The sequence below is a fragment of the Providencia sp. PROV033 genome (genome assembly GCF_028484855.1).
Classification (GTDB): domain Bacteria; phylum Pseudomonadota; class Gammaproteobacteria; order Enterobacterales; family Enterobacteriaceae; genus Providencia; species Providencia alcalifaciens.
The window spans coordinates 1-40,437 of the sequence record NZ_JAMPSW010000028.1 but is presented as its reverse complement, the minus strand read 5'-3'; the positions used below and the strand labels follow the sequence as shown (position 1 = coordinate 40,437).

Sequence of the window (40,437 nt, the reverse complement as noted above, 5' to 3'; positions counted from 1 at the left end):
CCGGGCAATGGCAGCGGCAACGGCGGCTTTGCGCGGGTCATCTCCCTCCGCGCCATCTGCAATCACGGGGTTGTCAGATTGGGTTTGCTCTGCGACTTTTTGCGCTTGTTTGGCGCGCGCTTGAGCTTTACGCGCTTCTCTTGCTGCAATAACAGCACTATTGTCAGGCAATTTACCTGAAATGATTTTTATGGGCTCAGCCGTTGACGCTTTCTTCGCTTTAACACGAGCAAGTGCCGCATTAACTGCGTCTTTATCTGCGGTATCCACTTGAACAGCCGCTTTCTTATGGCGTTCTTCGCGGGCAAGTTTTTCACGTTCCATGCGCTGTTGTTTAGCTTCAAAGCGCTGTTTAGCTTCGATGGAACGGCGTTCTTCTTGGTCTATTTCGCGAATTTCTGCTTTTTCTTGGCGATAATATTGTACCAGCGGAATATTGCTTGGGCAGACATAAGCACAAGCACCACATTCAATGCAGTCAAACAGATTATGTTTCTGCGCTTTTTCGTGTTCTTTACCTTTACTAAACCAATATAATTGCTGAGGTAATAAACTGGCAGGGCAAGCATCAACACAGAGACCACAACGAATACAAGCTTCTTCGACAGGTTTTTTGCCCATCTCTTCTTGGGTCGGGACCAGTAAGCAGTTGCAAATTTTGACTACAGGAACATTGAGATCGGGCAATGTGAAGCCCATTAATGGTCCCCCCATGATCACCATTTGCTCATTTTCAGGCTCAAAGCCAGATTGCTGAAGTAGATGTTTAACTGGCGTACCTAAGCGAGTCCAGAAGTTTCCTGGCTGTTTAATCGCTTCTCCGGTGACCGTGACAACACGTTCAATGAGCGGCTGACCATCAATGACTGCGCGCTTGATAGCGACGGCAGTACCCACGTTTTGCATCAATACGCCAATCTGGGAAGATCGTGCACCTGAAGGAACTTCTTTTCCTGTTAAAATTTTGGTCAACTGTTTTGCACCACCTGATGGGTACTTGGTGGGGATCACTCGGATAAAAATCTGTTTATCTATGGAGGTAAGGGCGCGTTTTAAGGCGCGGATTGCCTCGGGCTTATTATCTTCAATGCCGATTAATACTTGGTCGGGGTTTAACAGGTGTTGCAGAACGCGGCAGCCTTCAATGACTTCTTGAGCATGTTCTTGCATTAAACGGTCATCAGCAGTGATATAAGGTTCACATTCTGCGGCATTGATAATCAACGTTTTAATGGCATCTTTCCCGCCTGCTAGCTTAGAGGCTGTTGGGAAGCCAGCGCCACCTAAACCTGCAATACCTGCTTGCTCAATTTTGTTGAGCAAATCAGCCCGCGAAAGTTGTTGGAAGTCAGGTACGGGTTGTAAAGGAGCCCAAGTATCCAGACCATCTGCTTTAATTTTGACGCAGAGTTCTTTTAATCCTGAAGGATGAGCGGTCACCATAGGTTCAATCGCGGTGATAGTACCGGATGTTGAAGCATGTACAGGCACGGTACGACCTGTACCTTTCGTTAATGGTTGACCTTTAAGAACGGTGTCGCCAATGTTGACGATGAGTTCACCTTCCGGACCTAAATGTTGTTGCAGAGGGATGATTAGCTCATCAGGAACGGAAGCCACACGCATTGGCGTTCTGCTGGATTGTAGTTTCATCTCAGGGGGATGAATACCGCCATCAAAGTCCCAAATATTATCTTTTTTCAACCACTTAAATAAATTAAGCATGGGAACCCTCTTTGGCTGACAATAAGGATTCATCGGTAATATTTTTAACTGGGATGGTGTTTAAATCCCATTTCCAGTTGGCGGTAGTGGTTTTAACTGGCACCATTTCAATACAATCCGTAGGACATGGGGCAACACACAGGTCGCAACCCGTACATAAATCTTCAATCACTGTATGCATGGCACGAGTAGCGCCCACAATGGCATCGACAGGACAAGCTTGGATACACTTTGTGCACCCAATACAATTTTCTTCATCGATGATGGCAACTTTACGAACAGGGTTTTGCGCAGTTTCATCGCCATCAATGGGTTGAGGGTCAACGTTCATCAGCTCAGCAATTTTGAGCATGACTTGCTCGCCGCCGGGGGCGCATTTGTTTATCATTTCCCCGTTGTTGGCTACTGCTTCAGCGTAGGGACGGCAACCTGGATAACTGCATTGCCCGCATTGGCTCTGCGGTAAAATAGCATCCAGTTTTTCAACAATCGGATCTTCCTCAACTTTAAAACGTAATGAGGCATAGCCTAAGATCAGACCAAAGATCAGCCCGAAAACGGCTAATATGCCAATCGCAATCCACAAAGACATCATTAGAATTTCACCAAACCACTAAAGCCCATAAATGCGAGAGACATCAACCCCGCAGTGATCAGACCAATTGACGAACCTTTAAAAGGTGCTGGGACATTTGCTACAGCTAAGCGCTCACGGATGGCGGCAAAGAGAACCATAACAAAAGAGAATCCGACGGCGGCACTAAAGCCATATACCGCAGATTGCAAGAAACCGTGGGATTGATTGATGTTTAATAAAGCAACCCCAAGCACCGCACAGTTAGTGGTGATCAGCGGTAAAAAGATCCCCAATAGGCGGTATAAGGTTGGGCTGGTTTTTCTCACAACCATTTCAGTAAACTGTACTACTACGGCTATCACAAGGATAAAGCTCAGTGTACGTAGATAGACTAGGTCTAGAGGGATTAAGATCAACGTATCGATTAACCACGAGCTTATTGAGGCGAGGGTCATAACGAACGTAGTCGCAAAACCCATACCAATGGCGGTTTCTAGTTTTTTTGATACGCCCATGAATGGGCATAATCCCAAGAATTTAACGAGGACAAAGTTATTGACTAACACTGTCCCAATAAAAAGTAGAAGATAGTCGGTCATTTCATAGCCTGAAGAGAGAAAAAAGCCCAAAAACTGACCACAGTCAGTTTAACGGAGGCTATGATATCAAAGCTATTTTTGTGATGCTTATCGATCTTGTGTGAAAGTCATTTTCACTCGTTTAGACATTTTCAAATAAGGGACAAAAAATCCAGCACCTAATAGTGGCCATGCGAGGATTTGTAGGGCAGTTTGGTCATCAATAGGGGAAAATGCGAATGTTTTTAATCCGATTAACATTAATGCTAATAGCCATAGGGTAAAACGACGGGGAAAATGACGAGAGCGCTTAAACATCAGTTGTGTAACATGTACACTAAAAAGTGACATAGCTAGGCTGATTGCGAAAGACAAATACCACTGTGGGGTAATGAAACTACTCCAATTATCCACCGTGGTGACAATCTCATAAAATTTAATGCAGTACATCACAGTCATGCTACAAGCCGCAAACAATGTCAGCAGTAAATAGCTAGCAGGGGCTAATAACCAGCCGGTAATACGGTCAGTGTTATAAACAGAAGTCATAAGTAGGGATCCGTTATTGCTAAATAATCCTGATAATTAATAATCCTATCATAGATTTATTTGCTAATTGATTCATTCTGATGGTACTTTTTTAAAATAGCAAAATATGCCACTTATGTGAGGTCAATATGCCCAAACCAATTAAAGTCGGGATTGTTGGATATGGTTATGCCAGCAAAACATTTCATGCTCCATTTTTAGCCATGTTAGAAGGATTTGAGCTAACGACTATCTCCAGTAGTGATGCGAGTAAAGTTCATGCGGATTATCCTAATGTTACGGTAGCTAGCTCGCCCGAAGCATTGTTTGCTGATCCTGAAATTGAGCTTGTTGTGATCCCAACGCCGAATGACACTCACTACCCATTAGCCTGCAAAGCGTTAGCTGCGGGTAAGCATGTGGTGGTAGATAAGCCGTTTACTCTTGATGTTAAAGAAGCCGAAGATTTACAGCAACGAGCTGAAAAAGCCGGAAAATTATTATCAATTTACCATAATCGTCGTTGGGATTCAGGGTATCGCACCGTGAAAAAAATCCTGCAAGATGGCTGTTTAGGTGACATTAAATATTATGAATCTCATTTTGACCGTTTTCGTCCAGTGGTGAGACAACGCTGGCGAGAGGCTAATATTCCGGGAGCGGGAATTTGGTACGATCTGGGACCGCATATGATTGACCAAATGCTGCAATATTTTGGTAAACCGCAAGCGATTACCGTTGATCTGGGGGCTATTCGTCCAGGCGCGGAAGCAGTAGATTATTTCCATGCAATGCTGGATTATGCAGATAAGAAAATCGTATTACATTCAACAACTCTCGCGGCAGCGCCGATGCCAATTTATACCATTCATGGTATGAAAGGGAGTTACGTGAAATATGGGCTAGATACGCAGGAAGATGCGCTAAAAAGTGGTGCTGTTCCACGAGGTGAACATTGGGGAGAAGACCCTAATCTGGGTGTTGTGACGCTGTCACAAGGCGATGATATGGTGAGTCAGTCATGGGCAAATGAGAAAGGCAATTATGGTGGATATTATGAAGCCATTTATGACGCTATTCGTTTCGGTAAGCCAAACCCAGTTACACCAAGCGAAGCCATCGATATTATGAAACTGATTGAAGCCGGTATGCAATCAGCGAAAGAAAAACGGACTATCGAAAATATTTTCTAAGGTTCAACGTTGAAGATAAAGCCAGTGTAAAAACTGGCTTTTTATTTGTGGAAAATCGAATGAATTTATTAGCAAAACTTAAAATAGACTCGTTTCTGTTGATCATGATTGGCGTTGTCATTATCGCCAGTATCTTCCCATGTGAGGGGCAGGTTAAAACTGTTTTTCAGCACTTAACAACCGCAGCGATAGCGCTACTGTTTTTTATGCATGGTGCTAAGTTATCCAGAGAGTCTATCGTTGCAGGGATGGGGCACTGGCGACTTCATTTATTAGTATTTGCCAGCACGTTCATTCTATTTCCTATTATTGGTATTGCATTGCGCTTTATGGTGCCACATTGGATATCGCCAACGGTGTATATGGGCTTTTTGTATTTATGTGCATTGCCCGCCACTGTTCAATCTGCCATTGCATTCACCTCGGTTGCCGGTGGGAATGTCGCTGCGGCAATTTGCAGTGCGTCAGCCTCCAGTATTTTAGGGGTTTTTCTCTCTCCTGTTTTAGTCGGAGTGTTGATGGACACTGATGGCAGCCAAGCAATGGATACACTCAATGCGATTGGCTCAATTATGCTGCAATTGATGGTGCCATTTATTGTCGGGCATTTATGTCGACCGCTCATCGCTAACTGGATTAATCGCCATAAAAGGTTGGTCAATACCACTGACCGGTCTTCCATTCTACTTGTTGTGTATGTGGCATTTAGCGAAGCGGTGGTTGAGGGGATTTGGCAAACCATTGATGCTTATTCACTGTTTATCATTACGTTAGTTTCTTGTGTTGTATTAGTCGTGGTGATGGTGATTAACGTGATGTCAGCGCGTATTCTTGGGTTTAGCAAAGAAGATGAAATTACGATTCTTTTTTGTGGGTCGAAGAAGAGCTTGGCAAATGGTGTACCCATGGCAAATGTGCTATTTCCAGCCGCAACAGTAGGGATAATTTTGCTGCCATTAATGATTTTTCATCAGATTCAATTAATGGTGTGTACAGTGATAGCTCAGAAGTACGCTAAACGGCTCAAAAAACACTAAATATTCACTAAGGCAGCGAAAGCTGCCTATATAAAATAACTAATTTAGTTACAACATGCTGTGGGTGTTATCATGAAATAGATTAACGACTGAGAAAATTTGAACGTTTTAATGGGTTAAATAGGGCAGAACATGAGTCCTACCCTATAAAAAGATTTATTAGCAGTTAGCAGTTGAATTAACGGTTTGCAGCTTTACGCGCCAATGCCGCTTTCTCGCTATCAGAAAGGAATGCCATGGTGAGTCCATTGCGCTGAGCTTGTTCAATTTCAGCCTGTGTTAGGCCCGCTTGCGGTGCAGCAACATTATATTCATAAGGTAACTCGATGCCTTCAACAGCAGGGTCGTCGGTATTAATGGATGCTAAAACACCGTGGGATAAAAAGGTTTTCAACGGGTGCTGAGCCAGTGAAGGGACGGTACTGGTTTGAATATTCGAGGTTAAACAACTTTCAATACCAATGTTATTTTTCGCTAAAAATTCAATGAGCTCAGGATCTTCAATTGCTTTAACCCCATGTCCAATACGTTGAGCGCCTAAATGCTTGATAGCATGCCAAATACTGGCTGCACCTGCCGCTTCACCAGCATGCACGGTAATATTGAGTCCAGTATTACGAGCTTTGGTAAAATGTTCTTCAAATAATGCACCTGGGAACCCCAGTTCATCACCGGCTAAATCAAGGGCACATAATTTATCTCTATGTGCGAGAAGACCCTCTAATTCAATAGCACAGGCCTGCTGCCCAAAAGTACGGCTCAAAATACCAATCAGATTGATTTGAATGTCGTATTGACGGCAGCCCGCAGCAATACCGTCAATAACTGCACCAACAACGCCTTCAACAGGAAGTTGATGCTTCATTGCCATATAGTAAGGGGAAAAACGTAATTCAGCGTAGTCAATGCCCGCTCTAAAGGCATCTTCCACATTCTCAAATGCGACACGCTTACAGGCATCTAAATCAGCTAATACAGCAACACCCCAATCCAGTTTAGTTAGAAAACCAACTAAATCAGCTTCTTGTCCCATAATTTGCACGTGAGGGCGTAAGGCTTCAATTTCATCTGCGGGGAGTTGGATACGGTGCTGTTGTGCCAAAGAAAGAATGGTTTCTGGGCGAATATTACCATCAAGGTGGCGATGTAAGTCTGTTAAAGGGAGCTGTTTGTTTATCACGATAAATGATCCTTATAGATATTCTGCATCCATTTTGTATGTAATTGAATAAAAATCAATGATAAATAGGCTAAATAGAAACAAAAACGCCAGTCGAGGAGACTGGCGTTTAAGTAATTTATCTTAAGGATAAATTATTGTGCAGCTGGCGCTTCTGCTGGTTGTTCAGCTTCGATTGCTGGCTCAGCAACTTCAGCACCATCAGCAGGTTGAGCTTCTTCTTCGTAGCCCATTTCATCTTCAGGACCAGACATCATTTTCATCTTAGTCAGGAATTCAGCTAAGGTATATTTGTCACCGTTGAAGGTTAGGTCATTACCAGAGAATTTAACGGTCATGGTTAAATCGTTTTCGCTGTCGATCATCCAAGGATGTTTTTTCTCTTTCGCTTTCTCTGCGCGTTGTTCATCAGTCATGAACATTTCTTCGAACGGGTTAGAGAACATATCCGCAGTTAGCATTTGTTGAACACCAGCGAACTCTTCAGTTACTTGTTCTTTAACAACTTTCTTATCTTCCGCAGAAACTGCTGCACCGCCATCTAAGATCATGGCTTGAGTCATTGACTCGATGACCATTGGCTTATTCAGTTTCATGCTGAAATCGAAAGAAGTGATCAGTTGTTTGAACGCTTCATCCACTTTGTTTTGCATTGCTAACGCAGTAATTTCGTCTTGGTTCCACTTGTTGAAAGTAACGCTTAGGTCGATAGAGCTTTGACCTGCTTCGTTTTTCCAATAGAACGGGCTAACAGTAAATACTGGTTTGCTTTTCATCAGCTCAGGCAGAGTTGTGGTCATCATCTGCATTGCGATTTTTTCGCTTGCTTCAGTTGGGTTGCCTGTTGCTAAGCCTTCAGCCAACGCTTTGTTGTATTGCTCAACAAATTGACCTAATGCTTTCGCATCTAATTTTTCGATAGCCACTGTCAGCTCACCAGAACCTAAGTTTTGATCTAATGCTTTAACATCACTGATTTTGTAAGACAGGTTACCTTTAACATCGTCACCATTGATAGAGGTATCACTTGAAACGTTCAAATCTTTGAATGAGAACTTAGTTTCAGGGATATTAACATCGGTATCTGCGATAACGAAAGATTGGGTACCTGTATAGAAGCCATGTTGAGATTTCTTAACATTAGAAACCAGCTTCATGCCTTTCATTGTGATAGAACCTTCTTCTTTAGTGCTGCTGATCACTAAGCTATCAGTCACTAAAGATGCATCAACAGTACTTAAGTCTGAACCAGTTGCAATATCAAACTTAGCGCCGCTAAATGAGAATTTACCATCTTCTTTGGTGTATTCAAGAGGGATCAGCTCGATGCTAGAATCCACGTTTTTGCTGTAACCAATAACAGCAGAACCATGCATGAATGGCTTGCCTTTGGTTGCTTCAAACAGCTCTTTAGTCGCTTTCGTATTTGCTAATTCAACATTAACTGCACCTAATTTAGGCATCAGATTGAACTTAGCTACTTGGGATAATGGCAGTGGACCATGAGAGATATCCGCTTTAAAGACGATGTTTTCGTCAGCAGAAGCGGTTGAGGTAATGACGATGTCAGCTTGAGAAGAGAACACACCACGTTTGTAGTTTTCTAATTTAAAGACAACATCAGCACTTGAATCGTTAGCCGTGATAAACGCGTTTGAATTCGTAATCACTTTATTCAGTTCAGCTTCAACTTTTGAACCTGTATACCATGATGCGCCAGTCCATACTGCGCCCAGAGCAACGATAACACCTACCGCAACTAATGACTTTTTCATTATCAACATCCATCCTTTCAGTGCGCATGAAACGCACTTATGTATAAATAATATAAGTTTTTATTACCCGTTTGGCTGTGTGTACCAACGGCTAAATATAAAATATGACCTAAAAATTAAATACTCGGGCTACTTGGCCATTTCCTTGAATAGAAATGTTATCCTCATAAGCAGGTAAGAAAACAGATTCACCAGAATTCATGTTTAATTCTTGATTACCTGATCGCAATACTAACTTACCTTCAATACAAAACAAAATTGAAGCTGTATGATTAGTTAGGGATAACCCAGAGCAGTCAATAGAATATATTTTAAATGAAAAATCTTCCACTGGGATCTTATATTTCCAGACATTTCCAGATTTTTCGGGAATATTGAACAAATCATCAGCTTTAATTGACTTAAAATCAATATTATCAACGAGTTCTTTTACATCAATATGTTTGCTCGTTAAGCCTGCACGCAAGACGTTATCTGAATTAGCCATCACTTCTAACCCAACACCCTCTAAATAAGCGTGAGGGGTTCTTGCTGCTAAAAACATGGCTTCACCAGGTTGTAATTCAACGATATTTAGCATTAAAGGCGTAAATAAACCATTATCATCTGGATATAAGCTCACCATTTGTTTAATGGAATTCCACGGCTCACCTTGTTTGCTATTCAATGCTGCTTTTAATACACCCAATGCAAGCTCTTTTTGCTCACCAGTCAAATTAAGAATCTGTGCAAATAATTTTTTTAGTTTATCTTCACTTGGGGATTGAACAAAAAATTGAATTTCAGGATGGGCTGCTGCAATAAAGCTAAATAACTCGACAATTTCTGCTATAGGACGAAATGCATTCATTGCTTTAAAGGGGGTTAAAGCATAAATCAGCTCTGGTTTATGATTATTATCCTTATAATTACGGATAGGGGAGTTCAATGGGATCCCTTGTGCATTTTCTTTTTCAAAACCGATTTCCGCATCGTGTTTATTTGGGTGAACCTGAACGGATAATGGCTGAGCTGCGCATAGCACTTTGAATAAATAAGGAAGTCGGCCAAAACGTTCGGCGATATGTTTACCCAATATTTTTTCTGGGTTTTCCTCAATGAAAGCATCTAACGAGATTTTCTGATGTGTTAAGGGTGATATAACCTCAGAACTGGCTTTGGGGTGAGCCCCCATCCAAAGCTCAGCCATTGGTAAATTATCCGGGTTAGGGTAACCATACAGTTCGCTGAGGGCGGTTTTACTTCCCCAATCATAGTGTTGGATTTGGTTCATCATTTTTAGCATATCAAAACTCTCTTTTTGCAAAAATCAACTGATTTCCTTTTTACTACAGCACAATAAGCTCGACCAAGTCTCATAATTGAAATTCAATTTGTGGCATTATACTGCTCGGTTATTTGCTTACCTGCAAGCAGATGATTCTAAAATTAATTATTCTGAATATGTACCTAAGGAGCTAGTAATGGCAGCCACTCGCATTGAAAAAGACTCAATGGGACCAATTGAAGTACCTGCTGACCACTTATGGGGCGCGCAAACGCAGCGTTCTTTAGAACATTTCCGTATCTCTGTAGAGAAAATGCCTGTTGCTCTGATCCACGCATTAGCGGTAACTAAAAAAGCGGCTGCAAGCGTGAACATGGATTTAGGTTTACTGCCAAAAGATCGCGGTGATGCGATTATCGCTGCGGCAGACGAAGTCCTTGCTGGCAAGCATCCAACAGAATTCCCTCTCGCTATCTGGCAAACTGGTTCTGGTACTCAAAGTAACATGAACATGAACGAGGTGCTAGCTAACCGTGGTAGCGAAATCCTCGGTGGACAGCGCGGTAACGACCGTCTAATCCACCCAAATGACGATGTTAACAAGAGCCAAAGCTCTAACGACGTCTTCCCAACAGCAATGCACGTTGCAGCCGCTGTTGCGATTCGTGAACATTTGCTGCCAGAATTAAAAGTTCTGCACAAAACCCTCGATGCGAAAGCAAAAGAATTTAAAGACATTGTTAAAATTGGTCGTACACATCTACAAGATGCGACACCATTAACATTGGGTCAGGAAATCTCAGGTTGGGCGGCAATGTTAGCCCACAACGAAAAACATATTGAAAACGCAGTGCCACATATTTGTGAATTAGCATTAGGCGGTACCGCGGTGGGTACAGGTCTGAATACTCACCCTGAATATGCGGTTCGTGTCGCGAAGAAAATTGCTGAATTAACAGGTCAGCCTTTTGTCACATCACCAAACAAATTTGAAGCATTAGCGACTTGTGATGCTTTAGTGCATGCTCACGGTGCATTGAAAGGTTTAGCGGCATCATTAATGAAGATCGCTAACGATGTTAGATGGTTAGCATCAGGTCCTCGTTGTGGTATTGGCGAAATCTCGATTCCTGAAAACGAACCGGGTAGCTCTATTATGCCAGGTAAAGTTAACCCAACACAGTGTGAAGCATTAACCATGCTGTGTGCCCAGGTCATGGGTAATGATGTTGCTGTGAATATTGGTGGCGCATCAGGTAACTTTGAATTGAACGTATTCCGTCCAATGGTTATCGACAACTTCTTACAATCTATCCGTTTATTAGCAGATGGTATGCGCAGCTTCAACGAGCATTGCGCTGAAGGCATCGAACCAAACCGTGAACGTATCGAAAAATTACTGCACGAATCTCTGATGTTGGTAACAGCGTTAAATACCCACATTGGCTATGATAAAGCAGCAGAAATTGCGAAGAAAGCGCACAAAGAAGGTCTGACTCTGAAAGAATCTGCACTGAAATTGAACTACTTAACTGAAGCTCAATTTAATGAATGGGTTCGTCCTGAAGATATGGTCGGTAGCATGAAATCATAATTATCCATCTCTTGGATAATGAATGTTAAGCCCCTGCATTAGAAATAGTGCAGGGGCTTTTTTATCGTTCAATATATAGGTTTAAACGCGGGATCAATAATTCGACGGGTTTTGCTTTTGGGCGATTACGCAGGGCGATGTTATCTTGATGATAATCCGCTAACTCACCAAGCTTGATATCGCTTAATTCTTTATCAATGGCGAAAATCAACAGCGGTGTTGCGCAAGGATATTGTGTTTGCTTTTGTGTTTCTTTGTCCCAAACTCGCGCGATAGGTTGAACTTTAACGGGGCGTTGAGTTTTCAATACACAATCATGGGGAAGAGAACGAATTAATTGGATTTCATTTTTTAATTGCAATATCCAGTGCTCACGTTGTAAATGAGAGGGGGTTCTCCCACTTTCTAGGCTCGCCTGTAAGCGATTGAGCATCTCTTCTTGAGTCACTTTGTTGATGACTTTCTTATTTGCCCAACCGAATCGAATGGTATCAGGATCAACAACAGAAGTGAGGGTACGATAGGTATTTAGTGTTAACAAACCATGCAAGCTTTCTCGAATAAATTCAAACCGATGGGCTTCATCAATGTGGGTTACAATCTGCTTTATTTCTATTTTTAGTTGATTGATCTCGAAGAGTAAATGCTGGAAGCGTTTATAGTCTGCCAGAGAGGGCGCAAGACAGATAGCACCAGGTAATCGAATAGCGGCTTTATTGCTCACTAACTCTGATTTTTTATGTATAAATAGCAATGTAAAAAGGTCTATTGCTCGTGTTAGCGCATCTGAACCAGTGTGTTTATCCACTAAGATCGAGCTAACTTCATTATTCTCATCACCTTTTAATGTTTCCGGTAAGCTAAATACAGCGGCTTTAACATTTTGCTGAGTTTGAAGTAATTGGCAAAGAAGGTTGATATTTGACTCAAGCTGATTGAATGAACTCACTAACTGCTGTTTTGACATAACATCCTTAACCTTATATTTAGTTACAACATTCTAATGGCTCGAATAACTAAATTAACATTAACATTTGAGTTTTTCAACACGCTTACTAGTGAACCTAAGGGATAGCCGATAGAGTATTACATACTATCCCTATTGTCTGGTTTACTGACAATTATTATTTATAGTCAATTTCCAAATCAATTACTTGATAAAATGCATTAGCGGTATCATCGATGGTCCAAACACCTAAAACAACATGATAGCCTTGATAATCTTTTGGAAGATGGCAAGTATGCATCACTAAACTAGGTGGCATTTCGACTTTCTCGAACTTACAAAATGGCGTTAACTCAAATTGGGCGCGGGTTAAAGACTTGCTGGGATCCCAATCTTTACGTGTAATAAAATATTCCCACTTAGTTGTTCGATGAATGGCAGTTAAGCGCCAGAAAAAATCGAAAGTCGAGGTTTCTATTAACATCCGAGTCCAACGAAACGGTTGTTGTGCATCAAGCGGAGAGAAAGAGGCAATATTCGCACTCGCAATTTTACCGTCTGCAGGACCTTTTAGCGGAAATCCCTTTAAACCTTCAACTGATTGTGGTTCGTATTGAACAGCGCCACAATTTTGGTTGCTTTGCAGTTTACAGAGATAGGCTCGACTGGCAGGATACTCGATGTAGCCATGAGGTAATGCAAAATAGCTATAGCAGAGTAGTAAGGGAAGTAATAATAGTTTTTTCATTCAATATCCTCATCATTGATTAATTTATAGATTTTCTATTAATTATGATGAGGATGTGAATTCTAACCTTTAGCAGGAGTTAATTTATTACGTTAATTAGGTAACCTAGAAGCGATTAACATTTTGTTTTTAACTTATAAGCAATACCGACGCCGAGTAGCAACAAACTTGCGATAAATAACGCTACGCCATTCCACCCATAGGAAGCCCAGAATACCCCACCTAATGTACCAGCAATACTGGAACCTGCGTAATAACTAAATAAATAGAGTGAGGATGCCTGACCCCGTGCTCGTTTCGCTCGACGTCCAACCCAACTACTGGCGACAGAGTGTCCTGCAAAAAAACCCGTTGTCAGTACAGTCATACCCAGCAATATCACCCAGATATTACTATGTAGGGTCAAAATAACGCCCATCAACATCATCGCAATTGCGGCGATCAGAATTCGTCCAAAACCGTATTTTTGTGTCAAACTTCCTGTCTTTGTCGCGCTGTAAGTTCCTGTTAAATAAATAATAGATAAGAAACCCACAACAGATTGACTAAAATTATAAGGCGACTCAAGTAAGCGGTATCCAATGTAGTTATACATCGTTACAAAACCGCCCATTAAAATGAACCCCTCAATGAATAACCACGGTAAACCGGTATCACGCAAATGTAATTGTAAGTTAACCCAAAGGTTTTTAGGTTTTAATGAGCTGGCTCGGAAATGCTGAGAAGGGGGCAATAATCGCCAAAAACCAATCGCGGCTAACAGTGCCAAGGAGCCTAAAATAACCACAGCAACTCGCCATGAATAATAATCGGCAATAACGCCTGTCATTAGGCGTCCGCTCATTCCTCCAATAGAATTACCACTAATGTAGAGTCCCATAGAAAGTGCGACATAACTGGGATGAATTTCTTCACTTAAATACGTCATGGCCACCGCAGCAACGCCACTAAGGGAAAGTCCCACTAAAGCGCGAGCAATTAGAATTCCTTGCCAACTTTCCATAATTGAACTCATCAAGGTAAAAAGCGCTGCGCAAGTCAGGGAAATCACCATAACATTTTTACGACCAATCGCATCGGAAATAGGTCCAGTGACCAATAATCCTAATGCCATTAATCCAGTACTTAATGATAACGACAAACTCGCGGTAGCCGGTGAAACATTAAAATCAGCCGACAACATTGGCAAAATAGGTTGGACAAAATAGAGCAAGGCGAAGGTCGCAAAACCCACAGTAAAAAATGACAGCGTAACGCGCAGATATAAGGCGTCATCTCGTTGAATATAGTGTTTTTTCGGTGGGGTACTCGTCAAGGGTGCGTTTGGTTTTCCTTGTAAAGATGAACTCGGTGAGAGGCTTTTTGACTGCTGTTCCATGTAAATTCCTTGACGACTAAACGGACTTGATTTCGATCAAAGAATAGAAACTTTCTATTTTTTTGTCTAATATATTAATAATACATAATGATACATTTAAAATATCAATCTGATGAACATTGAATTACGCCATTTACGTTATTTTATTGCCGTTGCCGAAGAGCTGCATTTTGGGCGTGCGGCTGAACGTTTGCACATGTCTCAGCCTCCATTAAGTCAGCAAATTCAAGCTCTTGAAGAAATGGTTAATGCGAAACTATTAGAACGCAATAACCGTAATGTAGCATTAACCCCCGCAGGGGCGATGTTTCTAAAAGAGGCGTACCAAATTTTAGGGCAAGTGGATGCCGCAGCCACAAAGGCGGCTCGAATGGAAAAGGGGGAGCTAGGTGAGCTTTCCATTGGGTTTACCTCAACAACGCCATTTATGCATAAAGTCACCATGAGCTTGCGTCAATATCGAGAAGCTTACCCTGATGTTTCTATTCATATGCATCAGATGAATACGAAGCAACAAATCCCCCCATTAGTGACTGGGCGCATAGACATTGGCATCATGCGCAATACAATATTGCCTGAACAATTGGACTATCAATTATTGTTCAGAGAGCCCTTTATGCTTGCCGTCTATGAAGGGCACCCATTATTGGCTTATGAAGAAAATGGTGTGGATATTAAGCAACTTGCTGCTTATCCATTAGTTTTTTTCGAGCGAGAAGTCGGTACAGCGCTGTATGATGAGATAAACCAATTATTAGCCTCTGAAGGGATAGTTCCCACTATTTCTCAAGAAGCCGGGGAAGCGATGACTATCTTAGGCTTAGTCTCTGCGGGAATGGGAATTTCAATTATCACAGAATCCTTTACTCGCATGAAAATTGACGGCGTTAGATACCTCAAGCTGGCTAATATTCAAGCCACTTCTGAAGTTTGGCTAGTTTACAATACGCGCAGAACAGCACCTGCGGCAGCGAAAAAACTCACAGAGTTATTATTGCATAACATTGTTGGTGTATAGCCTTGAATGATTAACGCGATTCATATCACGTTTTTTATGTAAATGAAGCCTAATTTTCATTTATATAGGGCATAATCAATTATAATTTATAACGATTTCTGAGTGTTAAGATGACAAACCAAACGGGGAATACTGACCAAATCAAGCAATTGAATACTGGGCTTGTGTACCGAATTATTGCACAACATGGTCCTATTTCCCGTATTGCGCTATCAAAACAATCTCAACTAGCACCTGCAAGCATCACCAAAATCACGCGTGAATTGATGGATGCACATTTAATTCAAGAACGTGAGTTTCCCGTTTTAGGCTTAAGAGGTCGTCCCGCTGTTGGATTAGTGATAGAAAGTGAAGGCTGGCAATTTTTAGCCATTCGAATCGAAGATCAGCAGGCGATTATTTCGTTAAAAGAAATTAATGCTAAAACACTGGCGGAGCAATGCTACCCCTTTAATGTAAAAGATAACCAACAATTTAGTGATCGGTTATCGGAACTCATCAGCCTTTTTTTCGAAGAGAATCAAGCTTATTTAGAAAGAGTTACTGCGATCAGTATTTTACTGGATGGTATTCTAGATTCTTATTCAGGAGTTATCTATAAACTCGCGCATAGCGACGTTCATGAATTAGCCATTGGCGAAATATTGACAGAGAAAACAGGATTACCTGTCTATCTTTATCCGCCAGTTAATGCTTTGGCCTTAGCTGATCATTTAAAATACTCTGAGACTCGAACATCCAAAAATATTATTTATCTACAAATTCAAGATGTCGTTAATATCGCAGTGATGAATCATGGTTATTCATTAGATGTCATGACTCGGCAGCCCAACTTATTTGCCCATACTCAAATTGACCTATCACAAACTCAACCCTGTTATTGTGGTGGTAAAGGCTGCTTAGAAACGCTGATTTCAATTCCAGCAATCATCCAGCAAGCAAAGGAATTACTTGCAGATTATCCTGAGTCAGTATTACATAAAGAAAATATTAGTATTAACACAATTAGCCAAGGCGCAGTAGAGAATGACCTATTATGTAAGTCATTACTTGATAATGCGGCTCAACGACTTGCTTATCCATTAGCAATGATAATTAATTTATGCGGTTCTGAATTAATTTTGATCAATTCGCCATTAAATGATGAACACCATTATTGGTTCACTCGGGTACAACACTTTGTTACGTTATACGGTAACCCACGCTATAGTTCAAAATTAATATTTGAAAAATCAGCCAGTTCAATTAAAGAGTGTGAAACTGCGCTAATCCAAAATGCGCTATATAACGGCTCATTGTTGTTGCAATTACTGCAAGGCTAATACAATTTGATAAACTTCTCATTATCTTACACAAAATTGAGCTAACGCAAACTTATCATTTCCCCATTCCCATAAACTGAATTCATATCATTTTTATAGCATTTTGCTGATCACAGTCTGTCACTTCAGGATAGAACAACCATGAACAATCTATTTATTACCGGGACAGATACAGATGTCGGGAAGACGGTATCAACGCTAGCAATATTACAAGCACTGAATAATCAAGGTATTAAAGCCGTAGGATATAAACCTATTGCAGATCAATGTATCGATACACCGGAAGGAAAGCGCAATAAGGATGCACTTCTTATTCATCGTGTATCACAAGATCTTGTCTCATATGATGAAGTTAATCCTGTCAGACTGGGTGATAATTATAGCCATGAGAACAGTATCGATTTTACTAAAATCAATAAAGGGCTAGATCACCTCCATGAGCACAGTGATATGGTTGTCATCGAGGGGAACGGAGGTTGGCGCTATCTTCTTGATGATAATACTTTTTATGCCGATTGGTTAAAAAAACAATCCGTCGGTGTGATTTTAGTGGTTGGTATTCAACACGGGTGCGTCAATCATGCGTTATTAACAGCAGAAGCAATCCGTACTGATGGATTACCTCTTGTTGGCTGGCTCGCAAATAGAATTAACCCAGGTCTAGCGCATTACGCCCAAATAATTCAGCGCGTGCAACAGCACATTAATGCACCATTATTGGGAGAGATCCCTTATTTGTTGCGCCCTGAAGAAAAAGAATTAGGGCACTATTTGGATGGGGAAAAACTGCAAGAATTTGTCTCCGTACCGGTTCTTTAAACTTTATTCTTCCTAATTAAAAGGGCGCAGATAGCGCCCTTTAATATGCTGATTGGAATATACTTTCTATTATGGATTGATAATCGGACGTCCTGAATTCACATCTAGACAACGCTGAGTATTGGGTTCCCAATAGGCATTAAGATTCAAGCTTTTCTCGCATTTATCTTTTGCATCGAATGCAGCATCAATTTTATCAAACTCTTTTTCAGTACGGCGGTTCACTTTAGAACGTAGCATTTTAGTTTCATCCCACTGTTCTTTATCTTGGCGCGCCTGTTCTTTATTCAACGGGTCATTACTACCATTACCAACAGAAACACAAGTGCTACCCGCAGCGCATGATGTATTTGCTGCTTGCGCCGCATTAACCCACATCAAAGGAAGGCAGAAGCAAATTGCAGCCAGACCATTTTTGATAAATTTTTGTGACGTGCTCATGTAATTTCCTTTTGTTTTAATACTCAATATATAACCAGAGTATAGCTAAAAAATAATAATGCCGTCTTTATAGAATAGTACGAAATTTTATTATTGTTTATGTACGGTTAAACCTGCAAATGTTTGGCACACGGGCATTAATTCCAATGTGTTTACATTCATATGAGCAGGCAGCGTCGCAACCCAATAAACTGTCTCGGCGATATCATCAGCGGTAAGGGCATCGGCGCCTTTATAGGTATTTGTGACTTTCTCGTCATCACCTTTAAAACGAACATTTGAGAACTCAGTTCCGCCCACTAATCCAGGTTCAATATCTGTCACTCGAATTTTTTTACCCACTAAATCTGCACGTAATCCTAAGGAGAATTGCTTCACAAATGCTTTAGTTGCACCGTATACATTACCGCCTTTATAGGGCCAAGATGCTGCGGTCGAACCAATATTAATAATATGTCCGTGGTTTTTTTCTACCATACCTTGCAAAACTTCATAAGTCATATTGACCAAACCTTTGGTGTTCGTATTGATCATGGTTTCCCAGTCATCAGGATTAGCATTAAATGCAGGTTCCAGACCCAATGCAAGCCCTGCATTGTTAACCAAAAGGTCGATATTTTTGAGATGAGTAGGGAGGTTTGCAATGGCGTATTGAATGGCTTTTCTATCTTGAACATCTAATGTTAATGGGTAAAACTTATCTCCCAATTCTTGATGTAAAGCATTCAATCTCTCGGTTCTACGTCCAGTGCCAATCACTGTGAAATTATGTTGAATAAATTTACGGGCGATGGCTTCACCAAACCCTGATGTTGCGCCAGTTACGAGAATAATCATTAGGTACCTCAGGTCGTTATTGTTGTTTATTTTGAGTCATTCTAACTTTATAGCTCAGGCTCTTCCCAGAACCTTACGCATACTAGAATACCATCTTTTTTTTAAAGAAGTAGTAGCTCTATGAATATAGGATTATCTGCAAATTTATTATACTTCAAGGAGTTGGTTATGGCTGAAATTAATGCTTCACAATATTTTATTAGCCCTAGAAATGGCATGAATCCTAAATCATATATTGGTGTTGAGTATGGTTTATATAAGTATCATTTTGATAAGGATCAGATTAATAATCATATCAATAAGATCCATAACACCCACCTAAAATTAGATGGGATTCATGGTTTAACCGTTTTTGGTGATAGCTTATCTGATACTGGCAATATGTATGAAAAGACCCATAAAATATTTCCCTCTACAAATCAACACTATAAAGGACGTTTTACTAATGGGTTTACCTGGGTTGATAGTTTAGCCCGTCCAAATGGTCTATTTTCTCGCTGTGTAAATAAAGCAATGGGAGGGGCTGTTATAGGAAGTTACAAGCTAAAAGATGGATTCAAATCATCAGTCATGTCTTGCCTAAAGAAACAAATTTCTGAGACTGAGATTAATAGTGATGATTTAGTCATTGTCTTTGCTGGCGCTAACGATTATATGACGCTACATAAATATGACACAGGAAAAGTCGAGACAGATCAACTGGCAAACCTTAAAACTTTAATAAGGAAAGGGGCTAAAAATATTGTGGTCGTTGGTACTCCCGATATGTCATCAACCCCCGCAGCAGCACGGCGTTCTCACCAACGACAAACTGAATTAGCTGTACTAACAGATACTCATAATGCTAGAACGAAATTGATGATTGAAAAACTAAATTCTCGCAATAAAGACAGCGATATTCGCATTCATTACTTTGATATTGGTGAAAAGATGAAAGTCATCATAAATGAAGCTAATCAAATTTCTGATTACAACACCAAAGAAAGCTTCTATAAGAAATGGTATATCAAACTATTTAAAAATAAAAAAATGGTAATTAATCATAAATATATTTTTAATGACAAAGTACATCCCTCACAAGAAGTACAATTTATTCTTGCTTATGAAATGGAAAAATTTATCAAATCAACGTTTGCATAAGCGATAGAAAATGAACACCAAGGAAGGGAGCACCATTTTTACACTTACGTTAAGCGGCATAATATTGAGTTGAATAAGCAAAGTGCTATATACACCTTGCTTATTCCGTTAACTACAGCCCATTAATTTGCTTATTTTTAGGGTACTTCAGTGTGTAACTTAATGGTAATTCAACAGCTTCTTGAGGTTTAAGCGTTAAATCCCACTCAATTTTGTTTTCTTTCTCATCCAATTTTCCGCCTGTGAATTCAGGATTAAGTACCTTAATATCCGTATCGCGGCTGATAGGCAATTGGTCATAAACAGACAATTTAATGTCATTATTCCGTGTGTTACGTACTTTAATTAAGAAACTTTCTTTTTGTTCAACGCTAGACCCCATAAATGAGGGCTTGTTACGTACACTGGCATTGTTAACTCGAGAAATTTGAATATTATCATCCACGCCAAATGGAATATCCAATGTCTCAGTTAATTGATTGGAATTGACATAAAAATTCCCCACATAGCTATTCATAAAATAGATATTGGCGGGACCATTAAGTAAATTCAGCCTATCCCAATCATCAATCTGCCCCTGCAAATAGACCTCTTCAGCAATTTTAGGTGTGGACGTATAACGATACTTTGCATCCACATCCGCTTGTTTGATGGTAATGGATTTTGCTTTAGGCGTAGAGGCTAGGCTGAATGGCAATGCAATATCATAGCTAAGATTGACGCCATTAGTATTTGTCGAGACGTAGTTTGCCATACCAGGGCTGCGTTTTTTTACTGCGGAAATTTCAGCAACGGGGGCTGCGGGCATCGCCATATCCATGGAGGCTGACATTTTGTTATTCGCATAGCTTTGATTGTATTCATCATAGATAGACAATAGCCACGGCGTTAAAAATGGCGGGGTGATATTGCGAGTTGGGTTGGCAGAGGAAAGGGTGAGTTTTACCTTATCCCAATCCAGTCCCGTATTCTGGATAACGTCAGCTTTGTAAGTAATATTGATTGGTTTATCAATACTTTTTGCACGAATATCGTAACTCGGTGACCAGCCAGCATCTGGAGTCACGTACGACACTTGCATGTTGCTGGTCAGGTTCTTGGGCGTTTCGATATTCAGCACAATTTGAGTTTGCTCGCCAATATTACTGGGAATATTCTCATCAAATTGAGTTTGTAAGAGTCCTTGTTTTTCTGTCAATGCTTCAATCTGTTGTTGATATGCTAGGTTTTCCCCCAAGATAGTGGACATCTGTTTACGGATAAATTCCAGCTTAGAGGCGGATTGTTCGAGGGATAGTGCCGTCGTTTCCCCAAAAAAACGTTGGTCTTTTAGTAAGGCAAGTTGATCATCGCCTACTTTTATCTTGATATTGAGTTCCGCTATTTGTGTTGTTATTGCCTCTATTTGTGCTTTTAAGTTTGCCGCTTCTCCCGAATAAACCGGATTTACCGCCACGGTTTGCACATCAATAGAACGAATTAAAACATCATCATTATCTAAGCTAATTGAGAGGCTTTTTGGATCAATATGGTCCGCAACATGCGTAAAAATGATCTGACTTTCACCTTGTGGCAAATTTACGGTTGCACTATTTGTTAACTCTGCACCACGTAAAAAGACAGTAGCTTGATTTAATTTAAGAGGATGAAGGACAGGCGTAGATTCAGCAAATGCTTGCCATGACGCTAATGCCGAAACGAATAAAATCCCTTTAGTGAATTTATGTATGACAAACATGCGAATACCCCATGACTTAAATAAATATATTTTATAAATCATATTGGATTTTGATCCACAGAGATAACAGAATAAGCCTAAAGTACAGTGATTATCCTAACCGTTATTCGTAACGGACCTTTTTGAAATGATTTTTAACTTCAATGGGTTACTTAAAAAAGGGGGGAGATAGTAGGGTTATCAGCATATTAAAATGTCATTCGGTTCAATTATACGAAAGATGTAGCAGCAACTTTTGGTAACCGAGTGACTTGAGATAGAACACCCGCAAACAGGTGTTCTATCTTGTCAGTCTGATACCACTTATTCGTCGAAATACCAATATCCCTGATTGATAAATTCTGTTAACTCCGCAACAAAAATTGGGTTCTCCAGTGCTTCACCGAGTTCATTTATTCCGGCTTCTGTAAACTGGCACAATGCGTCGGCAGCCTGTATTTCTGTGGTATTCCAACCTTCTGAATTAACGAAGAAATGATCTCCGATTCTCATAACACGTAGCCCGCTCAGTCGTATCAGTTTTTCACCGGCATTTAGAGCGCTCAGTACTTCTTCCGGCTGATACACCGGTTCAACAGGCGCAATATCCAGTTCATGGCGTGGAGTGGTTGCAAAACGACCTAACCATTGTTCAAAATCACCAGGCTTGCTGATCATTTCAATCATCATAGCTCGTAGGCGTTCCACCTCATGAATCTCCATGGTTCCCGCATTTTTGGTCACTTTCAGGTCAGGGTCGCCATAATTTATCCCACCCAGATCCTGTTCTAGCGCATAGTCTGCAAAACTGCTCAGCAGATCGCGTCCGGTCGGACCGCGAAAGCCGACAGAATAGTTCATGGTATCTTCAAAGGTGAAACCATCGTGAGGAAATCCAGGCGGGATGTACAGAATATCTCCCGGAGCCATTTCCACGTCAATAATCGGTTCAAATGGCTCGACATGCAATAATGCCGGATGTGCGCAGAACTGACGCATGGGAAGGGCGTCACCCACGCGCCAGCGGCGACGTCCCATTCCTTGGATGATGAATACATCATAATTATCAATGTGCGGTCCAACACCACCGCCAGGCACCGAATAAGAAATCATCAAGTCATCTAGACGCCACTCAGGTAGTACCCGAAACGGTTTGACCAGTTCAGCGGCCGGCATATGCCAATGGTTAACAGCTTGCACTAGCAGTGACCATCCTTTTTCGCCTAGTTCGCTGTAGTCCTCAAACGGACCGTGACTCGCTTCCCATTTATTGTCAATAAAGCTGACAAGGCGGCTGTCAACTTCCGGTTCCATCGCCAAACCAGCGAGTTCATCCGGAGTGATCGGGTCGACAAAATCAGGAAATGCATTTTTCAATACAACGGGTTTTTTCTGCCAGTATTTTTCTAAAAATTCAGGCCAGTTAAGATTTAGTTTGTTAACCATGTGACCACATCTATATGAGTAAATAAGCCTGTCATTATAGAAGTAATACACTGCCATATTTTTGTTTGGCATCAAACGTCGGTTAATAACTTTTGAGGGAATATCTGAAGCATGGGAACTAACAGATGCCATCAGTAGCTTGTAGGAATCACTTCAAAACAAAAGATTTATAAGGTCGAGCTGAGTTTATAGCTGAAAAAGAACCAACACGATTAACCAGCCATAACACTGGATTTCTTTATTTCATACATATGTCACTCCAATTTTAAAATGTCACCCAATTCCCCAAAATAGAAATGTCACTTTTCATTAGGAGAATAGGGTGATTATCGCCTTAAGCTGGCTCTAAATTCCTCTGGATTAGCTAAGACTGGATTGATGGCTCTGAGTTGCTCCTGAACCCTTGCTTGGGCTCGTCTTTTTGGCATCTTTTGACTTCTGTCTCGTTTACCTTGGCGTTCCAAGTCATCCATCTTGTCTTGAGCCAGTTTAAGTACGGTGCCAAGCCGTTTATTATCAACGATTTGTCCTTGGTCAATACACTCCAGCTTATCAAACACCTGATAACGTAGTGAACGGTATCCATATTTGAATGCTAATGTGCCATCAGGATAGTCATAGACTTGGATGTTTTCACCGGCGAGTCGTGAGTTTTCTTCCGTAGGTTCAACAAGATATATCATCTTGTCATAACGGAATGTGAGGGATTTTGTGAGCTTGCGTGTTTCTTGCCATGAGAAAATATCATCGATTTCCTCTCGATGTTCAGTTATTGGACGATGCAGGTTTTTAGGGTATCGAGGAGCACGAGCAAAACGCTGGTTAAAATCACTCACAAAGCTTTCTAACCATGCATTAGCCTCTTCAATGCTGTTGATGCCTTCCAGTCGCATTTCTTTGATTAAACGGTCTTGGAGCGTTTTGTTAGCTCGCTCTACGCGACCTTTTGCCTGTGGGCTGTTAGCACAAATCAGTTCGACACCAATATCATGGAGAACCCGACCAAATTGAGTTGTACCGGTCGTGGCGCCATTCGGGTGATTTACACGAAAAACACCTTGTTTATCACTGTAGAATGCAAGAGGTTTACCATGTTTTTCAATGTATTCTCGTGTTGCCAGCATGTAATCAAAGGCGGATTCGGTTTCGCCAAAACGCAGGTGCATTAAGCGTCCAGTGGCGTCATCAACAAACACCAGTAAACAACATTTTGGTGCTCGACCTTCAAACCAATCATGATGAGATCCGTCTAGCTGGATCAGTTCTCCAAGGCAATCACGACGACTACGGGGCTGGTAAATGCGAGGTTTTCGCCGAACATAAGGAACCCAAAGACCATCAGCAACCATCCATTTTCTGATAGTCTCAACAGAAACAGTAATTTTATGTTTTTCAAGTAATTTTTCGGTTGCTAGCGTCGGACCAAAATCACTGTAATTTTGATGAAGTAGCGCCATAACACGTAGTTTAAATGCGTCAGGGAAGCAGTTATTTCCTTGCTTTCCCCGTTGCTCATGTGCCAATCCCGCGATGCCTAATTCGCGATACCGGTTAACAAGCCGTTGCACCTGCCGCTCAGTCAAATTAAGTTGAGATGCTGCATCACGCCGGCGTAATCGTTTTTCACAAACCGCCTGAATAACATTAACCCGATTTAATTCTTTATCTGACATAGTCACCAACATTTTGAATGTCCTTATCGCGGCAAAAGGTTTACTCCTTTATGCCGCAAAAAGTGACATTTCTAAATTGCTAAAAAGTGACATTACTAAATTGGTGTAATAACATAGGTTCGCATAATGCATATTATGTTAAATGACATAAATGGGATTAAATATCGATGACTGAGAACATATTATGGTGCACCCCTTTCTTTTATCTTCCATGATCTAAAAGTCCAAACACCTGATAGTCAACCTTGTATAAGCTGACTTTTATTTCATGACCAATATTGTATCGATTGCCTCTATCTTTTATTTCTTGTCTAACATAAACTGAACACCATCGCGTTCTAAATAGCAAAAACGCTCCTTTTTTCTTGCATATAAAACAGAAAATCCGAGCATCTCTACCCAAAAATTAAGGCTCTTATCTAAGTGACTAACGATAAGTTCAGGAACAAGTTTATTCCAGCTAATCATAATATTGATGCCCTATTCTATCCATTCTACTAGTTCATCAACCTGCGAATGAGAAATTTCAGCAAATGCTTGCCTATCAAGCCATGGCAGTACATTTCCACCAATACGAACTTGATCCTGAATGATGGCTCTGCCAGACTCCGGTAAGCACGTGTATTTTTTAGCGCTTAGCTTCTCAATGATCGTACTTTTACCTGCACCTGGTCCGCCGGTAATAATAATCTTTTGGTCACGATTAATCATATATTTCCTTTATTTTTACTGTTCAACATTCCTCAAAACCATAATTCAATTCAAACTGCTTAGGTGGTAAGCGTGTTCAGCAAATTCAAAGGTAGCAAATATTTAGTTAAATATTTGGCTGTTGGTGCCGCTTATGATTTCAATAACAACATGTCTGCCGTGATTGATTACAAAATTAACTTACTCAATAAAAATGATTTTACGCGTGATCACGATATCAACACTGATAACGTATTAGGTCTTGGTTTAGTGTACCAATTCTAATTAGTCGTCTGTCGAAAGTGGCGCTATCTTCAATATCAAAGATAGCGCCATTTTTTTACTTACCTTGCTTTAAATACTCGTCGTCTTCAAGCACCCAAAGAGGCTCAATATCGCTGTCTTTCTTAATCACCAAAGAAGGATCTGAACGCAAACATGCGCCACCATAATGCCCGCCAACTGTGAAGGTACACACTTGAATATAACGGTCAGCAACTTTAGGCAAACACCACAGTTGTTGATAAACGTTCTCTTGATAGGCAAATTGACCACACGTTTCATCAAGAACTTCATCTTGATGATCCACCAAGCCAATATTGTTACCACAACGCCCCGCTATCGGTTTCACGGCATAACCGGTTTGACGTAACTCATCGTTAATTTCAAAGTCGGTATCTAATAAATATGGGTGATGCGGAAACAGAGACCATAAAATAGGCAAAATAGCTTTATTACCAGGGATCACGGTCCATAACGGTTCGAAAACACAAATTTCTGGGCGCAACAACACATCAATCAATCGAACATCATTATGGTGAGGGTGCCCTGTTCGGATAGGCAAACCCGAGAATTTAATATCGTTCTCACTTTCTTGGCGTAATTGTTCCAACGCAGTTTCCCATGCCCATGTTTTCCATACGCATTGAAGTATTCGCCCATCACCATCCACAACTTGACCCGTTTCATTCCAGACTAATTCGTCTAAACCATGAATAATCTTGCATTCAAATCCTGCAGCAATGATCGATTGAGCCATAAACAGTGCGTGATAGTCCTCTTCATTGTCTTTATCCTGCATGATATGAATAAAGGGTTTTGCTGTTGTATGCTTCCAAGTATCTGTGAGCAATTCTTGCAAGCGCTCACCGGGATTCCATCCTGTGCTTATCCCACTGATTTTTGACCATTTATCAATGATTAATCCAGTTTCTGTATGACAAGATGCTGAGTCCGCATTGTATTCATACACTTTCAGTCCTCGCTGATCCATACAAAAATCAAGTCGCCCCGTTACCATGTCATGCCTTCTATTTTGCCATGACAAACGTAAACGAGGCCAAAGGATTTCAGGAATATTAAATAATTTCAAAAGATGATCATCTTTCAAAACTTTTTCAGTTGCATGTAAATACATCAAGTGAACTTCGTTTGTCGCTTGCATCAATTGGTTTTCAGCGGTACTTGAAATCGTGAAATACTCGTGTGGATCGGCACTAATCTTATGACCGTGATTCGCCTTAACATACGCTAATTCGATAGGGTTAGATTCATCTAACCAATTCTGATTGAAATTAATTTGGCTATCTACTCTAGCAGCATGCAACTTCATTAATTGGGGATCAATCTCAGGCTCTTCATAGGCATACTGGTCATTATCCGTCTGTACCATCCAACCGAGGATTGTGGTATCTGTGAATGTGTCAGATAACGTATAGATTCCGTCATCACACGTTAACGGAAGTTCGCGAGTCCATTGTTGCCCCACAGGTAGTTTATGGTGCAAAACATTTTGCTCCACAACTCTCACTTTGTTGTCAAAAACTTTTGTAATAACAGCGACATGCCCAGTATGTTGAAATTCGCCACCCTCATCCCAAATCAACAAACTCCCCGCGGAAGGCTTCATGCGACTGCCATTTTTATAGGCGCGTAATGGCAAAATACCATCGTCTACCACATGGCGTAAAAAGCGTAATGCGAAAATTTCATACGCCATCCCGACATCCGTGAATACGACGCCATAGTTGAGGTAAAGAAAGCGGCGGGCAAACTCAACACATTGCCATTTATAGCCCATGTACTCATTATTGATATAGCTGCGAAAAGAGATATCTTCTTGCTTTTCGAGATCAGGAATAGAGCTGTAATCTGATGAATAAATCGCAACACCACCAGGGGCATAGCCAAGTAAAGTACCAAACGGTTCATGTTCTTCTGTCTTGCTCAGAGTCATATTACAGCCCCACTGATATTATTTAAATTGCAATTATAAGAATGCTAATAATCAGTATACGCCTGTAATATTTAAAAAACTTGGCTTTTTTTATGGCATAAAAAAAGCACTTACCAGTAAGTGCTCATCGAGTGAATATGGGATGGAATACTAAAATTTTGCTAGCGATGACCTCGAGTATGGTTATTCGATGACCAGTTGTATGTCGCAGAACTTTCACTTACACGTTCTTTTTTCTTTTGGGTTCTTTTTGCTTTCACTTCTTTTTCAACTTCAGCTGATATTTCAGTAATGATCTGTTTTCTGACTTTGTTCTCTTCTGAATTGGTTAAATCACGCCCTACACTTTTACGCTCTTGAGCTAACCGTTGTCTCACCCGCATTTTTTGAGTTTCAGTCATTTCTTGCAGCGTTAGTATTTTCATGTCATTACCCCTTCGAAAGTTGAAAGACGACTTTCAATATAGCACTCCATTCTCTTTTCGTCCCAGATAAGGTGCCATCCTGCCTATTTAGGAGTATAGTAGCCTTCATTGAAATCTGAATTGATATGAATCATTTTATTTATTATGGAATTAGCGCTATCCACTCTTGAAATTCGCCAGATCCTCGCTTCTGACACCCCAATTATTGATGTTCGTGCTCCTATTGAGTTTCAACAAGGTGCCATGCCATCTGCACTCAATTTACCGTTAATGAATGACGAGGAACGTGCTGCTGTAGGTACGTGCTATAAACAAAAAGGTTCAAAAAAAGCCGTCGAGTTAGGTCATCAATTAGTATCTGGAGAAGTGCGAGAAAACCGAATTAATGCTTGGAAAGCAGTGTGCCAACAACACCCTGAGGGCTATCTTTGTTGTGCTCGTGGTGGAATGCGTTCGCATATAGCCCAACAATGGCTAAAAGACGCCGGTATAGACTACCCACTCATCAATGGAGGGTATAAAAATTTGCGCCAAACCACCCTTGATGCCATTGATGAATTAGCACTGCGCCCAATACTATTAATAGGTGGCTGTACAGGGAATGGAAAAACATTATTGGTCCAAAGCTTCGATAATGGAATTGATCTCGAAGGGATTGCTCATCATCGCGGCTCCTCTTTTGGTCGAACATTAGAAACCCAGTTTTCACAAGCCACGTTCGAGAACCATCTAGCAGTTTCTATGTTAAAAAAAGCCCCCAAGCATAACCGATGGATAGTAGAAGATGAAGGTCGTGCGATTGGTGTTAACAGCCTGCCTGATTCACTACGTCGAGCAATGGAAACCGCAACCATCGCTGTTGTTGAAGATCCTTTTGAGCGGCGCATTGAAAGGTTAAAAGAAGAATACTTTGACCGAATGACCCATGATTTTTTGACTGCATTCGGTGAAGAACAAGGTTGGATTGCCTACAGTGAATATTTACATCATGGATTGTATGCGATACGTAAACGCTTAGGCTCCCAACGAGCCATTGAGCTAACAAAATTACTCGATGAGGCTTTAATCGCTCAGCGCCAAACCGAAAAAACTGATGTCCATTTTTCGTGGCTAACCCCGCTTCTCCATGAATATTATGACCCGATGTATCGTTATCAATTGAGTAAAAAATTGGATCGAGTGGTATTCAAAGGGACATATGACGAAGTCTCTGAATGGGTCAAACTGACCGCCAACGAGGAATGTCCCCTTCCATCATATAAATAACCTTCGCCATTTTTTTAGATATTGGTGATTTTCCATGCATAACATTGCTTTTTGCAAGTTACTTAATAACCGTTTGGTATGTTAGCTGTGAATATATCAACACATATAATTAACTCTGGAAGAAAACAATGTCTACTATTAATACTAATACTCAATCAACTCAATACATACAGACCCTTTCTAAGCAAGCACTTAGTGAGAAAAAACAAACGCTCACCAACCAGCTTAAAGTAATTAATAATACAATTGAAAGCCATGAAAGTCTGTTTTGTGAACAACAACAAAAGATTAAACATATACAACAGAGAGTATTTTCTAAATTGACAAAAATATCCGATCAGTATGGCAGTGATAGCATGATTCGTATCAAAAATAAGCAAATTCGCGAGCAGCCAAGTAACAGCTTTTTAAAAAAACTCTTTTTTGGTAACCGTTATAAATCAGAGTTAAAGATTGCGGCTGAAATGGTGAATAGCAAAAAGAGCCATATTACAGCCTCTGAATTTAGTAACTATCTCGATCAGAAAATATCTAAATATGAAACAAAAAATAATGAATTAACACAGACAATATGCTCTGAGAAGAAGAGTCTTCCTTCAATTAAAAAAGAACTCACACAAATTAATGATCAATTGAAAAAGATTCAATTACAAGAAGCCGAAACCAAAAAAATTACTGAAGAAAAAAACGATTTTGCATTGATTTACCAAAGTAATGCTGGCTGTAAGGCGATTAATGCGCAAGCGCGATATCTTTATGGTTCATCTACTCAAAGAGCAAGCTTAAAAGGTAGTGACGTCATCGCAGAATATGAGCGTGTTCATGGCGATAATATTTTTACCAAAGGCAATAAACATTACAAATCTGACTTGAACTCTTATGCCGAGAGACTGACAACACTGGTCGAGACTGCAACACAAAACTGGTATACCCCAACAATGACAACCGAGAAAACGTATCGTGGGCAAGGAATGACAAATCAAGGACTCCAGACATTAATACAGCATTTTAATGCCGATAAAAATCACGATAATAAAACTGTTTATCAAGTAGGGCAGTTTTTTTCCACCTCTTCAAGATACGATATCGCTGAACGCTTTGCTAAGCCTCGCGATAATGAGGTAAAAGTCATATTTACTGTCATGGGTAACAGTGGAAACGAGATTTATGTTTCTGATGGACTTGGCTTTAATGATAATGAGAGTGAGAGGCTTTATTCTCCACTCGCAAACTTTACGGTGGCCAATTTAACCCGAAGTTCAGCGCAGAATAATGATTATACCTATCATATTACATTGGAAGAAGTCCCATTACAGAAAGGGGCAAAATTACTTCCTTACTAAGCCAAACTTCCGCTATATCATCGAAAAACGTGACACCGTCACGGAATATTGATGATATAGCCAATTAACAAAACCCGATTCCCAATAGAAATAATCCCCCTAATACACAACATATCCCTGAACTAACATACCAAAACAGATCATTATGATGCGCTCCCCTGCATTGAGACATTTGAATCCACCTGCCCCAACACCAAACAAGCAAAATATAATAGTGCGGCGTTCCATGTTAGAACGGCTACCAAATACCATGCTGTTATTCTTAGGCTTGATCTTTCAATGAGTCTATTTTTTAAAGGTGAGCTCGGTAATACCTTGGTAAATCAATTTAGAAGCTAATCCGCCTAAAATGAATCCAACCCCTTTACCAATAACTTTATGAATACGGGAATAAGTACGCCTAACTGAGGATAATGAGAATGTCTGGCATAATATAATACGCCAAATAAGGGATGCTAAAACAATTCCAAGCCAAATCAAAAGTTTAGCCCAAAGCGGTGTTGACGGTGAAATCGTCGTAGAGAAAATACTCATAAAAAATAAAACGGTTTGCGGGTTAGATAGATCAACAATTAATCCTCTACGGAAATAAACCCCTGTCGGAAAAATTTCAGTTTTATTTTCAGTTGCAAGAGACAGTTGCGTTTTATTTCGAAAAACACTGATCGCGTAATACAGTAGGTATAAACCACCTAAAATCTTAGTCAGAGAAAATAACGATTCAAATTGGGTCATTAAAGCCACCAGCCCAAATAACCCTAATCCTGAATAAATCGCATCCCCTAAGACAATACCATAACCGCATGTTAATCCGGCTTTCTTACCTGAACTTAACGTCGTTTGGACGACGGTGAATAAGTTAGCTCCGGGATTAAAAAAAGTCAGAACAAATAAAAACAGCGTAATCACAATACTGTGCAGTGGATCCATCATGGTGTCTCACATTTGAGGAGGATTTTTTTATTATAGACACAGATAACTCACCGTAGTGCAATCTATGTCAGGTTATTGAAAATCCATCCTAAGCGAAAAATGTGCTCCCCAAAAACAACTATGCCAACGATTTTCTGCGTTGCAGTAACCACTTATCCAATTCATTAGCAAATTGTTGACGATCTCGCTGATTTAAACTCGCGGGGCCCCCTGTTTGCACACCACTTGCTCGCATCGTATCCATAAAATCTCGGATGGTTAAACGCTCACGAATGGTTGCCTCACTGTAACGTTCACCTCGTGGATTTAACGCAACAGCCCCTTTTTCCATCACTTCTGCTGCCAATGGGATATCCGCGGTAATAATTAAATCCCCCGCTTGCGCTCGTAAAACAATTTCATTATCCGCAACATCAAAGCCCGCAGGTACTTGTAACGTTTTTAAAAATGGTGAAGGCGGAACGGACAAGCGCTGATTCGCCACAAACGTAATTTGCACTTTCTCTCTATCTGCTGCTCGATATAACACTTCTTTAATTACTTTCGGACAAGCATCCGCATCGACCCAAATTACCATCATTAACTTATAACCTATTTATCTAAAAATTTGTGCCACACATCTATAGCATGTGATGAAAATTGAGAAGGAACTCACTGCTTAGCGTTAAAGCTGAGGATGATAGCATGAACGACACCTGTTAGCTGGAAAGTAAGCCCTAATCACAGGGCTTACACTAACTTAATTAACGCAGTGATTTGAATACGCGAATAAACGCCTCAACATCTTGCTCGCTTGTTGACCACGAAGTACATAAACGCACACACGTTTTACCCGCTTCCGGTGCTGGCATACTACTTAATACATAGTGAGTGAGCAGTTTTTTCGCTAAATCGTCCGGTAACACGACAAACACTTGGTTCGATTCAACTGGCGCTAAGAATTCAAAACCTTGCTGAGTAAAGAATGCCGCTAAGTGCATTGCCATCTCATTTAAATGTTTACCCAATTTAAAATAAAGATCATCTTTAAACAGGGCGTTAAATTGCGCTGCAAGTAACCAACCTTTAGCCTGTAACCCACCTTTTTGCTTGATGCTAAAGCGAAAATCAGATTTTAAGCTTGGGTTTAGAATCACTAAAATTTCGCCAGTTAATGCGCCAATTTTAGTGCCGCCAATATAAAAAATATCGGTCAACTGAGCCAGATCCTCAATGGTGACATCACTTGCATGAGACATTAATCCTGATGCCAAACGCGCGCCATCCATAAAGAGCCATAAACCCTGTTCATCACAAATCTGGCGCAGTGCAATCAGTTCGTCTTTGCGATAAACCGTTCCAATCTCTGTCGAGTTACTGATATATACCAGTTTTGGCTGTACACAATGCTCATCAGTGTGGTGCGCTAATACTTGTTTAATCAATGCGGGTGTCAACTTACCGGACGCTGAAGGTACCGTGAATACTTTATGTCCTGTTGCTTCAATCGCACCCGTTTCATGTACGGCAATATGCCCCGAATCCACAGCAATAGCAGCCTGATGCGGTCTTAATACATGGGAGATAGCCGTTAAATTGGTGATCGTTCCACCATTAAAGAAATGAATATCTGCATCTGGACGACCAATACGCTGTTTTACTTGCTCAGCCACACTGGCGCATAACGTGTCGGTACCATACCCTTCAAAACGCTTACCCACTAAACTATTGAGTTCTTCCATCACTGCTGGGTGCGCTATTTCATTATAATCGTTAATAAAACTGTACATTGGCAACCTACCGTTAACTCGTGTTGTGTTAAAAACAAGCCAACAGTTATATGCGTATATTATTCAATATTCAATGATATTTTATCGGGGATCGATATCGCATTACTTTGCTGATTGTGAACGACGAAATGTGAGGTTAAATCGATACGCGCCGAATTGCGGATGAACCCCTGATTTAATGTGGCGTACACCATGGTAATTCAGTCGTGAACGTCCCCCCCAAACGAATACATCGCCATGTTCCAATTCAATGGATTTACGAGGATGCTCTCTCGTTGAGCCGCCAAAATCAAATATCGCCGGTAACCCTAATGAAAAAGAGACAATGGGTTGAGAAAAATCGGCTTCATCTTTATCTTGATGCAACGACATTTTCGCACCTACACCATAACGATTTATTAAGCAGGCATCGGGGGCAAAACCAACGAAACCTGCTTTTTCAGCGGCATTTATCGATAATTGTTTAAATAATGCAGGCATTAGCGGCCATGCTTGTTGAGTGTTCGGGTCAATCGAAGAATAACGGTAACCATGATGATCAGTCACCCAGCCCCAATCTCCACAATTGGTCATCGCGACTGACATGGCATAGCCACTGGGTGTTTCCATATGACGTAGAGGTGCTTGGGATATCACCGCCGATAATTCAGCGAGTATTTGTTCCCCTTGCCCAAGCAGAAAACCTTTAAGAAGGTAAGCATCTGAGGCAATGTCGATCGTATTGTCTTCATCTGGAAATAGCATAATCACCACGTATCGGAAATGAGCGCCTATTCGGCGCTTTTCTATTTAAACCTCTTGCTGTCGCCTTTTCAAGGCTAATTTTCGCTCCACTCTTTGGCTCCCCCATACACTGAGTAAAATCACTAACATTCCCAGTAACTGCAATGGACTCAACTGTTGATCAAGCCATAACCACCCTAGAATCACTGCGCTCATCGGGCTTAAAAAGCCCAATGATGCCACAGAACTCGGACCTAAAATGGCGAGTCCTCTGAACCATAATGCATACGTCAGTGCGCCACCAATCAACGTTAAATAGCTCAACCCGACAATATTTAAAATACTCAACGATGGCAATGCAGGCTCAAGAAGCAATGCGAATGGCAGTAAAACTACCCCTCCGGCAGTTAATTGCCACGAGGTAAAAGTTAATGCCGAAACGGGTGGCTGCCAGTGACGACTTAATACCGTTCCCGCCGCCATCGAAAGTGCACCACCAAGCCCTGCAATAATTCCCGTAGCATCTAATGCGGCACTTGGCGTCAGTAATAAAATTGCTACACCAAAAATACCACTCAACGCCGCAAAAATAGAAAGGCGAGATAATGGACTATTTAATAACCATCGACTCAGAAACAAGACAATCAACGGTTGTATCGCACCCACCGTTGCCGCTACGCCACCGGGTAAACGGTATGCGGAGATAAACAACAGCCACCAAAATAGCGAAAAATTTAAAATGCCAAGAATAAGTACTCGTCCCCACCAAATCCCCTGAGGCAATTTGCGTAAAAATAGTAAAAGTAACAATCCTGCGGGTAAAGCACGGAGCATGGCTAATGTCAGAGGCATACCCGCAGGCAGCATTTCAGTGGTCACTAAGTAGGTACTTCCCCATACAATTGGCGCCAGCGCAGTTAAAAATAGAATTCAATATCTATTCATGTTTACACTCTAATTGATTTATCTTGAGGTCAAGATAAATTCAAATTAGTTTGACGTCAAGATAGTTTATTGTATGATTTACCGATGGATAGAATAGATAAAATCACTCAACAATGGGAACGAGAACGCCCAGACCTTGATATCAGCGCCATGGGGCTGATTGGTCGCTTAGGTAACGTCGCCCACCACCTCACCCGTGAAATGGAAAAGGTGTTTACGCAATTTGGTCTAAATCGATCAAGTTTTGACGTACTTGCTACCCTGCGTCGAGCAGGCGCCCCTTACACCTTAACGCCCAGTGACATGCTGGCAACATTAATGGTCACATCTGGCACCATGACTAATCGCATCGATCAGCTCGAAAAAGCGGGGTATGTTGTTCGTCATGTTAATCCTGATGATGGGAGAGGCTTTTTAGTGAGCTTAACGGAGGAAGGACTCGAGTTGATAAACCGTGTCGTGACTGCACATACCGAAAACCAATCTCGTTTGGTTGCATCACTTTCTCATGACGAGCAGCAGGCATTGAATCAATTATTACGCACCTTTTTAAATGCCCTAGAAACATAGTCTATGGGTAGGTGGGGAATTCCCTTTCCCCACCTACCCATTAATGATTAAATTCAAACGGCATAAGCATTTGTGAACGTTCAAATTGATCACAAAGATAAACCAGTCGCAGGAGATTCTCCGCCGTCTGATTCTCCTGCTTTAGGTAGTGCATCAGCTGTTTTGCAAACCACAACATACCTAAATCCTGCAATGTATTAGCCACAAAGCTTAACTCTTCACGTTGGCTGACAGATAATTGTGTACGCCCAGTACAACTTTGTGCTTCAAGAATAGAAAAAATGGGGCGAGTAATTTGCTGCGCCAACAGAGGTTTTGGCACAAATACCGCATTATCTTGCTGTTTTTTCGCCATATACTTGCGAATAGCAGTCATAAATTTAGATGACTGTTTTTGGCGCGGGACTGATTCAAAATCGAGGTAAAACAGCTCAATGCCTAACTCTCTTTTTAACCAAAGTGTCTTGGGTATCAGGTGTAATTGCTGCTGATAAATATCGATTTGTACGGTAATTGCACGGATATCCCAATTTTTTTGTGTGATAAAACGTAATTCATCAATTTTATTATTTTCAATACCTTGCCAGTTTAACCGTAAAAATGCCCGATTTTGATTTGTATCCTTCACTTCCCAAATCACACATTGTTCAATCTCATTCCAGTGCAAGGGTTCATAGCTTTCAATATGCAACACGACAGGCTCAAATTGAGCATCCTCCTCCCGTTCACTCAAAAAGGTTGCTGCCGCTTTCCAATCATCAAAGCCCAGCGTATTTTTTAGTGATAGATAAGCATCATCTGTCATACGCGGCTCTTTATTCACCGCATAGCTATCCCCATTAGCCGCAAGCTTGCCTTCATCGGACAAACGCGGATTATGCAACGCAAAACTACTGCGCATTAGGTTATCTGCCGTTTGTTTCCAAATGGCTAAAGTCTGCCAAACACTCTGGCGGGTAAAGCTTGAGTCAAGGGTATTTGCACGTGCCTGACTACATTGAACGACTTTTTTCTCTTGGCTATCCCAAAAACTAAACGTTCCCCCAATTGCCCCGCTTTGGGTCTGCCACCATTCGGCATTGATAGGTATTAACGTGAGTATGTCGGTTTTAGTATCATATTGACGGCGGCCAAAGGCGCGTAACCTAGGCATTTGCTCATCATTTGCATGGGTTAATTGATAGAGATAACTGCGAATTTGCGCGATAAATCTCAATACTTGCCCTTCATCCATCGTGAAATGACGCAGTGCCAATAATCTCACTTGATAGCTTAAACGCTTTAAATAATTCGCTAAGCGAGGTAAACCTTCTGCACGTGCCGACATATTGAGTAAATGTAATTGTGCCGCACTACTCTGGCTAATATGGGAAAGACCTTGGCGCAGCATCTCCTGAATGAAATGTTGAATCGTGGCGATCACTGTATGCTCATCATCACTTAATGTTAGTGTCGCTTCATGGCTCGGCATTAAATCATCTGGCCAAATCCAGCGTTGATTCTGCTGTACAAATACCTTGGCAATTGCAGCCAAATGCAGTGCTTTTTGTTGTTTCTCAGGTAATGAAGAAAGCATTCCCTGAAAGCCATTACCACGAATATAAATAATCGGCTCTTCATATTGAGGTAATGTTATTTTCAACTGATTAGATTGGTCGTCGACGATCACCGTGTGATCTTGCCAATCCTGCAAGATCTTCACTGCTAATCGACAATCTGCCTTACTGTTTTGCTTTATCAATACAATAGGATCTAACGCTAATAGCTCTGGTAAGAGAGGCTCGATGTCAATAGAGTTGATGTTATTCTCTGTAGAATCAGTTGATTGCTCACTCTCGTATGATTGAACCCAAAGCACGGCTGCAAGGATATGCTTACAGCACCCCGCCGCTGAACAATCGCAATGGGCTTTTTGCACATCTTGAGGATCTAATGTGACTTGCTGCCCATCACTGGTAAAAGTTCCATCCGCTAAACAAATGGGTGTGACTTTGTCATTTTCCAGATCTTTGCGGGCACGGCGCAATAATCCGACATTCGCAAATACCGCCAATGCGTCATCATCTAACGCTGCCAATCCCAACAATTTGACCTGCTGGCTATGCAAACGCTCCGTGCAATTGAGTAGATGGTTCAGCGCACCACCTTCTTCGAAATCACTGATCAACGAAATAACCGTACGTTTTGGGTTGCGGATCAAACTTTCACAATAGTGCATCGCTTTGGCAATATCCGTTCCTCCCCCTAACTGCACAGTCATTAATACCTCAACTGGATCATGCGCCAAATGGCTCAAATCAACCACTTGAGTGTCAAAGACAATCAAGGAAACTCGAACAGTTGGTAATGCCGCTAAAATACTGGCACACACCGCCGCATACATAATTGAGCTTGCCATTGAACCACTTTGGTCAACACACAAAATCACATCCCACGGTAAATGTTGTTGCTGGCGGGCGTTAAAATTCGGTGTTTTTATCACCAATCGTTGATTTTGTTGGTCGTAATTCTTTAAATTCGCCGCAATTGTCGCTCGCCAATCAAAATTGCGGCTATTGGGGATCAAAGAACGTTTAAAACGATTACGGCGTCCCGTTAGGGCTTGGCGGAAATGGTTTTGTCTTCGTGTCAGGGCAATTACCGACAGATAACCAAGGAAATGTGTACGCAGATACTCCATTTTCTCAACAAGCTGAACAAGTTTTAGCTAATTTAGATGCCTGTTTATCTGCGAGTGGCGTTGCTCGACAACAACTGGTGCAAGTGCGTGTTTACATTGCTGATATGGACAATTGGCAGATTTTTAATCAAATTTATGCTAATTGGATTGGAGAATGTCGGCCTGCTCGTGCAGTTGCAGGTGTTTCCGAACTTCATTTTGGTGCAGGAATCGAAATTGAAGCCACGGCAATCGCAGCAAATTGAAGTATTCAACACCATGTTCTAAAAAATTATCAAGAATAAGCTATTAAACAATGGGGTATATCATGTCTGAATTAACGTTACCGACCTACCAAGATGTCGAAGCCGCTGCACAACGTATTGCAGGTTTTGCCCACAAAACGCCAGTAATGACATCCACTACCGTCAATAATGAGTTTGGTGCAGAATTCTTTTTTAAATGTGAAAATTTCCAACGCATGGGTGCCTTTAAGTTTCGAGGAGCGCTTAATGCACTGTCACAGCTATCCCCAGAACAAAAAAAAGCAGGCGTTATTGCCTTTTCATCTGGAAACCATGCACAAGGTATCGCGCTGGCGGCCCAAATATTAAATATTCCAGCAACGATTTTAATGCCTATTGATTCCCCTGAAGTTAAAGTCGCTGCCACGCAAGGATACGGTGCAAAAGTCATCAGATTCGATCGTTATACTCAAGATAGAGAACAACTTTGTCGTGAACTGGCTGAACAAAACGGGTTAACTATCATCCCCCCTTATGATCATGTTGATATTATTGCGGGACAAGGTACAGCAGCCAAAGAACTCTTTGAGGAAGTGGGTGAACTCGATGCCCTATTTGTCTGCTTAGGCGGCGGTGGACTGCTCTCTGGTTGTGCCCTTGCCGCCCGAGCTTTATCACCAAATTGTAAAGTGTATGGTGTTGAACCGGAGGCTGGAAATGATGCCCAACAATCTTTCCGTAGCGGAAAAATCGTCCATATTGCAACCCCAAAAACGATCGCTGATGGTGCACAAACCCAGCATATCGGTCATTATACATTCGAACTGATCAAGCAAAACGTTGATGATATTTTAACCGTTACCGATGCACAGTTAGTCGACCGCATGAAATTCTATGCTGAACGTATGAAAATCATTGTGGAGCCAACCGGTTGTCTCTCTTTCGCTGCCACTTTAAACATAAAAGAACAGCTGCGAGGTCAACGCGTTGGGATTATTATCAGTGGTGGAAATGTGGACATTAAGCGCTTCGCAGAATTAATGTTAGCTTAAGTAATTTATGCCCCTTCTCTATTAGAATTGAAAAAAATAGTTTAGAATTTAAAGAGATATCCAAAATAGACGAAGGGGTATAGTCGTGGCAAAACCAAAAGAAAACAGTTTATTGGCTCAAATTGAGGCCATTGCACAAGGATTGAGTGAGACCTTTGCCCCTTTTTGTGAGGTCGTCGTGCATGATCTCAAAAACCCTGAGCATTCGATTATCTCCATTCATAACAACCTTTCTGGACGTAAAGAAGGAGAAGCAACCACCGAGTTGGGGCTTGCACGTATTGAATCTGCTGACTTTCCCAATATCATCACTAATTATGCGAACCAATTTCCGGATGGACGCCCTGCTAAAAGCACCTCCATTGGTATCAAAGATGAAACAGGTCAATACGTTGCGGCACTGTGCCTCAATTTAGATATGACGCAATTTCGAAATATGCAAAGCATGCTTTCACAGTTTACCGAAGTCGGATGTAGCCCAGTAAAAGAACATTTAGAGCCAAATGGTAGTGAGGCCATTCGTGCTCGTATCGACCAGTATGCCGCCTCTATTGCGGCAACTCCGCGTACACTCAAAGCGGATGATCGTGTTGCTCTTATTGAGCTATTACGCAAAGAAGGTCTTCTTGATATTAAAAAATC

General features: G+C 41.1%; 37 protein-coding genes and 1 pseudogene. 14 read left to right on the top strand and 24 right to left on the bottom strand.

All coding sequences use genetic code 11. The annotated features are described in order from the left end of the window. From rsxC to PSF16_RS07195, 4 genes are all read right to left on the bottom strand, one after another. Nucleotides 1-1,725: electron transport complex subunit RsxC (gene rsxC, locus PSF16_RS07210; protein WP_272689034.1), on the bottom strand; the 1,725-nt coding region annotated here is incomplete at its 3' end. Continuing rightward, nucleotides 1,718-2,320, bottom strand: coding sequence for an electron transport complex subunit RsxB (rsxB, locus tag PSF16_RS07205; protein ID WP_006659776.1), 603 nt, complete (start codon nt 2,318-2,320; stop codon nt 1,718-1,720). The genes rsxC and rsxB, both read right to left, overlap by 8 nt. Beyond that, nucleotides 2,320-2,901: an electron transport complex subunit RsxA gene (gene rsxA, locus PSF16_RS07200; RefSeq protein ID WP_006659777.1), complete on the bottom strand. Its 582-nt coding sequence runs from the start codon at nt 2,899-2,901 to the stop codon at nt 2,320-2,322. The genes rsxB and rsxA overlap by 1 nt, the downstream gene beginning before the upstream one ends. 87 nt (nt 2,902-2,988) lie before the next feature. After that, entirely contained in the window at nt 2,989-3,429 is a 441-nt protein-coding gene (locus tag PSF16_RS07195) for a DUF2569 domain-containing protein (RefSeq protein WP_006659778.1), read from the bottom strand. Nucleotides 3,430-3,557: 128 nt separating this feature from the next. Between PSF16_RS07195 and PSF16_RS07190 the strand changes: the two genes are divergently transcribed. Together PSF16_RS07190 and PSF16_RS07185 are read left to right on the top strand one after the other, a co-directional pair. Continuing rightward, nucleotides 3,558-4,601: an oxidoreductase gene (locus PSF16_RS07190; protein ID WP_272689033.1), complete on the top strand. Its 1,044-nt coding sequence runs from the start codon at nt 3,558-3,560 to the stop codon at nt 4,599-4,601. Between the two features lie 59 nt (nt 4,602-4,660). Beyond that, entirely contained in the window at nt 4,661-5,638 is a 978-nt protein-coding gene (locus PSF16_RS07185; RefSeq protein ID WP_272689032.1) for a bile acid:sodium symporter family protein, read from the top strand. A 178-nt stretch (nt 5,639-5,816) separates the two neighbouring features. On the opposite strand, the gene add is transcribed toward PSF16_RS07185, so the two are convergent. From add to manA, 3 genes are all read right to left on the bottom strand, one after another. Next, nucleotides 5,817-6,818 (bottom strand): adenosine deaminase, encoded by a 1,002-nt coding sequence (gene add, locus PSF16_RS07180; RefSeq protein WP_036963730.1) that lies wholly within the window; start codon nt 6,816-6,818, stop codon nt 5,817-5,819. Between the two features lie 134 nt (nt 6,819-6,952). Further along, nucleotides 6,953-8,593 (bottom strand): YdgA family protein, encoded by a 1,641-nt coding sequence (locus tag PSF16_RS07175; RefSeq protein ID WP_272689031.1) that lies wholly within the window; start codon nt 8,591-8,593, stop codon nt 6,953-6,955. A gap of 109 nt (nt 8,594-8,702) precedes the next feature. Beyond that, on the bottom strand, nt 8,703-9,878 hold the full coding sequence (gene manA / locus PSF16_RS07170) for a mannose-6-phosphate isomerase (RefSeq protein WP_272689038.1): 1,176 nt from the start codon (nt 9,876-9,878) through the stop codon (nt 8,703-8,705). 178 nt (nt 9,879-10,056) lie between these two features. On the opposite strand from manA, the gene fumC reads away from it, so the two are divergent. After that, a complete protein-coding gene (fumC, locus tag PSF16_RS07165; protein ID WP_272689030.1) occupies nt 10,057-11,454 on the top strand; it encodes a class II fumarate hydratase in 1,398 nt (465 codons plus the stop codon). A gap of 61 nt (nt 11,455-11,515) precedes the next feature. Here the strand turns inward: fumC and tus are convergent, their stop codons facing one another. From tus to PSF16_RS07150, 3 genes are all read right to left on the bottom strand, one after another. Next, complete coding sequence (tus, locus tag PSF16_RS07160; protein ID WP_006659785.1) at nt 11,516-12,421, bottom strand: DNA replication terminus site-binding protein; 906 nt, start codon at nt 12,419-12,421, stop codon at nt 11,516-11,518. 157 nt (nt 12,422-12,578) lie between these two features. Continuing rightward, complete coding sequence (locus PSF16_RS07155; protein ID WP_006659786.1) at nt 12,579-13,148, bottom strand: lytic polysaccharide monooxygenase; 570 nt, start codon at nt 13,146-13,148, stop codon at nt 12,579-12,581. Nucleotides 13,149-13,263: 115 nt separating this feature from the next. Further along, entirely contained in the window at nt 13,264-14,526 is a 1,263-nt protein-coding gene (locus PSF16_RS07150) for an MFS transporter (protein ID WP_272689029.1), read from the bottom strand. 112 nt (nt 14,527-14,638) lie between these two features. On the opposite strand from PSF16_RS07150, the gene PSF16_RS07145 reads away from it, so the two are divergent. The 3 genes from PSF16_RS07145 (at nt 14,639) to bioD (ending at nt 17,685) form a co-directional block, all read left to right on the top strand. Further along, nucleotides 14,639-15,544 carry a LysR family transcriptional regulator gene (locus tag PSF16_RS07145; protein WP_006661711.1) on the top strand — a complete coding sequence of 302 codons (906 nt, stop codon included), beginning with the start codon at nt 14,639-14,641 and terminating at the stop codon, nt 15,542-15,544. Nucleotides 15,545-15,654: 110 nt separating this feature from the next. Further along, nucleotides 15,655-16,866 carry an ROK family protein gene (locus tag PSF16_RS07140; RefSeq protein ID WP_272689028.1) on the top strand — a complete coding sequence of 404 codons (1,212 nt, stop codon included), beginning with the start codon at nt 15,655-15,657 and terminating at the stop codon, nt 16,864-16,866. 141 nt (nt 16,867-17,007) lie between these two features. Further along, nucleotides 17,008-17,685, top strand: coding sequence for a dethiobiotin synthase (gene bioD, locus PSF16_RS07135; protein WP_272689027.1), 678 nt, complete (start codon nt 17,008-17,010; stop codon nt 17,683-17,685). Between the two features lie 69 nt (nt 17,686-17,754). Here bioD and PSF16_RS07130 read toward each other — a convergent pair whose 3' ends face one another. Next, the gene (locus PSF16_RS07130) at nt 17,755-18,126 is read right to left on the bottom strand and encodes a DUF1283 family protein (protein ID WP_006659792.1); all 372 of its coding nucleotides are present in this window, start codon (nt 18,124-18,126) and stop codon (nt 17,755-17,757) included. A 90-nt stretch (nt 18,127-18,216) separates the two neighbouring features. Further along, nucleotides 18,217-18,963 (bottom strand): bifunctional NADP-dependent 3-hydroxy acid dehydrogenase/3-hydroxypropionate dehydrogenase YdfG, encoded by a 747-nt coding sequence (gene ydfG / locus PSF16_RS07125; protein ID WP_006659793.1) that lies wholly within the window; start codon nt 18,961-18,963, stop codon nt 18,217-18,219. A gap of 168 nt (nt 18,964-19,131) precedes the next feature. On the opposite strand from ydfG, the gene PSF16_RS07120 reads away from it, so the two are divergent. Next, entirely contained in the window at nt 19,132-20,103 is a 972-nt protein-coding gene (locus PSF16_RS07120) for an SGNH/GDSL hydrolase family protein (protein WP_154601168.1), read from the top strand. 112 nt (nt 20,104-20,215) lie between these two features. Here PSF16_RS07120 and PSF16_RS07115 read toward each other — a convergent pair whose 3' ends face one another. The 4 genes from PSF16_RS07115 to PSF16_RS07100 all read right to left on the bottom strand — a co-directional run bounded on the left by PSF16_RS07115 (nt 20,216) and on the right by PSF16_RS07100 (nt 25,650). After that, the gene (locus tag PSF16_RS07115) at nt 20,216-21,841 is read right to left on the bottom strand and encodes a DUF4139 domain-containing protein (RefSeq protein ID WP_272689026.1); all 1,626 of its coding nucleotides are present in this window, start codon (nt 21,839-21,841) and stop codon (nt 20,216-20,218) included. A gap of 303 nt (nt 21,842-22,144) precedes the next feature. Beyond that, nucleotides 22,145-23,266 (bottom strand): ribosomal protein uL16 3-hydroxylase, encoded by a 1,122-nt coding sequence (locus tag PSF16_RS07110; RefSeq protein WP_036979394.1) that lies wholly within the window; start codon nt 23,264-23,266, stop codon nt 22,145-22,147. A gap of 326 nt (nt 23,267-23,592) precedes the next feature. Then, nucleotides 23,593-24,939 (bottom strand): ISNCY family transposase, encoded by a 1,347-nt coding sequence (locus PSF16_RS07105; protein ID WP_272689037.1) that lies wholly within the window; start codon nt 24,937-24,939, stop codon nt 23,593-23,595. Nucleotides 24,940-25,419: 480 nt separating this feature from the next. Continuing rightward, entirely contained in the window at nt 25,420-25,650 is a 231-nt protein-coding gene (locus tag PSF16_RS07100) for an AAA family ATPase (protein WP_272689025.1), read from the bottom strand. Nucleotides 25,651-25,740: 90 nt separating this feature from the next. Here PSF16_RS07100 and PSF16_RS07095 point away from each other — a divergent pair. Next, nucleotides 25,741-25,914 (top strand): annotated as a pseudogene (locus PSF16_RS07095) (porin); the annotation flags it as partial. 55 nt (nt 25,915-25,969) lie between these two features. Here PSF16_RS07095 and gss read toward each other — a convergent pair. After that, nucleotides 25,970-27,865 carry a bifunctional glutathionylspermidine amidase/synthase gene (gene gss, locus PSF16_RS07090; RefSeq protein ID WP_272689024.1) on the bottom strand — a complete coding sequence of 632 codons (1,896 nt, stop codon included), beginning with the start codon at nt 27,863-27,865 and terminating at the stop codon, nt 25,970-25,972. 161 nt (nt 27,866-28,026) lie between these two features. After that, nucleotides 28,027-28,290 (bottom strand): DUF3811 domain-containing protein, encoded by a 264-nt coding sequence (locus PSF16_RS07085; protein WP_006659807.1) that lies wholly within the window; start codon nt 28,288-28,290, stop codon nt 28,027-28,029. Between the two features lie 144 nt (nt 28,291-28,434). Between PSF16_RS07085 and mnmH the strand changes: the two genes are divergently transcribed. Continuing rightward, entirely contained in the window at nt 28,435-29,556 is a 1,122-nt protein-coding gene (gene mnmH / locus PSF16_RS07080; protein WP_154601159.1) for a tRNA 2-selenouridine(34) synthase MnmH, read from the top strand. A gap of 128 nt (nt 29,557-29,684) precedes the next feature. Then, complete coding sequence (locus PSF16_RS07075) at nt 29,685-30,899, top strand: hypothetical protein (RefSeq protein WP_272689023.1); 1,215 nt, start codon at nt 29,685-29,687, stop codon at nt 30,897-30,899. Between the two features lie 285 nt (nt 30,900-31,184). Here PSF16_RS07075 and PSF16_RS07070 read toward each other — a convergent pair whose 3' ends face one another. The 5 genes from PSF16_RS07070 to PSF16_RS07050 form a co-directional block, all read right to left on the bottom strand. Beyond that, entirely contained in the window at nt 31,185-31,829 is a 645-nt protein-coding gene (locus PSF16_RS07070; protein ID WP_272689036.1) for a LysE family transporter, read from the bottom strand. A gap of 121 nt (nt 31,830-31,950) precedes the next feature. Further along, the gene (locus tag PSF16_RS07065; protein ID WP_006661738.1) at nt 31,951-32,409 is read right to left on the bottom strand and encodes a YaiI/YqxD family protein; all 459 of its coding nucleotides are present in this window, start codon (nt 32,407-32,409) and stop codon (nt 31,951-31,953) included. Nucleotides 32,410-32,575: 166 nt separating this feature from the next. Continuing rightward, nucleotides 32,576-33,601 carry a threonine aldolase family protein gene (locus PSF16_RS07060; protein WP_036965749.1) on the bottom strand — a complete coding sequence of 342 codons (1,026 nt, stop codon included), beginning with the start codon at nt 33,599-33,601 and terminating at the stop codon, nt 32,576-32,578. Nucleotides 33,602-33,703: 102 nt separating this feature from the next. Then, on the bottom strand, nt 33,704-34,345 hold the full coding sequence (gene alkB / locus PSF16_RS07055) for a DNA oxidative demethylase AlkB (RefSeq protein ID WP_036963683.1): 642 nt from the start codon (nt 34,343-34,345) through the stop codon (nt 33,704-33,706). Between the two features lie 45 nt (nt 34,346-34,390). Further along, nucleotides 34,391-35,254 (bottom strand): EamA family transporter, encoded by an 864-nt coding sequence (locus PSF16_RS07050; protein WP_272689035.1) that lies wholly within the window; start codon nt 35,252-35,254, stop codon nt 34,391-34,393. A 99-nt stretch (nt 35,255-35,353) separates the two neighbouring features. Here PSF16_RS07050 and PSF16_RS07045 point away from each other — a divergent pair, with 99 nt between their 5' ends. Further along, complete coding sequence (locus tag PSF16_RS07045) at nt 35,354-35,839, top strand: MarR family winged helix-turn-helix transcriptional regulator (protein WP_006659815.1); 486 nt, start codon at nt 35,354-35,356, stop codon at nt 35,837-35,839. Between the two features lie 40 nt (nt 35,840-35,879). On the opposite strand, the gene PSF16_RS07040 is transcribed toward PSF16_RS07045, so the two are convergent. Then, nucleotides 35,880-38,519: a VWA domain-containing protein gene (locus tag PSF16_RS07040; RefSeq protein WP_272689022.1), complete on the bottom strand. Its 2,640-nt coding sequence runs from the start codon at nt 38,517-38,519 to the stop codon at nt 35,880-35,882. Here PSF16_RS07040 and PSF16_RS07035 point away from each other — a divergent pair. The 3 genes from PSF16_RS07035 to PSF16_RS07025 form a co-directional block, all read left to right on the top strand. Next, complete coding sequence (locus PSF16_RS07035) at nt 38,501-38,764, top strand: RidA family protein (protein ID WP_272689021.1); 264 nt, start codon at nt 38,501-38,503, stop codon at nt 38,762-38,764. The two genes, PSF16_RS07040 and PSF16_RS07035, sit on opposite strands and share 19 nt — an antisense overlap. A 62-nt stretch (nt 38,765-38,826) precedes the next feature. After that, entirely contained in the window at nt 38,827-39,795 is a 969-nt protein-coding gene (locus tag PSF16_RS07030) for a threo-3-hydroxy-L-aspartate ammonia-lyase (RefSeq protein ID WP_036979384.1), read from the top strand. 85 nt (nt 39,796-39,880) lie between these two features. After that, nucleotides 39,881-40,437 (top strand): helix-turn-helix transcriptional regulator (locus PSF16_RS07025; RefSeq protein WP_272689020.1); only part of this gene is annotated, 557 nt, incomplete at its 3' end.

What these genes read in the sequence shown, in the direction of transcription:
- PSF16_RS07060 (WP_036965749.1), bottom strand. Translation starts at nt 33,601, where the DNA reads ATGTACAGTTTTATTAACGATTATAATGAAATAGCGCACCCAGCAGTG.
- ydfG (WP_006659793.1), bottom strand. Translation starts at nt 18,963, where the DNA reads ATGATTATTCTCGTAACTGGCGCAACATCAGGGTTTGGTGAAGCCATC.
- PSF16_RS07130 (WP_006659792.1), bottom strand. Translation starts at nt 18,126, where the DNA reads ATGAGCACGTCACAAAAATTTATCAAAAATGGTCTGGCTGCAATTTGC.
- PSF16_RS07120 (WP_154601168.1), top strand. Translation starts at nt 19,132, where the DNA reads ATGGCTGAAATTAATGCTTCACAATATTTTATTAGCCCTAGAAATGGC.
- PSF16_RS07150 (WP_272689029.1), bottom strand. Translation starts at nt 14,526, where the DNA reads ATGGAACAGCAGTCAAAAAGCCTCTCACCGAGTTCATCTTTACAAGGA.
- PSF16_RS07195 (WP_006659778.1), bottom strand. Translation starts at nt 3,429, where the DNA reads ATGACTTCTGTTTATAACACTGACCGTATTACCGGCTGGTTATTAGCC.
- PSF16_RS07075 (WP_272689023.1), top strand. Translation starts at nt 29,685, where the DNA reads ATGTCTACTATTAATACTAATACTCAATCAACTCAATACATACAGACC.
- PSF16_RS07065 (WP_006661738.1), bottom strand. Translation starts at nt 32,409, where the DNA reads ATGGTAATTTGGGTCGATGCGGATGCTTGTCCGAAAGTAATTAAAGAA.
- PSF16_RS07105 (WP_272689037.1), bottom strand. Translation starts at nt 24,939, where the DNA reads ATGTCAGATAAAGAATTAAATCGGGTTAATGTTATTCAGGCGGTTTGT.
- PSF16_RS07115 (WP_272689026.1), bottom strand. Translation starts at nt 21,841, where the DNA reads ATGTTTGTCATACATAAATTCACTAAAGGGATTTTATTCGTTTCGGCA.
- PSF16_RS07110 (WP_036979394.1), bottom strand. Translation starts at nt 23,266, where the DNA reads ATGGTTAACAAACTAAATCTTAACTGGCCTGAATTTTTAGAAAAATAC.
- PSF16_RS07030 (WP_036979384.1), top strand. Translation starts at nt 38,827, where the DNA reads ATGTCTGAATTAACGTTACCGACCTACCAAGATGTCGAAGCCGCTGCA.
- PSF16_RS07100 (WP_272689025.1), bottom strand. Translation starts at nt 25,650, where the DNA reads ATGATTAATCGTGACCAAAAGATTATTATTACCGGCGGACCAGGTGCA.
- mnmH (WP_154601159.1), top strand. Translation starts at nt 28,435, where the DNA reads ATGGAATTAGCGCTATCCACTCTTGAAATTCGCCAGATCCTCGCTTCT.
- tus (WP_006659785.1), bottom strand. Translation starts at nt 12,421, where the DNA reads ATGTCAAAACAGCAGTTAGTGAGTTCATTCAATCAGCTTGAGTCAAAT.
- manA (WP_272689038.1), bottom strand. Translation starts at nt 9,878, where the DNA reads ATGCTAAAAATGATGAACCAAATCCAACACTATGATTGGGGAAGTAAA.
- PSF16_RS07185 (WP_272689032.1), top strand. Translation starts at nt 4,661, where the DNA reads ATGAATTTATTAGCAAAACTTAAAATAGACTCGTTTCTGTTGATCATG.
- PSF16_RS07175 (WP_272689031.1), bottom strand. Translation starts at nt 8,593, where the DNA reads ATGAAAAAGTCATTAGTTGCGGTAGGTGTTATCGTTGCTCTGGGCGCA.
- rsxA (WP_006659777.1), bottom strand. Translation starts at nt 2,901, where the DNA reads ATGACCGACTATCTTCTACTTTTTATTGGGACAGTGTTAGTCAATAAC.
- rsxB (WP_006659776.1), bottom strand. Translation starts at nt 2,320, where the DNA reads ATGATGTCTTTGTGGATTGCGATTGGCATATTAGCCGTTTTCGGGCTG.
- bioD (WP_272689027.1), top strand. Translation starts at nt 17,008, where the DNA reads ATGAACAATCTATTTATTACCGGGACAGATACAGATGTCGGGAAGACG.
- PSF16_RS07070 (WP_272689036.1), bottom strand. Translation starts at nt 31,829, where the DNA reads ATGGATCCACTGCACAGTATTGTGATTACGCTGTTTTTATTTGTTCTG.
- PSF16_RS07085 (WP_006659807.1), bottom strand. Translation starts at nt 28,290, where the DNA reads ATGAAAATACTAACGCTGCAAGAAATGACTGAAACTCAAAAAATGCGG.
- alkB (WP_036963683.1), bottom strand. Translation starts at nt 34,345, where the DNA reads ATGCTATTTCCAGATGAAGACAATACGATCGACATTGCCTCAGATGCT.
- PSF16_RS07145 (WP_006661711.1), top strand. Translation starts at nt 14,639, where the DNA reads ATGAACATTGAATTACGCCATTTACGTTATTTTATTGCCGTTGCCGAA.
- gss (WP_272689024.1), bottom strand. Translation starts at nt 27,865, where the DNA reads ATGACTCTGAGCAAGACAGAAGAACATGAACCGTTTGGTACTTTACTT.
- PSF16_RS07140 (WP_272689028.1), top strand. Translation starts at nt 15,655, where the DNA reads ATGACAAACCAAACGGGGAATACTGACCAAATCAAGCAATTGAATACT.
- PSF16_RS07190 (WP_272689033.1), top strand. Translation starts at nt 3,558, where the DNA reads ATGCCCAAACCAATTAAAGTCGGGATTGTTGGATATGGTTATGCCAGC.
- PSF16_RS07040 (WP_272689022.1), bottom strand. Translation starts at nt 38,519, where the DNA reads ATGGAGTATCTGCGTACACATTTCCTTGGTTATCTGTCGGTAATTGCC.
- PSF16_RS07045 (WP_006659815.1), top strand. Translation starts at nt 35,354, where the DNA reads ATGGATAGAATAGATAAAATCACTCAACAATGGGAACGAGAACGCCCA.
- PSF16_RS07155 (WP_006659786.1), bottom strand. Translation starts at nt 13,148, where the DNA reads ATGAAAAAACTATTATTACTTCCCTTACTACTCTGCTATAGCTATTTT.
- fumC (WP_272689030.1), top strand. Translation starts at nt 10,057, where the DNA reads ATGGCAGCCACTCGCATTGAAAAAGACTCAATGGGACCAATTGAAGTA.